The organism is Stenotrophomonas maltophilia group sp. Smal32 (assembly GCF_030237085.1).
GTDB lineage: Bacteria > Pseudomonadota > Gammaproteobacteria > Xanthomonadales > Xanthomonadaceae > Stenotrophomonas > Stenotrophomonas maltophilia_Q.
This window is the reverse complement of the sequence record NZ_JASJSI010000007.1, coordinates 1-57,017: the sequence shown is the minus strand read 5'-3', so window position 1 is coordinate 57,017 and position 57,017 is coordinate 1. Positions and strand designations below refer to the sequence as shown.

Sequence of the window (57,017 nt, the reverse complement as noted above, 5' to 3'; positions counted from 1 at the left end):
GCCAGCCCGTATGGCAAGGACACGTTGATCGTGATCGCTTCCGATCATCTGGCGATGCCCAACGATCTCAGCCATGTGCTGGCCAAGCAGCAGCGCGAAAACCTGCTGCTGTTCCTCGGCGACGGCGTGACGCCTCGCCAGCTGGCGGTGGAAGACGGTTCAACGCTGGACTCCGGCGCCACCCTGCTCAGCCTGCTCGACCCGAACCTGCAGACCATGGGCTTTGGCCGCTCGCTGCTGGATGACAAGCGCGCGCCGAGCGCCAGCGTCGCCGCGCGCCGCGACGGTGGCCGCGACTACCCGCAGTATCTGGCGTTCGCCCGTTCGCTGTGGCTGGGTGAACCGACCCGTGAACTGAAGATCGACGGCGACGACCAGGTGGTGGTCGGCCTGCAGCATGTGCAGCCACCGGTTCTGCTGGAGTACGACAAGGACTGGGGTTTGAAGTCGGTATATCTGGAAAACACCTCACGCCAGTTCGATGATGCCGACCCGGACAATACCCTGGCCTATGTCGATCGCTGTACCGCGTTCGAGGACGGCTCGGCCGATGGCGACTGGTGCGCCCTGCTGGTCAACCGCGACAACGGCATCAAGCTCTACCGTGACAACGACCTGCGTGGCGGCATTGCCGTGGATGCACCGCTGGACGCCTTCCAGGGCCCGCGCCCGAGCGTGCGCCAGGCGCACATGATCACGCAGAAGGGCCGCCGCACCCGCGCCGGCCAGTACATGCTGCAGCTGGTGGCGAGCACGCGCCCGGATCGCGGTTTCTGGATCGAGGCGGTGTCGTCGCAGCGCAAGGTGGTGCTGGCCCAGCAGTGGGTGCAGCCCGATGCCAATGGCAAGATCAACGTATCGTTCGGGCTGGACCACGAAGTGGACGATCTGGAGATCCGCGCGTGGTTGAACCATGCCGAGAAGTTGGCGGTGGATACGTTCGCACTGGTGCCCTCGCGCAGCCGACCACGGGGATAGGGTTCTTTGCAGGGCTGCGCCCTGCCACCCGCCGAAGCAACAGCCGAAGCAAGAGCAACAGCAACGGCAACAGCGTGCATTCCGTGGTTGGGCGGGGCGGTGCCGGAGTGCGGGGACGCCGCAAGTACGTCCCTGTAGGCTTGGCAGCCGCATCCATGCGGCTGACACCCCGCACTCCGACACCGCCCCACCTCTGACAGATTTCGTGTGCTGTTGGTGGGTGTCGACCTTGGTCGACACAATCTGTCAGATATCGAAAATCAAAATGGGGTCAGATCCGTTTTCCGGAGGAAAACGGATCTGACCCCAATAGTATTTCCGACAGATCGCGGAAAACTGTCGAAGGCGGGGTGGGTCCGGTTGCGGGAGTGTCCGCGGCATGGATGCCGCGGCCAAGCCCCCATGGATGGGTTTACGGCGTCTCCCGCAACCGGATCCACCCCGCCTCCCACAGGAAGCCAGCTTTTGCTTCGGCTGTTGCTGTTGCTCCGGCTTGCAGCAGGTGCAGGGCGCAGCCCTGCCGAACCACCCTCACTCCGCAACGTGCTCGACCTGCCGTGGCTCCGGCTTGGTATCGGGCAGCTGCCAGAAGATCATCGTCGAGGTCAGGGTGATCGCGCCCACGCACAGGAACGTGGCATGCAGCGCGGCGGTCGCGCTGTTGCTGTCCAGGTGATTGCCGAACGCGGCCAGCAGGCTGCCGGCCGCAGCAGCACCGAAGCCGGCCGCGAGCATCATCACCATCGACAGCAGGCTGTTGCCGGAACTGGCGAATTCGCGGTCCAGATCACGCAGGGTCACGGTGTTCATCACAGTGAACTGCAGTGAATTGACCGCACCGAAGAACGCCAGCTGCAGCAGGCGCCAGGCCAGGTGCTGGCCGGGTGTCATCAGGATGAAGCTGGCCATGGCCAGGCCTACCAGCACGGTGTTGACCATCAGCACGCGACGGTAGCCGTAGCGCTCCACCAGCTTCACTGCCAGTTTCTTGGAGACCATGCCAGCGGCGGCCACCGGCACCATCATCAGCCCTGCGTTCATCGGGCCCAGGCCCAGGCCGACCTGCAGCAGCAACGGGATCAGCATCGGCATGGCGCTGCTGCCGATGCGCGAGAACAGATTGCCGAGAATGCCGATGCGGTAGCTGGGTACGCGGAACAGCGCCAGCGAGAACAACGGCGCCGTCGAATTGGCCGCATGCAGCCAGTAACCCACCAGTGCCGCCAGGCCTGCAACGGTCATCAGCATCACCAGCGCATGTGGCGTGCCCAGCCCGGAGATGCCGTCCAGTGCCAGTGACAGCACCACCATCGCGAAGGCCAGCATGATGTAGCCGCGCAGGTCGAAACGGGTGCGATGGCTGGCGTAGTGGTCGGGCATGATCTTCATCGCGGCGATGAATCCGATCACGCCGATCGGCAGGTTGATCAGGAACACCCAGTGCCACGAGGCGATCTCGACCAGCCAGCCGCCCAGCGTGGGACCGATCAGCGGGCCGACCAGGGCCGGGATGGCGATGAAGCTCATCGCGCGCAGGAAATCCTCGCGCGGCACCGACCGCATCACCGCCAGCCGCCCGACCGGCAGCAGCATCGCACCGCCAATGCCCTGCAGCACGCGTGCGCCGACCAGCTGGTGCAGGTGCTGGGCCAGTGCGCAGGCCAGCGAGCCGAGGGTGAACAGGATGATCGCCACCAGGAAGGTGCGGCGGGTGCCGTAGCGGTCGGCGATCCAGCCGGAGGCGGGAATGAAAGTGGCCACTGCCAGCGCGTAGCTGAACACCACCGACTGCATCTGCAGCGGGCTTTCGCCCAGGCTGGCCGCCATCGCCGGCAACGCCGTGTTGACGATGGTCGAGTCCAGCATCTGCATGAAGATCGCCAAGGACACCAGCCACAGCAGGGGGCGCTGGCGGTTGTAGGTCGATGGCGATGTGGACATGGGGTGCGGCCGGTGCAGCGTGGGGGCTGCCATGATCGCGCACTGCGGGTCACGGCGCGATCAACATCGCGCCGCAACCGTATGCCGAATGCTCAGCGCTGGCTGTGCGCGTGCACCGCGTCGACCAGCACCTGCACGTGGGCAGGGTCCATGTCCGGCGACATGCCGTGGCCGAGGTTGAATACATGGCCCTCGCGCGAACCACCATTGCCCGCGGCATAGGTGTCGAGCACGCGCGCGGCAGCGGCGGCGATCGCATCCGGCGAGGCGTACAGCGTGGTCGGGTCGAGGTTGCCCTGCAGGGCGACGCGACCACCGGTGCGGCGCATGGCCTCGTCCAGGTCCAGTGTCCAGTCCAGGCCCAGCGCATCGGCGCCGGTCTGCGACAGTGCTTCCAGGTGCAGGCCGGTACCCTTGCCAAACAGGATCAGCGGCGTGCGCTCGCTGCCTTCGCCACGCTCCAGGCCTTCGGCGATGCGCTGCAGGTAGCGCAGCGAGAACTCGCGGTACATGGCCGGCGACAGCACGCCGCCCCAGGTATCGAACACCTGCAGTGCCTGCGCGCCGGCTGCGCGTTGCGCGCCCAGATAGGCGATCACCGCGTCGGTGGTGACCTCCAGCAGGCGGTGCAGGGCCTGCGGGTGGTTCAGCGCCATCGCCTTGATACGTGCGAAATCCTTGCTGCCGCCGCCTTCCACCATGTAGCAGGCCAGCGTCCAGGGGCTGCCGGAGAAACCGATCAGCGGTACCTGGCCGTCCAGCTCGCGACGGATCAGGCGCACTGCGTCCATCACATAGCCCAGGTCCTGTTCCATGTCCGGTACTGCCAGCCGGGCGATGGCCGCCTCGTCACGCACCGGATGGCGGAACTTCGGACCTTCGCCTTCGACGAAGTAGAGCTCCAGGCCCATCGCGTCGGGAATGGTGAGGATGTCCGAGAACAGGATGGCGGCGTCCAACGGGAAGCGGCGCAGCGGCTGCAGCGTGACTTCGCAGGCGATCTCCGGGTTCTTGGCCATGGCCAGGAAGCTGCCGGCCTTGGCCCGGGTTGCGCGGTACTCCGGCAGGTAGCGGCCGGCCTGGCGCATCAGCCAGACGGGGGTGCAGTCCACCGGTTCGCGGCGCAGGGCGCGCAGCAGGCGATCGTTGCGGAGAGGGCTGGTCACGATGGGCATTCCTTGGACGAAAGTTGGCAGCGGCGTCAGTCGCCGTGCGAAAGGATCTGGAAGCCGCGATGCAGTTCGGCATCGCGGGCTTTCTCGAAGGCATGGCGGGCTTCGTCGGCCTGCAGGAACAGCTCGCGCCGCAGCTGCGACCGGCTGCCGACGCGGCCGCTCTCGCGCAGCAGCTCCCAGCCGCCGAACAGGTCCGGCTGCAGGCTCAAGCGCAGGAAGCGCGGTGCCTGCGCACCGGCGTCGGGATGTTGCAGGTAGACGTGCATGGGCCGATTGTATCGCTCCGGGGCGGCACGGACCTGTAGCGCCGAGCCCACGCTCGGCTGCGCTTCATGCCGAGACACAATCCGGCAGCGACGGGCCATGCCCGGCGAACACGGAAGGGTCAGCCCGCGCCCAGCACCTTCAGCACCGCCGCCTCATCTACGTCCGGCACCACTTCGGCGCGGCCCATGCCCCGCCAGAGCACCAGGCGCAGGCGGCCGGCCACGTTCTTCTTGTCCAGCCGCATGCGGCCGAGCAGGGCCTGCGGGTCCAGTCCGGCCGGGATGGTCACCGGCAGGCCGAGGCGTTCCAGCAGCGCCTGCAGGCGCACGCGGTCGGCATCGTCGGCCAGGCCCAGGTCGGTGGACAGCTGAGCCGCCAGCACCATGCCCACCGCCACCGCCTCGCCATGGTTCAGTGCGTCGCGGCCGGGGGCCGAGTAGCCCTGTTCGGTCTCGATGGCATGGCCGAAGGTGTGGCCCAGGTTGAGCAGGGCACGCTCGCCCTTCTCGAACGGATCGCGTTCGACGATCGCGGCCTTGTGCCGGCAGCTGCGTGCGATGGCTTCGGAAAGCACGTTGTCTTCACCGGCGACCAGCGCATCGGCATGCTGCTGCAGCCATTCGAAGAACACCGCGTCGCCCAGCGCACCGTACTTCACCACTTCGGCCAGGCCGGCACGCAGTTCGCGCGGCGGCAGGGTGGCCAGCACGCGGGTATCGGCAATGACCGCACGCGGTGGATGGAAAGCGCCGACCAGGTTCTTGCCGGCGGGGATGTCGACGGCCGTCTTGCCGCCCACCGACGAATCGACCATCGCCAGCAGGGTGGTTGGCAGCTGCACGCAGTCCACGCCGCGCATCCAGCAGGCTGCGGCGAAACCGGCCAGATCGCCAACCACGCCGCCGCCAAGGGCGAACACGCAGGCGTCGCGGGTGGCGCCGAGCGCCGCAAGCGATTCGATCGCGCGGCCGAATTCGACCAGCGTCTTGGAGGCCTCACCGGCGGCGAGCACGTGCTCGCCGATGATCAGGTCGGGGCGTGCAGCCAGCAGGGTCTGCTTCACGGCATCCAGATAGTGCGGGGCCACTTCGCTGTCGCTGAGCAGCAGCACATGGCGGCCGCGCACATGCGAGGCCAGCGCGGCGCCGTCAGCCTGGGCACCGGCGCCGATGGTGATGGTGTAGGGGCGGTCGCCGCCAACGGCGACCTGCAGCAGGGCGGGGGAAGTCATGCAGTCAGGTCCTGGCGCTGCCATTGCGTGGCCAGCTTCACCACCAGGTGGGCGGTCGCGTCGGCAGCGGTGTACGGGTCGGTATCAAGGGTGAGGTCGGCCAGTTCGCGGTACAGCGGGTCGCGGTGCGCGGCCAGATCATGCAGCACCTGCTCGCGGTCCGGGCGCTGCAGCAACGGCCGGCCCTTGTCGCGGGCCAAGCGTTCCAGCTGCGCCGCCACGCCGACCCGCAGGTAGACCACGAAGCCGCGTCGTGCGATCAGCGCGCGGTTGTCCGGATCGAGTACGGCGCCACCGCCGGTAGAGACCAGTTGGCCGCGGCCCTCCAGTACGCGGGCAAGCGCCTCGCGTTCATGGCTGCGGAAGCCGGCTTCGCCGGAGTGCTCGAAAATGGTCGGGATGCTGGCGCCGGCGGCATCGACGATGGCCTGGTCGACATCGACGAAGTCCAGCGTGAAGCGCTCGGCCAGGCGGCGGCCGATGCAGGTTTTGCCGGCGCCCATCGGGCCGATCAGGATCAGGTTCGGAGCAGGATTCATGCCCTGTGATGCTAACACCTCCGTGTCCCGGCCTTTACGTTCTTCACGTCAGGCTGGACATTCCTGCGGGCCTCCCGCATCAGCCAGAGTACAGGTCATGACGGTCGCCAAGGTCATCGAAATCACCGCCTCCTCGCCGAAAAGCGTGGAGGACGCCGTACGCAGCGGGTTGAAGAAGGTCTCCGAGACGGTCAAGGGCATCCAGGGCGCCTGGGTGAACGAGACCAAGGTGGTGACCAATGGCAGCGGCGAGATCACCGAATGGCGGGTCAACCTGCGGGTGACTTTCCTGGTCGAATAAGCGCGTTCAGCGCAGCGCCTGCACCTGTCGCTGTCCGTCCAGCATCACCACGTGGTCGGCGAGGGCGGGCAAGGCCTGCAGCGCCTGCCGGCTGACCCGCTCGTAGTACTGCACGAAGCGCTCCAGCTGTGGCCGGCTCATGCCGTGCCGGCCCGGCTGCGCGGCCTGCAGGTTCTGCTCCTGCTGCCAGCGCCAGCGCGGCACCACTGAAAAATCCGGCGGCTGCAGGAACCACAGGCGGTCGCAGCGCTGCCACAGCGCGGGGTAGTCGCGGGCCAGCGCCTGGTTGCACCAGCGCCGCCAGCGGCCATCGGCGTCGGCCTCGCGCTCCAGCGCGTTCAACGGGCTGTCCAGCGCGTTGTCATCCTGCGCGGGCGTGCCCAGGAACCAGCCTTCGAACACCAGCAGGTCGAGGGGCTGCTCGATACGTGGCCATTGCGCTTCGGGCAGGCGTTCGTCGGCCAGCTTGTCGAAGCGCGGCATCGCAAAGGGCTGGCGTGCGGCTACGGCGTCCAATACTCCGTGGGCCAGTGGCAGGTCATGAGTGCCGGGCGGGCCGCGGGTGATCAGCAGTGGATGCACCTGTCGGGCCAGCCGCTGGCGCTGTGCGCGGGTCAGGTACACGTCGTCGATCGACAGCGTGGCCGCGTTCAGGCCGCGTGCCTGGGCGCGGGCCACGACCTGCGCGGCCAGCGTCGATTTGCCGCTCCCCTGCAGGCCGCTGATCGCCAATACTGGAACCGCTGCGCCACTGCCCAGTGCGTCGTCCAGCACCTGTTCGGCCAATGTTTCGGGGAATCCTTTCACCTGGGGCATATACGCAGCAGCGGCCATGCAGCCACAATAGCCCAATCCGTGTGAGAAGAACGCAATCATGAGCGACCTGTACGCCGAAGCCCTGTCCACGTTTGCCAGCCTGTTCGAAGAGGCTAGGCAGAGCCGCGAGGTCGAGCCGAACGCGATGACCGTGGCCACCGCAGATACGCACGGCCGTCCGTCGGCGCGCACCGTGCTGCTGAAGGCGTTCGATGAGCGAGGCTTCGTGTTCTACACCCACCTGGACAGCCACAAGGGCCGGGAGCTGCAGGCCAATCCGCAGGCTGCACTGCTGTTCCTGTGGCGCAGCCTGCGCGAGGCCGGCATCCAGGTGCGCATCGAGGGTCGTGTCGAGCAGGTGGCCGATGCCGTGGCCGACGCCTATTTCGCCAGCCGCCCACGCATGAGCCAGATCGGTGCCTGGGCCTCGCAGCAGTCGAAGACGCTGGCCACGCGCGAGGAGTTCGATGCGCGCGTGGCCGAGGTCGAAGCCCGCTTCGAAGGCAAGGACGTGCCGCGCCCGGACGGCTGGAGCGGCCTGCGCGTGGTGCCTGACCGCATCGAGTTCTGGTACGGCGCGCAGTTCCGCCTGCACGAACGCTGGTGCTATGAAGCCGGTGCCGAAGGCCGCTGGAGCAAGCGCCTGTTGTACCCGTAAGTCGGGGTGGTGCTGGGGTTGCTGTAGAGCCGAGCCCACGCTCGGCTGCTCCTGCGAGAACATCAGCCGAGCATGGGCTCGGCTCTACAGAAACCTGCGTTTGTCGCGAACGGACTGGTCCGCTTCATGCGCGAGCAGGTCGGCCACAGGCACACTCGCTGCGATGCCCTCGATCTGCGGAGTTGCCATGCCCTGCTGGCGTTGCCTGTTTGCCGTGCCGCCACCACGCCGCGGCGTGGAAGCGTTGTTGTTGCTGCTCGCCCGCATCGTCGCCGGTGTGATGTTCTGTGTCTCCGGCTGGAACAAGGTGTTCACCGATGCCGGGCGCGAGCGCATGGTGCATACGCTGGTCGATGCCGGCATCCCGTTCCCGGTGTTCAGTGCGCCGGTGCTCGGTGCGATTGAATGGATTGCGGGTGGCCTGCTGGTGCTGGGGTTGTTGAGCCGCCCTTCGGCCCTGCTGTTGGCGGCGATCTGCGCGGTGGCGGCGCTGACCGATGGTATCGCGCGCATTCCTGCTGGCCTGAGCGTGCCGGATTGGTTCAGCTGGTTCTTCTATCTGAGCGAAGTGCCATTGGGTGTGCTGTTGCTGTGGGTGGCGGCGGTGGGCAGTGGCCGGTTCGCGATAGAGGCGCGCTGGGCGCGCTGACGGCACGCATCCTGTAGAGCCTAGCCCTTGCTCGGCTGCCTCTACGGAGACAGCAGCCGAGCATGGGCTCGGCTCTACAGGCCCTCCGCGCGCAGCCAGCGCCACAGTGTGGTGCGCGATACGCCCAGCGCCTGCGCCATGCCTTCGCGGTCATTGCGATGTTCCTGCAGCAGTGCTTCCAGTTGTGCACGCGGCGGGCGCTTGCCGTTGCTTTCCAGTGGCAGTGCCGTTGCACCTTCGCTTGCCAGCTCGGGCGCCAGCTGTAGCAGTCGCGCAGCATCGATCGGGCCTTCACTGGGCTGCCAGTGGATGCGCAGGCGATCCACCAGATTGCGCAGTTCGCGCACGTTGCCGGGCCACTCGGCGGCGGTCAACATTGCCATCGCAGCTTCGTCCAGTGGCGCGTCGATGCCGCGCAGCTGGCGGAAGAAGTGCTGTGCCAGCAGCGGAATGTCCCCGCGCCGGGCACGCAGCGAGGGCAGGGCGATGCGCAGCGCCGCCAGCCGGTAATACAGGTCGCGACGGAAGCTGCCTGCTGCTGCGCGCTGCTCCAGCGATTGCAGCGTGGCGGCTACCACACGCAGGTCGACCGGGGTCGGTTCGGTGGCGCCCACGCGCAGCACTTCGCGTTCTTCCAGTACCCGCAGCAGGCGGGTCTGCAATGGCAGCGGCAGTTCGCCAATTTCATCCAGGAACAGGGTGCCACCGTCTGCGGCCTCGACCAGGCCCACGCGACCACCACGCCGTGCACCAGTGAAGGCGCCGTCGCTATACCCGAACAGTTCCGCTTCCAGCAGTGATTCGCTGATGGCGCCGCAGTTCAGCGCCACGAAGCGTCCGCGACGGCCACTGGCGGCGTGCAGCTGCCGCGCCACCAGTTCCTTGCCAGTGCCGGTTTCGCCGGTCACCAGTACGGTGCTGTCATGCGGTGCATAGAGCGCGATCTGTGCGCGCACCTTGGCCATCGCTTCGCTGTCGCCGAGCAGTTCATGCGTATCGGCACGCGCTGCAGGGCGCCGGCGCGGGGCGGCTCGGTTGCCGCTGGAGCGGGCCAGCGCCTGGGTCAGTTCCAGCGCATGTTCGAACGCCTGCCGCACCGAGTCGGCCGAGTACAGCAGCACACCGGGCAGGCCGGCCTGTTCGGCATGGTCGATGGCCATGCCGGTGCCGACGATCACTTCGATGCCATTGGCCCGCAGGTCGGCAATGCAGTCGCGGGCGTCTTCGCGGGTGACGAAGCGGCGATGCTCGATATCAAGGCCAAAGCTCTGCTGGAAGTTGCTGAACACCGGTACGTCGCTGGCGTGGGTGACCAGGCCGATGCGGCTGGCGATGCGCCGCGCACGCGCCAGCGCCTCCATCAGGTCGAAGCCGTTGGCCTGGATCGGCACCAGCGGCAGTTCCAGCCGGCTGCGCAGCCAGGCGGCGTTGGAGCCGCCGGCGATGACCACGTCGCAGTGCTCGCGGCGCAGGCGTTGGCCGATCACATCCACCGCTTCCTCGAAACCGAGGTTGATCTCCTCGATGCGCGCGCGGCGGTCGAACTCCGGAATGACGTCGCCGAGCAGACCGGTCAGCCGCGAAACGCTGACCGTCCAGATCACCGGGCGTCCGGGGTCGGCGTCGGCGTGGCGCAGGGGGGAGCGGGGCAGGTACATGGCGGCGGGAGGTCGGCGGGGTGTTTCATGATACAGCCGTTTCAATGTTTCATATGTTTCACTATTGCGTGGCGGTCATCCCCGTGAAATCAACGGCTTGCGGCTTGGCATGGTGCTTGCGCTCTCCTTCCCGTACTTCAACCTGGATTGCCGCATGACCGCTTCCACTCCTTTCTCCGCCGGTGCCCGCTTCCGTGAGGCGCTGGCTGCCGAATCGCCGCTGCAGGTGATCGGCGCCATCAACGCCAACCACGCCCTGCTGGCCAAGCGCGCCGGCTTCCGCGCCATCTACCTGTCTGGTGGCGGTGTTGCCGCCGGCTCGCTGGGCCTGCCGGACCTGGGCATCAACACCCTGGAAGACGTGCTGGTGGACGTGCGCCGCATCACCGATGTCTGCGACCTGCCGCTGATGGTGGACATCGACACCGGCTTCGGCCCGAGCGCGTTCAACATCGCGCGTACCGTGAAGTCGCTGATCAAGGCCGGCGCAGCCGCCTGCCATATCGAAGACCAGGTCGGCGCCAAGCGCTGCGGTCACCGCCCGGGCAAGGAGATCGTCTCGCAGGGTGAAATGGTCGACCGCGTGAAGGCTGCCGCCGATGCCAAGACCGATCCGGACTTCTTCCTGATCGCGCGTACCGACGCCATCCAGGTGGACGGCGTGGACAAGGCCATCGAGCGCGCCATCGCCTGCGTAGAGGCCGGTGCCGACGGCATCTTCGCTGAGGCGGCCTACGATCTGGACACCTACCGCCGCTTCGTCGACGCGGTGAAGGTGCCGGTGCTGGCCAACATCACCGAGTTCGGTGCCACCCCGCTGTTCAGCCGCGATGAACTGGCCTCGGCCGGCGTCGCCATCCAGCTGTTCCCGCTGTCTGCCTTCCGCGCCGCCAACAAGGCGGCCGAGAATGTCTACCAGGCGGTGCGCCGCGATGGCCACCAGCGCAACGTGGTGGAGACCATGCAGACCCGCGAAGAACTCTACGACCGCATCGGCTACCACGCCTTCGAGCAGCAGCTCGATGCACTGTTCGCCGCCAAGAAATAAGCAGTACCCTGCGCCATCAAGTTTTCGGAGGGAAACATGAACGATACGACCGCAACCCCGACCTTCAAGCCGAAGAAGTCCGTCGCCCTGTCCGGCACCGCTGCCGGCAACACCGCGCTGTGCAGCGTGGGCCGCAGTGGCAACGACCTGCACTACCGTGGCTACGACATCCTGGACCTGGCCAACACCAGCGAATTCGAGGAAATCGCCTACCTGCTGGTGCACGGCAAGCTGCCGACCCGCGCCGAGCTGGTCTCGTACAAGGCCAAGCTGAAGTCGCTGCGTGGCATTCCGGCCGCAGTGAAGGCCGCACTGGAAGAACTGCCGCCGTCGGCGCACCCGATGGACGTGATGCGCACCGGCGTATCCGTGCTCGGCTGCGTGGCACCGGAGAAGGATGACCACAACCATCCGGGCGCGCGCGACATCGCCGACAAGCTGATGGCCTGCCTCGGTTCCATGCTGCTGTACTGGTACCACTGGAGCCACAACGGCCGCGCCATCGACGTGGAAACCGACGACGACTCGATCGGTGGCCACTTCCTGCACTTGCTGCACGGCGAAAAGCCACAGGATTCGTGGGTGAAGGCGATGCACACCTCGCTGATCCTGTACGCCGAGCACGAGTTCAACGCCTCGACCTTCACCTGCCGCGTCATCGCCGGCACCGGCAGCGACATGTACAGCGCGATCTGCGGTGGCATCGGCGCGCTGCGTGGCCCGAAGCACGGCGGCGCCAACGAAGTGGCGTTCGAAGTGCAGAAGCGCTACGACAACCCTGATGAGGCCGAGGAAGACATCAAGGCCCGCGTCGAGCGCAAGGAAGTGGTGATCGGTTTCGGCCACCCGGTCTACACCGTCTCCGATCCGCGCAACAAGGTGATCAAGGACGTGGCCCGCGAGCTGTCCGAAGAACAGTCCAGCATGAAGATGTACGACATTGCCGAGCGCCTGGAGTCGGTGATGTGGGACATCAAAAAGATGTTCCCGAACCTGGACTGGTTCAGCGCCGTCAGCTACCACATGATGGGCGTGCCGACCGCGATGTTCACCCCGCTGTTCGTGATCGCCCGCACCGCCGGCTGGAGCGCGCACATCGTCGAGCAGCGCATCGACGGCAAGATCATCCGCCCGAGCGCCAACTACATCGGCCCGGAAGACCGCGACTTCGTCGCCATCGACAAGCGCGTCTGATCCACCCGCTGTACCCATCCGGCCGGCCCTGCGCCGGCCGGATGCATTCGCCGCCGCATTGCCGGCACCCGGCCCGCCCCAAGTACTCCGCCAGCCCATGAATACCGATTACCGCAAGAACCTCCCCGGCAGCACGCTGGACTATTTCGATGCGCGTGCCGCCGTCGATGCGATCCAGCCTGGCGCCTACGCCACGCTGCCGTACACCTCGCGCGTGCTGGCCGAGAACCTGGTACGCCGCTGCGATCCGGCCACGTTGACCGCTTCGCTGACGCAGCTGATCGAGCGCCGTCGCGACCTCGATTTCCCGTGGTTCCCGGCGCGCGTGGTCTGCCACGATATCCTTGGCCAGACCGCGCTGGTGGACCTGGCCGGCCTGCGTGATGCGATCGCCGACAAGGGCGGCGACCCGGCCAAGGTGAATCCGGTGGTGCCGGTGCAGCTGATCGTCGATCACTCGCTGGCGGTGGAGTGCGGTGGTTTCGATCCGCAGGCGTTCGAGAAGAACCGCGCCATTGAAGACCGCCGCAACGAAGACCGCTTCCACTTCATCGACTGGACCAAGCTGGCGTTCCAGAACGTGGATGTGATTCCGCCGGGCAACGGCATCATGCACCAGATCAACCTGGAGAAGATGTCGCCGGTGGTCTACGTGCAGGACGGCGTGGCGTTCCCGGATACCTGCGTCGGTACCGACAGCCATACCCCGCACGTGGACGCGCTGGGCGTGATCGCCATCGGTGTCGGTGGTCTGGAAGCCGAGAACGTGATGCTCGGCCGTGCCTCGTGGATGCGCCTGCCGGACACCGTCGGCGTCGAACTGAGCGGCCGCCCGCAGCCAGGCATCACCGCCACCGACGTGGTGCTGGCCCTGACCGAGTTCCTGCGCAAGGAGCGCGTGGTCGGCGCCTGGCTTGAATTCTTCGGCGAGGGTGCGGCGGCACTGACCATCGGTGACCGCGCCACCATCTCCAACATGTGCCCCGAATACGGCGCCACCGCCGCGATGTTCTACATCGATCAGCAGACCATCGATTACCTGCGCCTGACCGGCCGCGAGGAATCGCAGGTGGCGCTGGTGGAAAACTACGCACGCACCACCGGCCTGTGGGCCGACGATCTGGCGACCGTGCAGTACGAACGCGTGCTGCACTTCGACCTGTCCAGCGTGGTGCGCAACATGGCCGGCCCGTCCAACCCACACAAGCGCGTGGCCACCGCCGAGCTGGCCGAGCGCGGCATCGCCGACGAAGCCAAGCTGGAAGCGGGCAAGGCCGAACAGGCGCAGGGCCTGATGCCCGATGGCGCGGTGATCATCGCCGCCATCACCAGCTGCACCAACACCTCCAACCCGCGCAACGTGATTGCCGCAGCACTGCTGGCGCGCAACGCCAATGCGCGTGGCCTGCAGCGCAAGCCGTGGGTGAAGTCCTCGCTGGCGCCGGGCTCCAAGGCCGTGCAGCTGTACCTGGAAGAATCCGGCCTGCTGCCGGACCTGGAGCAGCTCGGCTTCGGCATCGTCGCCTTCGCCTGCACCACCTGCAACGGCATGAGCGGCGCGCTGGACCCGAAGATCCAGCAGGAAATCATCGATCGTGACCTGTACGCCACGGCCGTGCTGTCTGGCAACCGCAACTTCGATGGCCGCATTCATCCGTATGCCAAGCAGGCCTTCCTGGCCTCGCCGCCGCTGGTCATCGCCTACGCCATTGCCGGTACCGTCCGCTTCGATATCGAAAAGGACGTGCTGGGCGTGGACGCCGATGGCAACGAGGTGCGGCTGAAGGACATCTGGCCGAGCGACGCCGAGATCGACGCCGTGGTCAAGGCGGCGGTGAAACCGGAGCAGTTCCGCAAGGTCTACAACCTGATGTTCAACGTGCGCGTCGAGCACGGCGCCGCGGTCAGCCCGCTGTATGACTGGCGTCCGCAGAGCACCTACATCCGCCGTCCGCCGTACTGGGAAGGCGCACTGGCCGGTGAGCGCTCACTGGCGGGCATGCGCGCGCTGGCGGTGCTGCCGGACAACATCACCACCGACCACCTGTCGCCGTCCAACGCGATCATGGCCTCCAGCGCCGCCGGCGAATACCTGGCGAAGATGGGCCTGCCGGAAGAAGACTTCAATTCCTACGCCACCCACCGCGGCGACCACCTGACCGCGCAGCGCGCCACCTTCGCCAATCCGAAGCTGTTCAACGAGATGGTGCGCAACGACGACGGTAGCGTGAAGCAGGGCTCGCTGGCGCGCGTGGAGCCGGAAGGCAAGGTGATGCGCATGTGGGAAGCGATCGAGACCTACATGGAGCGCAAGCAGCCGCTGATCATCATCGCCGGCGCCGACTACGGCCAGGGCAGCTCGCGTGACTGGGCCGCCAAGGGCGTGCGCCTGGCGGGCGTGGAAGCGATCGTGGCCGAGGGCTTCGAACGCATCCACCGTACCAACCTGATCGGCATGGGCGTGCTGCCGCTGGAGTTCAAGCCGGGCACCACCCGCCTGACCCTGGGCATCGACGGCACGGAGAGCTTTGACGTGATCGGCGAGCGTACCCCGCGTGCCGAGCTGACCCTGGTCATCCACCGCCGCGACGGCCAGGACGTGATCGTGCCGGTCACCTGCCGCCTGGACAGCGACGAGGAAGTGGCCATCTACGAAGCCGGTGGCGTGCTGCAGCGCTTCGCCCAGGACTTCCTGGAAGGCGCCAAGGTGGCGTGATGGTGGGCTGAATGCCTGCCCCCTACGGTTGGGGGCGGGCTTGTCCGACACACAGGCGCGGCGCACACTTGCTTGGCAAATATTGCCAATGGAGAGTCTCATGGCCACGATGAACATCTCGCTGACCGACCCGCTCAAGCAGTTCGTGGACGAGGAAGTACGTGAAGGCGGCTATTCCAGCACCTCCGACTACGTGCGCGACCTGATCCGCCAGCGCCAGCGCAGCAAGGCCGAAGACCTGCTGCGGCAGTTGATTGCCGAGGGTCTGGCGTCGGGGCCTGCCGTGCCTTTGGCGCCAGACCATTTTGACAAGCTGCGTGAGCGCGCACGGAACCGCAAGTGAAGCCTTCGCATTGGTCACCTTCAGCGGTTCGAGATCTTGATCAGGCAGCAGCCTGGTATGCAGATCAGGGCGGAGAAGTGCTGGAAGTCGGCTTCATCGATGCGGTGGAATCCGTCGTCAAGCTGATCGAGGCCCATCCGGGTGCTGGTTCCGCACTGCATGCGGGTCTGTTGCCCTCGCTGCCAGCGCCGTTGCGTTTTCATCCGGTTCGTCGCTTCGACGGCTACCTGGTCTATTACGTGGAGCTACCTGAGCATGTTTCCATCGTGCGCATCTGGAATGCTTCGCGGGGCATGGAAGCGCTGTTCGAAGGCGAGGAGCTCAACCCCGATATTGGTTCGTCGCATCCAGGATACTGATCAATGACATTCCTCCCGCAACTCCGTATTCCCGCCACCTACATGCGCGGCGGCACCAGCAAGGGCGTGTTCTTCCGCCTGCAGGACCTGCCCGAAGCCGCGCAGGTGCCGGGCGCCGCACGCGATGCACTTCTGATGCGTGTGATCGGCTCGCCCGATCCGTATGGCAAGCAGACCGATGGCATGGGCGGTGCCACCTCCAGCACCAGCAAGTGCGTGATCATCTCCACTTCTTCGGTGCCGGACCACGATGTGGACTACCTGTACGGCCAGGTCTCGATCGATACCGCCTTCGTTGACTGGAGCGGCAACTGCGGCAACCTCAGCACCGCAGTTGGCCCGTTCGCGATTGCCAATGGCCTGATCGATCCCGCCCGCGTGCCGCGCGATGGCCTGTGCACCGTGCGCATCTGGCAGGCCAACATCGGCAAGACCATCATCGCCCACGTGCCGATGCGCGATGGCGAAGTGCAGGAGATCGGCGATTTCGAGCTGGACGGCGTGACCTTCCCGGCCGCCGAGATCCAGCTGGAATTCATCGACCCATCCGACGATGGCGATGCCGGCGCGATGTTCCCGACCGGCAACCTTGTGGATACCCTGGATGTGCCGGGCGTGGGCAGTTTCGAGGTGACGATGATCACCGCCGGGATCCCGACCATCTTCCTCAATGCTGCCGACCTGGGATACACCGGCACCGAGCTGCAGCCGGCGATCAACGAAGACAAGGCAGCGCTGGAGCGCTTCGAGAAGATCCGCGCCTACGGCGCCTTGCGCATGGGCCTGATCAGGAACCTGGAAGACGCGGCAACCCGCCAGCACACACCGAAGGTCGCCTTCGTGGCACCGGCACAGGACTACGTGTCGTCCAGCGGCAAGGCCATTCCGGCCTCGGCGATCGACCTGCATGCGCGTGCGCTGTCGATGGGCAAGCTGCATCACGCGATGATGGGGACCGCCGCCGTGGCGATCGGTACCGCAGCGGCGATTCCGGGCACCCTGGTCAATCGCGCGGCCGGTGGTGGTGAACGCGAAGCGGTGACCTTCGGCCATCCGTCCGGCACGCTGCGCGTGGGTGCGCAGGCCGCGCTCGTTGACGGCCAGTGGACGGTGACCAAGGCCATCATGAGTCGCAGCGCCCGTGTGCTGATGGACGGCAAGGTGCGGGTGCCGGCCGAATGATGCGCCGGTAAACGCCAACCAAGGTTGGCGACTACTGGGTCGCAGAGACCGATTGCTTTGGTAGATGCCAACCTTGGTTGGCATGGTGCGTGGGTAACCGCGCACCGCAACGAGGAGATCGACAATGTCTGACAGCCACACCCCATCCAACGGGCGTGCAGCGTGGGATGCGCTGCTGGTGGACATCGTCGATTACGTACGCGACGCCCGCATCGACTCACCGCTGGCGTTCCAGACCGCACACCATTGCCTGCTCGACACGCTCGGTTGCGGGCTGGAGGCGCTGTCCTTCCCGGCCTGCAGCAAGCTGCTTGGGCCGCTGGTGCCGGGCATCAGCGTGGTCAACGGCGCGCGCGTACCGGGCACGCACTACGTGCTGGATCCAGTGCAGGCCGCCTTCAACCTCGGTGCGATGGTGCGCTGGCTCGACTTCAATGACACCTGGCTGGCCGCCGAGTGGGGCCATCCATCCGATAATCTCGGCGGCGTCCTGGCCGTCTGCGACTGGCTGGGGCGCAACGCGCAGGCCCTGCGTCGCCCGCCGCCGACCATGCACCACGTGCTGCTGGCGATGATCAAGGCGCACGAGATCCAGGGCGTGCTGGCGCTGCAGAATTCCTTCAACCGGGTCGGGCTGGACCATGTGGTGCTGGTCAAGGTCGCGACCACCGCAGTGGTTGCGCAGCTGCTGGGGCTGGATCGCGAACGCATGCTCAATGCGCTGTCGCTGGCCTGGGTCGATGGCCAGGCGCTGCGCACCTACCGGCACGCGCCCAACACCGGCTCGCGCAAGAGCTGGGCGGCGGGTGATGCGACCAGCCGGGGCGTGCGCCTGGCGCTGATGGCGGCCAGTGGCGAGATGGGCTATCCCAGCGTATTGAGTGCACCGACCTGGGGTTTCGAGGCTGTATCCATGCACGGCCAGGCGTTGACGCTGGGGCGACCGCTGGGCAGCTATGTGATGGAGAACGTGCTGTTCAAGATCAGCTACCCGGCCGAATTCCATGGCCAGACAGCCGTGGAGGCGGCGATTGCGCTGCACCAGCAGCTGCGCGCGATGGGGCGGCGGGTCGAGGACATCGCGTATATCGCGATCCGCACCCAGGAAGCCTGCATCCGCATCATCGACAAGCAGGGCCCGCTGCATAATCCGGCCGACCGCGACCACTGCGTGCAGTACATGGTGGCCATCGCGTTGCTGCACGGGCGGTTGACGGCCGAGGACTACGAGGATGACGTCGCCGCCGACCCGCGCATCGACGCACTGCGCGCGAAGATGGCCTGTCATGAGGATCCGCAGCTCAGCGCCGATTACCTGGACCCGGACAAGCGCAGCATCGCCAACGGCCTGAGCGTACGCTTCAGCGACGGTACCGAGCTGCCCGAGGTACTGGTGGAATACCCGCTGGGCCACGCGCGCCGACGTGAGGAGGGCATTCCGCTGCTGATGGACAAGTTCCGCCGGCACCTGGCCCACCGCTTCCCGACCGCCCAGCAGCAGCGCATCCTGGCCGCATCGCTGGACCCGGTGGCGCTGGCAGCGATGCCGGTGACCGACTACGTGGACCTGTACCTGCCGGGGTAGGGCGCGCCTTGGTAGGTGCCAACCTTGGTTGGCACGGGCCCAACGCCAACCAAGGTTGGCGGCTACCGGGACCGCCGGGCATGGCCCTGCGCTACCGTTCCGATGCATTCCTGCCGAATCCGCGTCAACACCTTGACGCGGCCTGCCTATAATGGCCACCTCGATCAAGGAGTGACGACATGAGCGGTCCGGCACGGCGGAAGCGGTGGGGATGGGCGGCGGCGGTGCTGGCAGGAGGCCTGTTGCTGGGCCTGGCCGGCTGCCGCAACGACAGCGGGCAGCTGCCCAAGGCCAGCGGTGAAGCCATCACCACCAAGGCCGAGCAGGTGAAGGAGTTCACCCTGCTGCGCGCGTACCCGGACCAGAAGAATGACGGCCTGTCGCTGGCGCTGGAGTTCTCGCGCCCGCTGGTCGGCACCCAGGATTTCGACACGCTGGTGCGCTTCGAGGAGAAGGTCGGCACCGACGACAGCAGCTGGACGCTGTCTGATGACGGCCTGACCCTGCGCTACCCGTTCGTCGAGGCCGGCAAGGAGTTCAGCCTGGTGGTCTCGCCGGACCTGCTTGCCGCCGATGGCAGCCGCCTGGGCAAGGAACTGAAGCAGAAGGTGTTCAGCGGCGAACTGAAGCCGGTGGTCGGCTTCGCTTCGCAGGGCAGCGTGCTGCCGGCCAAGGACAGCCGCGGCCTGCCGGTGGTGTCGGTGAACGTGCCGGAGGTCGACGTCGAGTTCCTGCGCGTGCGCGAGAAGGACCTGCCGACCTTCTTCAGCCAGTACCAGCGCGGCGGCCGCCGCGGCAGCTGGGAACTGAGCAGCGATTACGAGCGCAGCCCGATCAACAAGCTGGCCGAGCCAGTCTACGTCAACCGCTTCATCCTCGGCGGCAAGCAGAACGAGCGGGTGCTGACCTACCTGCCGACCCAGGACATCAAGGAACTGCAGGAGCCGGGCCTGTACTTCGCCCTGCTCAAGCGCACCGGCGACTACGAGGGCGAGTTCGATACCGCGTTCTTCTCGGTCAGCGACATCGGCCTGCACACCCGGGCGTACAAGGACAAGCTGTTCGTGCACACCGCCGGCCTGAAGGACGGTGCGCCGCTGAAGGGCATCGACCTGCGCGTGCTCGATGCCAAGGGCGAGGTGGTGCTGAAGGGCAGCACCGACGGCAACGGCAATGCGCTGCTGAACTACACCCTGGACGCCACCCACGTGCTGGTCGCCAGCAGCGGCAAGGACACCAGCTTCCTGCCGTTCAACCAGCCGGCGCTGGACCTGAGCGAATTCGCCGTGGCCGGCCGCGACAACGCCTGGTTCGATGTCTATGCCTGGTCCGGCCGCGACCTGTACCGCCCGGGCGAGACCGTGCGCCTGTCCGCGCTGCTGCGCGACAACGATGGCAAGCCGGTCAAGGCGCAACCGGTGTTCCTGCGCCTGAAGCAGCCCGACGGCAAGACCTTCCGCGAGACCCGCCTGCAACCGGGCGAGCAGGGCTACATCAACTTCGAGCAGGTCATCCCCGCTGAGGCGCCGACCGGGCGCTGGCAGGTGGAATTCCGTACCGACCCGGCCAGCAAGGAAGCGATCCAGGGCATGACACTGCGCATCGAAGAGTTCCTGCCCGAGCGCATGAAGCTGGACCTGGACAGCGCGCAGAAGACGCTGAAGCCGGGCGAGGAGCTGCGCCTGCAGGCCAATGGCGCCTATCTGTACGGTGCGCCCGCCGATGGCAACCGCTTCACGGCGCGCATGGCGGTGGCCGCCGAGCAGCAGCCGGTGGAAGGCCTACCGGGCTACTTCTTCGGCGACCCGACCCTGCAGTTGCCGCGCGAAGCCAAGGATGTGATCGACACCACGCTGCCGGCCAATGGCCAGCTGCGCGAGGACGTGGCCCTGCCGGAAGAGGCGGCCAAGGCCAAGGCGCCGATCGCGGTGGTGCTGTCCGGCAGCCTGTACGAGACCGGCGGCCGTACCGTCACCCGCACCCTGAAGCGGGTGATGTGGCCGGCCAATGCGCTGGTGGGCGTGCGCCCGCTGTTCAATCCCGAAGACGGTGCCGATGCCAACGGCAATGCGCGCTTCGAGCTGATGCGCGTGGATGCAGCGGGCAAGCCGCAGCCGGCCAAGGGTCTGAAGATCACCCTGGTGCGCGAACTGCGCGATTACCACTGGACCTTCAACGACAACCGTTGGGACTACGATTTCACCCGCCGTTTCGAGAACAAGGAAACGCGCACCGTCGATGCCGGCGGCAGCGCGGTGGCCTTTGATTTCCCGGTGGAGTGGGGCGAGTACCGGGTGGACGTGTTCGATCCGTCTACCGGTCTGACCAGCCGCTATCCGTTCCGTGCGGGCTGGAGCTGGGGGGATGACAACCGGGGGCTGGATGCACGCCCTGACAAGATCAAGCTGGGCCTGGACAAGACCGGCTACAAGGCAGGCGACACGCTTGAGGTGACGGTGACCCCGCCGCATGCCGGCAAGGGCATCCTGATGGTCGAGACCGACCGCATGCTGTACGTGCAGGACATCGACGCCAAGCCGGGTTCGACCTTCAAGATCCCGGTCACCGCCGACTGGGAACGCCACGACGTCTACATCACCGCGCTGGTGTTCCGTGGTGGCAGTGCGCCGAGCAAGATCACCCCGGCCCGTGCCGTGGGCGTGGTGCATGTGCCGATGGACCGCAAGGGCCGCACCGTGGCGGTCGGCCTGGCGGCGCCCAAGCAGATGCGCCCTGAGCAGGACCTGCCGGTGACGGTCAGCGCACCACAGTTGGCCGGCAAGATGGCGCACGTCACCGTCTCGGCGGTGGACGTGGGCATCCTCAACATCACCCGTTTCCCGGTGCCCGATGCCGGCGCGCACTTCTTCGCCCAGCGTCGCCTCGGCATCGATGCCTACGACATCTACAGCCGGGTGATCGAAAGCTTCGACGGCGGCGCCGGCAAGCTGAAGTTCGGCGGCGACATGGCGCTGCAGGCACTTCCGCAGGCCAAGCGCCCGACCGCACGCGTGCAGACCGTGGACCTGTTCTCCGGCCCGGTGCAACTGGATGCCAAGGGCAATGCCCGCATCCGCCTGAAGGTGCCGGACTTCAACGGCACGCTGCGGGTATCGGCGCTGGTCTACAGCGATGACCAGTACGGCAAGCGCGATGTGGAAACCGTGGTGCGTGCCCCGATCCTGGCCGAAGCCAGCATGCCGCGCGTGCTCGCCCCGGGCGACCGCAGCACCGTCACCCTGGACGTGCAGAACTTCACCGGCAAGCCGGGTGCGTTCAACGTGCGGGTGGAGACCGAGGGCCCGCTGGCACTGGCTGAAGGCACGCGCAGCGTGCAGTTGAACGCCGATGCCAAGAGCACGCTCAGCTTCCCGCTGTCGGCGCGCGAGGGCCACAGCGTGGCCAAGGTGCGCGTGCGGGTCGATGGCAATGGTTTCAGGGCCGATCGCCGCTATGACCTGCCGGTACGTGCGGCGTGGCCACAGGTGCTGCGTTCGCAGGTGCGCACGCTGGATCCGCTGGCCGCGGTCAGCCTCGACAACAGCCTGACCGAGGGCCTGATGTCCGAGTCGGTGAACGCACGGCTGCTGGTCAGCCCGCTGCCGCCGATTCCGTTCGCCAGCGCCCTGCAGGGCGCGTTGAACTACCCCTACGGCTGTGCCGAGCAGACCACCAGCAAGGGCTACGCCGCGCTGATCCTGGACCAGGCGACGTCGTCGATGCTCGGCGCCGATGGCTTGGATGCAAAGACACGCCGCGAACGCATGGAAGGCGCGTTCGGTCGGTTGGCGTCGATGCAGGTAGCCAATGGCAACTTCTCGATGTGGGGTGACGACGGTTACGTGAACCCGTGGCTGACCCCGTACATCACCGAGTTCCTGCTCGATGCCAAGGACGCCGGCTTCGCCGTGCCCGACAACGTGCTGCAGAAGGCGCTCAACCGCCTGAGCGAGGATCTGCTGTCCGGCGGCAACCAGTTCTACGGCCAGGATGACCGCGAGAAGCTGAAGTTCGCCAACCAGGCGTATTCGGGTTACGTGCTGGCGCGGGTCAACCGCGCACCGCTGGGCACCCTGCGCACGCTGTATGACAACGAGCGCAGCAAGGCGGTTGGTGGCCTGTCGCTGGTCCATCTGGGTGTGGCGCTGTCGCTGCAGGGCGATGCCAAGCGTGGCCAGGCGGCACTGGCGGCGGCGTTCGCCAAGTCCAGCAGCGAGCGCCCGTCGTACTTCGGCGACTACGGCAGCGCGATCCGCGATGACGCATTGATGATCGCGCTGACGCACGAGAACAAGCTGGCCAAGCCCGCCTGGGACGCACGTGCCGTCGATCTCGGCCGTGGCCTGGATGCGCGCCGCAATGCCGGCTGGATGTGGCTGAGCACGCAGGAACAGGTGGCGATCGCCCGCCTCGGCAAGGCGCTGGCTGCCAACCAGAAGGCGCTGGTGGCCGGTGAGCTGGTGATCGGCGGCAACAGCGAAGCCATCGGCGAGCGCAAACTATTCGGCCGCAACTTCAGCGCCACCGAACTGGCCAGCGGCGTGCGCTTCACCCCGCAGGGCCAGCCGCCGATGTTTGCCAGCATCGACGTGGCCGGCATCCCGCGCAGCGCACCGGCGCCGGACAACAGCGTGCTGGGTGTTGAACGCAGCTACTTCGGCACCGATGGCAAGCCGTGGACGCCGCGCCCGCTGAAGGAAGGCGAAGCGCTGATCGTGCGCGTCACCGTCACTGCCGACACCACCATGCCGGATGCGCTGCTGACCGACCTGCTGCCGGCGGGCCTGGAGATCGAGAACTTCAACCTCGGTGATGCCAAGCAGTGGGCTGACGTGGTGGTCGATGGCATCACCATCAGCGACCGCAGTGAAGCAGCCGATACCAAGCACGAAGAGTTCCGCGACGATCGCTACGTGGCCGCGCTGAAGCTCTCGCGTGGCAGCAAGGCCAACGTGTTCTACCTGGTGCGTGCGGTGACCCCGGGTACCTACTCGGTGCCGCCGCCGCTGGTGGAGGACATGTACCGGCCGCAGCTGCGTGGCGTTGGCCGCAGCAACCCGACCACGATCACGGTGGTGCAGCCGTGATCCCACGGATGGGCCGCGCAGGCGCGGCCCGTCCTGCGGGCAATGTGCAATGAAAGACGCAATGAAAAACCGGCTGGCGGCCCTGCGCCGCCGGCTGCAGCCGCTGTGGCCGTGGCTGCGCTGGGGTACCGCGGCGCTGCTGGCGCTGCTGCTGGTGCTGGATTTCGCCTTCCCGCCACCCTTGCCGAAGCAGCGCGACACCAGCACCCTGGTGGTGGCTGCAGACGGCACACCACTGCGTGCGTTCCCCGATGCCGAGGGCGTGTGGCGCTATCCGGCTTCCATCGACAGCGTCTCGCCGCTGTACCTGCAGGCATTGCTGACCTACGAAGACCGCTGGTTCTGGCGCCATCCGGGCATCAATCCGCTGGCGATCCTGCGGGCAAGCGGCCAGCTGCTGCGCGGCGGCCGCATCGTCTCCGGTGGCTCGACCCTGACCATGCAGGTCGCACGCATCCTCGATCCGCATACGCGCACGCCCTGGGGAAAGCTCAAGCAGATGCTGCGCGCGGTGCAGCTGGAAGTGCATCTGAGCAAGCAGCAGATCCTGGCCCTGTACCTGGAGCGCGCGCCCTACGGCGGCACCATCGAGGGCGTGGAAGCGGCCAGCTGGGCCTATCTGGGCAAGCCGGCGGCGCAGCTGTCGCATGCCGAAGCCGCGTTGCTGGCGGTGCTGCCGCAGGCACCGAGCCGGCTGCGCCCGGATCGTCACCCGGAAGCGGCGCAGAAGGCGCGTGACAAGGTGCTGACCCGCATGGCCGAACTGGGCGCGTGGACACCGGAAGAGGTGCAAGACGCGCGCATCGAGAACGTGGTGGCGCGCTCGCTGCGGCCGCCGCTGCATGCCGCGCTGCTGGCGCAGCGCCTGCATTCGGCGCATCCGGGCCAGGCACGCATCCAGAGCAGCATCGACATCGGCCTGCAGCGCACGCTGGAAGAGCGCGTGGCCAGCTATTTCTCGACGCTGCCCGAGCGTACCTCGGCCGCGCTGCTGGTGGTCGACAACCAGACCCTGCAGGCGCGTGCCTATGTCGGTACGTTGTCCTTTGGCGACCGCCAGCGGCTTGGCCACGTGGACATGGTGCAGGCCTGGCGTTCGCCCGGCTCCACGCTCAAGCCATTTCTCTACGCGATGGCACTGGATGATGGCCTGATCCATTCGGAGAGCCTGCTGGTCGATGCGCCGCAGAGTTTCGGCAGCTATCGCCCGGGCAATTTCGATATGGCCTTCAATGGGCCTGTTGGCGCCTCCAGCGCATTGCGGCTGTCACTCAACGTGCCGTCGGTGGACCTGTTGCAGCGGGTCGGGGCCGCGCGCTTTGCCGCACGCCTGTCGCATGCCGGCATCCAGCTGCGCTTTCCGCCGGGCAGCACGCCCAACCTGTCGTTGATCCTGGGCGGCACCGGCGCGCGGCTGGAAGATCTGGTCGGCGCGTTCGCCGCGCTCAACCGCAATGGCATCGCCGGGCGCGTGCGTTACACCGATGACGAGCCGATGATCGAGCGACGTCTCGCTTCGCCCGGCGCAAGCTGGATCGTGCGCGAGATGCTGGAATCGAATCCGCGCCCGGGGTACAGCGTCGGTACGTTCGATGTCGGTGGCCGCCCGCGCGTGGCGTGGAAGACCGGCACCAGTTACGGGTACCGCGATGCGTGGGCCATCGGCAGTACCCGCCATTACACCGTGGGCGTGTGGGTGGGCCGGCCGGACGGCACGCCTCTGCCGGGCCAGTACGGCGCGGTCACCGCGCTGCCACTGATGTTCGAGGTGGTGGACAGCCTGCCACGCCAACGCGGTGACTCGGCGTCCGCGCCGATGCCGGCCAGCGTCAGCCAGGAAGACGTCTGCTGGCCGACCGGTGAGCGTGCCGAAGACCTGTCTGCTGCGCTCTGCCAGCGCAGGATGTCGGCCTACCTGCTCGATGGCGCAGCACCGCCGACCTTCCCCGAGCGCGAGGCACGACGCTGGCAGCCGGGGCGGCAGCGTTTCCTGGCAGACGCCCGCAGCGGTCTGCGCGTGTCAGCCGATTGCCGCTTGCCGCACGAAGAAGTCGCGCGCGAGATCGCGCGCTGGCCAGCGTTGCTGTCACCGTGGCTGCCCAAGGCCACGCGCGAGGCCTCCCAGCTGCCGGCGCTGTCGCCGGACTGCCGTGATGATGGGCGTGAGGCCAGCGTCGCGTTGCACATCGATGGCCTCAATGATGGCGCCGTACTGGCGCGTGCACCCAACGCCGAACATGGCGTACGCCTGCAGCTGCGCGCGCTGGGCAGCGAGCAGACGGTGGACTGGCTGCTGGACGGTCGCTGGATCGCGCAGACTCATGGTGCGCAGTTGATGCAGCGCGAGTTCGCCGAACCGGGCGCGCATGCCCTGACCGCACTGGCGGCCGACGGCGCGTGGACGCAGGTGCGGTTCACCGTACTCCGGTAGGTGCCAACCTTGGTTGGCACGTCCCGTATGTCTGCCACGCTGTTGTAGAGCCGAGCCCATGCTCGGCTGCTCCTGCGACGTGCATGCAGAGGTAAGCCGAGCATGGGCTCGGCCCTACAACACCGTAGATGGCCGCGAGCCCTTGGCGTAACCGCTATTCCCCGATCCACCCATCCAGCAGGTCGGCGAATTCATCGGCGTGTTCCTCTTCCTGCGCCAGGATTTCCTCAAGGATGCGCTTGGTGGTGGTGTCGCGGTCGCCGATGAAGTTGATCATCTCGCGATAGCTGTCGATGGCGATGCGCTCGGCCACCAGGTTCTCGCGCACCATGTCGCGCAGGTCGCTGCCTTCCTTGTACTCGGCATGCGAACGCGCGGTGAGCGTATCGGGGTTGAAATCAGGTTCGCCGCCGAGCTGGACGATGCGCTCGGCCAGCTTGCCGGCGTGCGCCTGTTCCTGCTGTGCATGCTCGAGAAACTCGGCTTTCACCGCATCGGCCAGCATGCCCTTGGCCATGAAATAGTGCCGGTAGTAGCGCAGCACGCAGACGTACTCGGTGGCCAGCGCGTCGTTGAGCAGCTTGATCACCACCTTGCGGTCGGCGCTGTAGCTGTCGGTGATCGCGCCATCCTCGATGTTGCGCCGGGCGCGATCACGCAGGGTCTTGCGGTCGCTGATGCCGGGAACCTTCGCGGCGGGCTTGGGGGCTTTGGCTGGCTTGCTGGACATGGCTGGCCGTTTCCTTTTGCGGTGGAGAATCAGGTGGGCAGGTGCTCCAGCACGTACTCGGCTGAAGAGACTTCGAACTGGCCGGGTTGTTCAACCCAGGCGGCGCGCACCACGCCATCGACCACGTACAGCGCGAAGCGACGCGAGCGGATGCCCATGCCCGAGGCGCTGGCGTCGAGCTCCAGGCCGAGCGCGCGGGTCAGTTCTGCATTGCCGTCGGACAGCATCAGCAGGCCGTCGGGCACGTGCTGGTCGGTGGCCCAGGCTTTCATCACGAACGGATCGTTGACCGCCACGCAGTAGACGTCGATGCCGCGCTGGCGGAAGGCCTCGAACTTTTCGACGTAGCCGGGCAGGTGACGGGCCGAACAGGTGGGGGTGAACGCACCGGGCACGGCGAACAGCACCACCTTGCGCGCGTCGAACAGCGAATGCGTATCGAGCGTTTCGATGCCCTCGCGGATGCGCTTGAGGGTCACTTCCGGAATGCGGTCGCCAACGTGGATGGTCATGGTGGACTCCTTGCAGGGGCAGGCTAGAGGCCGGCGTGGGACAGGGGCGTCAAGACATTGGAAAACCGGCGTGCAGGCCCCATCTTCAGGCCTGGCGGGGCAGGCTTCCAGTCAAAGCCTGGGGCATGGGGATGGCAGCCGCATTGCGCAGGATCAGTCGGCCTCACCAGGGCCGCACGAGGGGCGGCGTAGCATCGCCGGCGCGTAGAATGAACCCGGGGCGGCGCCACCGGCGCGGCCGAAGCGAATCGAGGTAGATGGATGGAATTCAAGGATTACTACGCCACCCTGGGGGTGGAACCGAGCGCGGGCGAGGCGGAGATCAAGACCGCCTACCGCCGGCTGGCACGCAAGTACCACCCGGACGTCAGCAAGGAGGCCGGGGCCGAAGACAAGTTCAAGGCGGTCAACGAGGCCTACGAGGCGCTGCGTGATCCGGAGAAGCGCGCGGCCTACGACCAGCTGCGCGCGCAGGGCTATCGCCCGGGCGAGGAGTTCAACGTGCCGCCGAACTACGGCGGCGCCGGGGGCTTCAATTTCGAGGAAGTGTTCGGCGGCGGCGGCCCCAACGGCGGCTTCAGCGACTTCTTCGAAAGCCTGTTCGCGCGCCAGCGTGGCGGTGGCGGCGCTGGTCCCGGGCCGGGCTTCAGCAGCCAGGGCCATGCGCCCAATCGCGATACCCGCGCCAAGCTGTCGGTACCGCTGGAGGCGGCCTACAACGGTGACAGCCTGCGCATCACCGTCAACGGCAAGCAGCTGGACGTGCGCGTGCCCAAGGGCATCCGTCCGGGCCAGGTGATACGGCTGGCCGGGCAGGGCAATCATGGCGGCAACCTGCTGCTGGAAGTGGAGTACGCCGCGCACCCGCAGTTCGAGGTCGATGGCCGCAACATCCTCTATACGCTGCCGGTCACACCGTGGCAGGCCGCATTGGGGACCAGCATCAGCGTGCCGACCCTGGGCGGTGCGGTGGAGCTGAAGATTCCGGCCGATTCCGATGCCGGGCGCAAGCTGCGCCTGCGTGGCCGTGGCCTGCCGGGCAATCCGGATGGCGACCAGATCGTCGAGATCGAGATCGTGGCCCCGGCCGCGACCGATGAGGCGCAGAAGAAGGCATACCGGAACCTGGCCAAGGCGTTCGGCGAAACGATCTGAGGTGGATTCTGGTGGGGGCGGACCTGGGGCCACACGCTTTTCGGCCGTTCAAGGCGTGCCAACCAAGGTTGGCACCCACCGGAATGTTTCAGCCCTGCCCGGCGAACACCCGTTCCAGCACTTCGGACAGTTCGTCTTCCGAGAACGGCTTGGTGATGTAGGCCTTGGCGCCCTGGCGCATGCCCCACATGCGGTCGGTGTCCTGGTCCTTGGTGGTCACCAGGATCACCGGGATGTGGCGGGTTGCCTCGTCGCGGGCGAGGGTGCGGGTGGCCTGGAAGCCGTTGAGGTTGGGCATCACCACGTCCATCAGGACGAGGTCGGGCAGCTCGGCCTTGGCGGTTTCGACCCCGGCGGCGCCATCGGTGGCGGTCAGGATCTGGTGCCCGAGCTTCTCGACGATGCGCTGTATCCCCAACAGCTGCGACGGTGAGTCGTCGACGATCAGAATGCGTGCCATGTTGTTCCCCATGTAATGCCCGCAGTGTAGTGCGGGCACATTACCGGCGGGAGGGGACCGCCTGCCGTCCGTCGCCTGCCTGCGACGTTCAGTCGATCCGCACCACGGTGCGGCCCAGCGAGCCGCCGGCCAGCATCCGCTCGAACACGGCGGGCAGGCCATCCAGGCCGACTTCGGCAGTACAGATGCGGTCCAGGTGCTGCGGTTTCCAGTCACTGCCCAGTCGCGACCACACCTCTTCGCGCAGCCCGCGCGGCGCATTGGCCGAGGACACGCCCAGCAGCGAGACACCGCGCAGGATGAACGGCATCACGGTCATGTCCAGCGTCGGGCTGGCGGCCAGACCGGCACTGACCACGCTGCCGTAGGGCACGGTCTGCGCCAGCAGGCTGGCCAGCATGTCGCCTCCGGCATTGTCGAGGCCACCGCCGAAGCGCGCCGACTGCAGCGGGCCGGTATCGGCCAGCGCGTCGCGTGGCAGTACCTCGGTGGCGCCGATGCTGCGCAGGAAATCGGCCTGGTCCGGCTTGCCGCTGACCGCGTGCACGCTGTAGCCGGCACGGCTGAAGATCGACAGCGCCAGCGCACCGACACCGCCGCTGGCACCGGTGACCGCCAGCGGGCCGAGTTCCGGGGTCTGCCGGTTGTCCTGCATGCGCAGCAGGGCCAGCGCCGCAGTGAACCCAGCGGTGCCCAGCACCATCGCCTCGCGAGGGGTCAGCCCGGCCGGCTGGGCGATCACCGCACGCGACTCCAGCCGCACGTACTGGCTGTAGCCGCCGTCGCGGGTTTCGCTGAGGCCGCAGCCGGTGGCCAGCACCGCGTCGCCTTCACGCCAGTCAGGATCGGCGCTGGCGACTACGGTGCCGGCCACGTCGATGCCCCCGACCAGCGGGAAGCGGCGCAGGATCTTCCCCTTGCCGGTGCCGGCCAGGGCGTCCTTGTAGTTGACCGAGGACCAGTGGGCGCGGATCAGCACCTGGCCGGGGTTGAGGTCGTCGACACCCAGCTGGGCCAGGCCGCTGCGGTAGCCGGCGTCGTCGTTTTCGATACGGAAGGCGGTGAACGGGGTGGTGGGGGCCATCGGCGTTGCCTGACTTCGAGGAAAACGCCACCTTACCCCGTAGCCCCCCTTTCGATCCTGCCGATCCGCCCCATCTTGTATGATCGGTGATGGTTTCACGGCTGGCGGTGCGGGAAGGGCCCGTGCCGCAGCCCAAATCTTGATGGAGCGTGCATGGCCTGGAATACACCCGGCGGCAACAAGGGCGGACAAGGCCCCGAGGACAATCGACGCGGGCCGTTCGGGTCACGCGGCGGTGGCAATGGTGGTGGCTGGGGCGGATTGCCCGGACCACTGAAGGACCTGTTCGACGGCGGCATCGTGCGTTGGGTGGTGGCGGCCGTGGTGCTGCTGGTGCTGTTCTCCAGCTTCCAGCTGATCGGCGAACAGCAGCGTGGCGTGGTGCTGCGCTTCGGCCAGTTCTCGCGCATCCTGCAGCCCGGCCCGAACTTCAAGCTGCCGTGGCCGATCGAATCGGTCACCAAGGTCAATGCCACCGAGATCAAGACCTTCTCGATCCAGGTGCCGGTGCTGACCCGCGACGAGAACATCGTCAACGTCTCGCTGAACGTCCAGTACCGCATCGACGACCCGCAGCAGTACCTGTTCGGCACCGTGGATGCCAACCAGGTGCTGGAGCAGTCGGCGCAGAGCGCGGTGCGCGAGGAAGTCGGCCGCGCCGACCTCAACGCCGTGCTGAACAACCGTGGCCCGCTGGCCGTGGCCGCCGAAGAGCGCCTGCAGGCGCTGCTGAAGGCGTTCAAGACCGGCCTGACCGTGACCGGCCTGACCCTGCAGGACGCCCGTCCGCCGGAAGAGGTCAAGCCGGCCTTCGACGAGGTCAATGGCGCCCAGCAGGTCAAGGAACGCCTGATCAACGAAGCCCAGGCCTACGCCGCCAAGGTCGTGCCGGAAGCCCGAGGCCAGGCCTCGCGTGCCCGTACCACCGCCGAAGGCTACAAGCAGGCCGTGGTGTCCAAGGCCGAGGGTGACGCGCAGCGCTTCAGCCTGTTGCAGGCCCAGTACAAGGACGCCCCGGAAGTGACCCGCAAGCGCCTGTGGCTGGAGACCGTGCAGCAGGTGCTGAGCGAGAACCGCAAGGTGATCGGTGGCGATGGCCGCCAGCTGATCTACGTGCCGATGACCGGCGATACCCGTCCCACCACCTCGGCCCCGCCGGGGGTGACCAACCCGGAGGTGGTGATGCCGTCGCTGCCGGGCGCAGCGGTGGAACAGTCCCGTGATCCGGGCCGGCCGGTGGGCCGCCCGACCGGGCGACCGAGCGGCCGTGAGGAGGGCAGCCGATGAAGAGTCCTATCTGGATCGCCGTGATCGTGGCGGTGGTGCTGGGCCTGCTCGGCTCGGTGTACGTGGTCCGTGAGGACCAGACCGCCATGGTGCTGAACCTGGGCAAGGTGGTGCGTTCGGACATCAAGCCGGGCCTGCACTTCAAGGTGCCGGTGGTGGAAACGGTGAAAGTCTTCGACCGCCGCTTCCAGGTGCTCGACACCGCCCCGGCGCGTTACTTCACTGCTGAGCAGAAGGACGTCAGCGTCGACTTCTTCGCCATCGGCTACATCTCCAACGTGGGTGACTACTTCCGTGCCACCGGCGGCGATCCGCGTATCGCCAATGCCCGTCTGGCACCGATCATCACCGACTCGCTGCGCAACCAGATCAACTCGCGCACCCTGCAGCAGCTGGTTTCCGGCGACCGCAGCGAGCTGATCGCCGAGCAGCTGAAGGGGATCAACGAAGCCGTGGCCGGCCTGGGCATGCAGATGATCGACCTGCGCATCAAGCAGGTGGACCTGCCGACCGACAGCCAGGTGATCAACGACGTGTACGAGCGCATGCGCGCCCAGCGCAAGCAGGAAGCCGCCAAGCTGCGCGCTGAGGGCGAGGAGCAGTCGCTGACCATCCGCGCCCAGGCCGACCGTGACAGCACCGTACTGATCGCCGAGGCCGAGCGTGATGCCCAGCGCCTGCGCGGTGAAGGCGATGCCGACGCCGCCCGCATCTACGGCAAGGCCGGCTCGGCCGACCCGTCGTTCTACGCGTTCTACCGCAGCCTGGAGGCCTACCGTGGCTCCATGACCGACGGCAACGGCGTGATCGTGCTGGACAAGAACGACCCGTTCCTGCAGTACCTGAAGAACGACCGCTGAGGTCGCAGGGCGTTACCCCACGGGGCCCGGCTGAATGCCGGGCCCCGTGTTTTTTCCGGAGTCCCCCCCATGAAAGATCTGTTCGCCGCCGTCTGCCTGGTGGCGGTGCTGGAAGGCCTGTTCCTGTTCGTCGCACCGTTCGCCTGGAAGCGCATGGCCGAGCGCCTGCTGGACATGCCGAGCCCGGCCCTGCGCAGCTTCGGCGGGCTGGTGCTGCTGGCCGGCCTGAGCCTGCTGTGGTGGGCACGGCACTGAACCCCGCCCTGTAGCGTCCGAGCCCATGCTCGGGCGGCGCCGCGCAGCGGCGGAAAGGCAGCCGAGCATGGGCTCGGCTCTACATGAGACGCCGGCCTGACCGGCCGGTGAAGCCGTCCGTCGGAAAGGTGGCACCCGACCCCGGAAACCCGGATAATGCACAAAAGCCGGACGGGCCTCCCCGTTCGGCTTTTTCCGTGTCTGGGCCTTCCATCGCCGGCCGCTCCCCGTTTGGAGCCGCCTTGCAGGTGCTGGCCAGCCCCGCCACGGTTTACCCGTCCGCGGCCCCGATGGCCGCAACAAATCGAGGAGCCCGTCATGGGTCAGTCTGTCGTAGTGTTGGGTGCCCAGTGGGGCGATGAAGGCAAGGGCAAGATCGTCGATCTGCTCACTGAGGAAATCGGCGCCGTCGTGCGCTTCCAGGGCGGCCACAACGCCGGCCACACCCTGGTCATCAACGGCAAGAAGACCGTCCTGCACCTGATCCCGTCGGGCATCCTGCGTGACGATGCGCTGTGCCTGATCGGCAACGGCGTGGTGATCTCGCCCGCCGCACTGCAGAAGGAAATCGCCGAGCTGGAAGCCTCCGGTGTGGAAGTGCGTTCGCGCCTGAAGATCTCCCCGGCCGCGCCGCTGATCATGCCGTACCACATCGCCCTGGACCAGGCGCGCGAGCGCGCTGCCGGCGGCAAGGCGATCGGCACCACCGGCCGTGGCATCGGCCCGGCCTACGAAGATAAGGTGGCGCGTCGCGGCATCCGCATCGCTGACCTGCACTACCCGAAGCAGCTGGAAGAACTCCTGCGCACCGCGCTGGATTACCACAACTTCGTGCTGACCAAGTACCTGAACACCGATGCGGTCGACTTCCAGAAGACCTTCGACGAAGCGCTGGCCTTCGGCGAATACGTGCAGCCGATGAAGTCCGACGTGGCCGGCATCCTGCACGACCTGCGCAAGCAGGGTAAGCGCGTGCTGTTCGAAGGTGCGCAGGGCGCGCTGCTGGACATCGACCACGGCACCTACCCGTACGTCACCAGCTCCAACACCACCGTCGGTGGTGCGCTGGCCGGTTCCGGCGTCGGCGCCGATTCGATCGACTATGTGCTGGGTATCGCCAAGGCCTACGCCACCCGCGTCGGCGGCGGCCCGTTCCCGACCGAGCTGGACGACGAAGTCGGCCAGGGCATCCGTGACCGCGGCGCCGAGTACGGTGCTTCGACCGGCCGTCCGCGTCGTTGCGGCTGGATGGACATCGTCGCGCTGAAGCGCGCAGTGGCCATCAACGGCATCAGCGGCCTGTGCATCACCAAGCTGGATGTGCTGGACGGCATGGAAAAGCTGAAGGTCTGCATCGCCTACGAATACAACGGCAAGCGTACCGAGTACGCGCCGCTGGACGCGCAGGGCTGGGAAGAGTGCACCCCGGTGTACCTGGAGTTCCCGGGCTGGAGCGAGAACACCCACGGCATCACCCACTGGGACGAGCTGCCGCCGGCCGCACGTGCCTACCTGCGGTCGCTGGAAGAGCTGGCGGGTTGCCCGATCAGCATCGTCTCCACCGGCCCGGACCGCGACCACACCATGGTCCTGCAGGATCCGTTCGCCTGAGTGAGTGACCGGTAGCGCTGGGCCATGCCTGGCGTCGCAGAAAGAAGAAGCCCCGCGAACGCGGGGCTTTTTCGTTACTGTGTCGCCAGTGCCGGCGAGGAAGCGAAGCGATGACCAGGATGTCAGCGTGAAAGGCGAGACCGTGGTGCGGGTCACCCTGTGGGTGTTGTGGAGCCTGTGGGGCATCGCCTGCGCGGTTCTGGCGCTCGGCGCGATCGCCAACCATCTGGCCTCGCGTACCCAGACCCTGCCGCTGCTGCTCAGCCCCGGCGCGACGGCCGAGGTCACCGTCTACCGCTTCATCGATGACCAACTGCGGCTGCGACTGCGCTATGCCGCAGACGGTACTCAGGCTGACCCTGAAGTTCTGCTGCGCATCGATACTCCCACCGATCATGGAGATTTCCGCGCGGGAGAGCGTTCGGGCGTGGCCGGGCAGGGCATCAACCGCAGGCTGGCATCGGTTGAATCCAGCGGCCTCACGGCGTCCTACTTCGGCTATGGCCGCGGCGATGCATTGCCACGCGGACGCTCATGGCTGCGGGTAACCGTGCTGGAGGTGGACCCGGCGCTGGCGGGCAGGGCGGCCGTGATCGAACTGCAGCCCCCACTGGACCTGTTGAAGCTGACCGACCTGGACTACGTCTGGCTGTGGCCGTTCTTCTTCTGGAAGGTGGCGGCACTGTTCCTGCTGATTCCTGGGGGCGCGTTGGCGGTGTTCACGTTCACCTTGCGGCGCTGGCAGCGCCGGGCGTCGAAGCAGCCGATTTCAGCAGCGGATACGGATTGATCGATTCCCCCTTCCACCACTGCTTCTCCGGCCCCAGTACGTGTACTTCGAAATGCAGGTGCGGGGCCTCCGCGCTGGCATTGCCGGTGCTGCCCACATAACCGATCACCTCGCCGCGCTTGATCACCTGCTTTTCGGCCAGGCCATCGGCATAGCGCTGCAGGTGCGCGTAGTAGTAGCACCAGCGTCCGCTGGGCTCGAACTGGTAGATGGTCAGCCCACCGCGCTTGCTGTCGAACAGCTTCTCCACCGTGCCGTCGGCCACGGCCAGCACCGGCGTACCGGCATCGGTCATGATGTCGATTGCATCGTGCACGCGGCCCTCGCTGCGTGCATCGGTGAAGGTGTCGCGCAGTTGCGAGGGCAGTACCCCCTGCACCGGCAGCAGCAGATCCACGGGTGCATCGCTGGCGCTGGCTGACGTTGGCAAGGATGCGGATGCTGGAGCATTCACGTGCGGCACTGCCGACGCCTTCGCCGGTGCAGCAGCCACCGCTGGTTGCGATGCGGGCGCCACAACGGCCACCGGTTCACCCACATCGCGGCGCAGCCACCAGCCCACTCCCACACCCAGCAGCACGCCCAGCACGATCAGCTGCGAAAGACGCATCGGCTCACTCCTGCATCACCACGGGAACGGAGGTATCCACCGCATCGGCCACACGCAGCGCATCCCAGTTGGTCATGCGCACGCAGCCATGCGATTCGGTCTTGCCGACATGGCCAGGCACCGGCGTTCCGTGCAGGCCATAGTGGGGTTTGGACAGATCGATCCAGACCCGGCCGACGGGATTGTTCGGACCGGGCGGCAGCGTGGCCTTCTTGTCGCCCTTGCGCGCATCCCAGAACAGCTTGGGGTTGTAATGGAATGGCGGGTCGCGATACACGCCGAGAATCTTCCATTCGCCGATCGGCAGCGGATCGTGCTGGCTGCCGGAAGAGACCGGCACCTGCGCGATCACCTTGCCCTGCGCATCCAGCAACTGCAGGGTGGAATCGGACTTGTCGACCACGATCCTGGCCGCCTTCGGCAACGCCCCCGGTGCGATGTTGGGCACCTGGATGCGGTTGCCGGCCTTGGCCAGATCGACGCCGGGGTTGAGTGCCTTCAGCAATGCCGGCGAGGCATGGAAGCGCTCGCCCAGTGATTCCTCGACGCTGCTGTAGCCCAGTGCTTTCAGCTTGGCCTGGGCGGCCGGTCCTTTCGGGACCGGCTGGAACGGGCCTCCCACGTCATCGGCGGTCAATGTGTAACTGGCAAGCGGTGTGGTCGCATCGGCCTGCAGTGCTTTCCAGGTGGCATCGTCCAGCTCACCGGTCACCGTCAGCCCGTGTGCGGCCTGGAAACCGGACACCGCGCGGCGCTGATTGCTGCCGACCTCACCGTCGATCTCGCCCGGGGAGAAATTGGCGCGATCCAGAAGCACCTGGGCGTGCAGCGGCGAGCGCGCCGCGGTATCGGGTCCGGCCTTCTCGGCAATGGGCTCCGGCAGCTGGGCCGGCGGCGGCACCTGCGCGAAGGCGGGAGACACCAGCAAGGACAGGGCGAGCAGGGCAGGGCGGTGTACGGGCATGGAGGTCTCCGGCAGATGGCAGCTCCACCCTGCCCGCAGAGGCTGCGCAGCCCCCGTGAAAGCATCCTGATGCCGGCATGAGCAGGGTAGCCCTGGCGTGGCCCGGGCCCTTGTCGCAGAAGCGTAGTGCGTGGCATCACCAAGGTGAACGGCTGCCGACGCCCGTGCATGTTGCCGGTCAAGAATGCCGGCGGCGCGGCCGATAGGGGCGCATCCCCCCGTTTTGGATGTACCGATGAACTACTTGAGGAATGTCAGGGTTGCCTGGCGTCTTGGGCTGGGCTTTGGCCTGCTGTTGTTGCTGGTTGCCGCCGTGGTGGCCACCGGCGCCACCGCCAGTGTCGTGCAGAAGCGCGCGATGCAGAAGGTGGTCGACATCAGCGTGGCCAAGGTGCGTCTGTTGTCGCAGATGCTCGATACCAACAACCAGATGATGGTGGTGCGCCGCGAGATGCTGATCCGCCAGGGCGAAGATCGCGGACACGACGAGCAGCGCATCGCCGATCTGGTCAAGCGCTACGAGGCCAGCTGGACCGCCTACCAGGCGCTGCCCAGCGACGCCCAGGGCAAGGCCATCGCGGAAACCATCGCGGCCAAGCGTGCCGTCGCGCGCCCGCTCAACAAGCAGACCAGCGAACTGATGGAGCAGGGTGACTACCCGGGCGCCGTGGCGCTGACCCTGGGCCCGGTGCAGGAAGCCGCCAATGGCTGGAACAAGGCGCTGTCCGATGGCGTGGACTTCGAAGAGAAGGAAAGCCGCGATGCAGCCGCCGAGGCGATCAGGCTGGGCGAGCGCAGCCTGCTGCAGCTGCTGGTGCTGGGCGGCGTCGCGCTGCTGGTGGGCATCGGTGCCTCGGTGATGATCGGCCGCAGCCTGACCGGCCCGCTGGCCCGCGCGGTGAACCTGGCCGAGCGCCTGTCCAAGGGCCAACTGGACCAGGAGTTCCGCCTTGGTGGCCGTGACGAACTGACCCAGCTGGGCGAGGCGATGGCCAGCGTGCGGCAGAGCGTGCAGGCGGCGATCGGCGCGCAGCTGCAGATGGCCGAACAGCATGAGGCCGGTGCGATCCGCTATCGCATGGATGCCAGTGCGTTCCCCGGTGATTTCGGCCGCATGGTGCAGGCCACCAACAGCCTGGTCGAATCGCACGTGCAGGTTGAGCTGCTGATGGCCGAGGTGATGCAGCGCTACGCCATCGGTGACCTCAGCCGTGATCTGCCGGACTACCCGGGCGAGAAGGGCACACTGACCCGCACCCTGGCGGCGGTGAAGCAGAGCCTGATGGCGATCAACGCGCAGATCGATGAACTGGCCCGCGCCGCACGCGCCGGTGATTTCAGCATGCGTGGCGATGCCGCAGCGTTCCAGTACCAGTTCAAGGCGATGGTCGAGCACCTCAACGGCATGATGGCCAGTTCGCAGGCCAGCATCGCCGACGTCTCCGACGTGCTGCGTGCAATCTCGCACGGCGACCTGACCGCGCGCATGGAGGGCGAGTACGACGGAGTGTTCGCGCGCATGCGCGACGACGCCAACACAACCACCGCGCAGCTGACCGGCATCGTGCGGGGCATCCAGGTGGCCGCCGACAGCATCAACAACGCAGCGCAGGAACTGGCCGCCGGCAACAACGACCTGTCGCGCCGCACCGAGCAGCAGGCCGCCAACCTGGAAGAGGCCGCAGCATCGATGGAGGAGCTGACCTCCACCGTGCGCCAGAATGCCGAGCTGGCCCGTCAGGCCGACAGCGAAGCGCATGCCGCCGGTGCCGCAGTGCGCGAGACCGAGCAGGCCATGGCACAGATGGCATCGGTGATGGGCGAGATCGATCAGTCATCGGCACGCATCTCGGAGATCTCCACGGTGATCGACGGCATCGCGTTCCAGACCAACATCCTGGCGCTGAATGCTGCGGTGGAAGCCGCCCGTGCGGGCGAGCAGGGCCGTGGGTTTGCCGTGGTTGCCAGCGAAGTGCGCACGCTCGCGCAGCGTGCCGGCGTGGCCGCCAAAGAGATCAAGGAACTGATCGAAGACGCCGCTGCCAAGGTGAAGAGTGGCCTGGCGGTCACCGTTGAATCCGAAGCCGCCATTGCGCGCGTGGCCCAGGCCAGCTCGCGCACCACCCAGCTGATGAGCGACATCGCAGCGGCCAGCAAGGAACAGGCGGCCGGTATCGAGCAGGTCAACCAGGTGGTGGTGCAGATGGACCAGGTGACCCAGCAGAACGCTGCACTGGTGGAAGAAGCGACCGCGGCCAGCCGCGCGCTGGAGGAGCAGGCGCATGCACTGACCACGTCGGTGTCGGTGTTCAAGGTGGAAGGTGAAGTGCAGGACAGGTCTATGCGATCAAAGTCCGCCGCGTGATGAATGGCTCGCGCGCTGGAGTGGCTCCAGCGCGCGCATTTGGATTGTTCATGCCAATGCTAGGTGCCGAAGAACAGCCGAATCGCATTGATGATGGTGGATGAGTGCGAGCCGATGGCCGTGGTTTTCTCCAGGCGTTCCAGCTTGTTCACGGCTTGATGCTCTGGTGCCGAGTTCACGTGGATACTGCCGACGTACATCACCGACCCCAAGGCGGCATTGTCCATTGACGCAGGTGCTGTACCCGTCGCTTCAGCCTTGGATTCGGGGAAAAATGGTTCGCCGCTGTGACGCAGGAACTGCCGGTCGGGCAGAAGCTCGTTGACCAGCGCATCTGGGGTCAGTTCGAGTAGCCGACGCATTCTGGCAAGTTCGGAATCGATCCGAATGGCAATTGATGCGAATAGAGTGTGCGGGATCTTCTTTTGTCTTACTTCGACTCGCCACGTGTAGATATCCACGGGATTGTCGAATGGGTAGAGTTGCTCCAGCCCCAGCGCACACAATCGTTTCAATGGCGTTGGGCCCAATGCAATCGAGCATGCATGAACCTCCACTGCAAGCTCGTAGAGCCGGGGTGCCCCGAATTCGTCGTCATGGCCCTGCTTTCTGCCAGACGGGTAATGCTTCATCAGCAGATGGAAGTATTCGTTGTGTGCATTCTGGAAAGCATCAAGCAGCGTTTCTGGATTCATGTGGACCAAGAGTACGGGTTGGCAGGTCCGATCCCGTGCAGGTTCAGGATTTCTGAGGGCTCCAGGATCGGCGTCTCCAATGATTTGACCTTCCGGCGGGTGGTGCAAGCCAATCGGCGAGTTCGGGCACAAGGGCCGGAACGGTCATCGTGGGTGTCAACTACGGGCGGGTGACTTCTTGGTGGTCGCCTTCTTCGCCGCCTTGCGCCCACTGCCACTGCGCTTGCCCCCACCATCCTGCTTGTTCACGGTGGCCCAGGCGATGCGTTCGGCGGTGCTTTTACTGGCACCACGCTCGCGCTCGCTGTCCTCGATGTGCTCGGCTTGGCGCTTCTGCTTTTCGGTATAGGCGGACTTGTCACCGCGGGGCATGACCGGTCTCCGGCAGGAACTGGCCTCACGGTGGACCTGGCAGCGTTAAGCGCAAGTCCCGCAAGGGTGATCGCACCGGCAAGGGGCCTCGGCTATGCTTGCCGCATGCGAGTCGAGCCCGCCGACATCGAAGCCCTGTTCGACGCCATCCCGGATGTGCTGTTCTTCATCAAGGATCTCCAGGGGCGTTACACCCACGTCAACCAGACCATGCTGCGGCGGCTGGGCCTGCGCGCGCGCAAGGACGTGATCGGGCGCACCGCGGCCGAAATCTACCCGACCGGCCTCAGCGCGGACTACGTCGACCAGGACGCCCGCGTGCTGTCCGGCGAGGTGATCGAGAACCTGATGGAGCTGCACCTGTTCGCCAACCGCGAACCGGGCTGGTGCCTGACCTGCAAGCGCCCGCTGGTGGTCGATGGGGCCATCGAGGGGTTGATCGGCATTTCCCGCGACCTTGGCCAGAAGGACAGCCTGGGTACCCAGTACGAACAGCTGCGGCTGGCACTGGCCCACCTCAACGCGCACTACGCCGAGAACGTGCGCATGCAGACCCTGCTGGACATCACCGGCTTTTCGCTGTCCAAGCTGGAGCGCAGCTTCCGCAAGGTGTTCCAGATGACCCCGCAGCAGGTGCTGACCCGGCTGCGGATCCAGATGGCCATGCACCTGCTGCACGGTGACGAGAGCATCGCCAGCATCGGCCAGGCCTGCGGTTTCAGCGACCAGAGCGCCTTCACCCGCAAGTTCAAGGCTGAAACCGGTTTCTCGCCGCGCGCCTACCGTGCCCGTATCGGCGGCAACGTCGGCGAGCCCGCACTGGCCTGAGCGGCCTGCTGCGCTGTGCCTATCCCCGCGGGCATGGGACAGGGTAAGGTGTCGCCCCTGTAGCCCGCCGCCAGCCCCGTCGATGCCCAACTCGATTCCGACCGCTTCGCCGTCCCGCCTCGGACATTCGCTCAAGCCCCGCCAGCTGATCATGATGGGCCTGGGCAGCGCCATCGGCGCCGGCCTGTTCCTCGGCTCGGGCGTGGGCGTGCAGGCGGCCGGTCCGGCGGTGCTGGTGTCGTATCTGGTCGCTGGCGCGCTGGTGATCATCGTGATGAACGCACTGGGCGAAATGGCGGCGGCCAAACCAACCAGTGGCGCGTTCTCGGTCTATGCCGCCGATGCCATGGGCGCCACCGCCGGTGCCACCGTGGGCTGGCTGTGGTGGGTGCAGCTGGTGATCGTGATCGCTGCCGAGGCGGTGGGGGCGGCCGGTCTGCTGGCCACCGTCTGGCCAGCGGTACCTGTACCGATGGCGGCGCTGGCCTTCATGCTGTTCTTCACCGCGATCAACCTGCTCGGGGTGAAGAACTTCGGCGAGTTCGAATTCTGGTTCGCCATCCTCAAGGTCGCGGCGATCCTGGCCTTCATCGCCATCGGCGTGGCGCTGCTGATGGGCTGGCTGCCGCAGGTGACCTCGCCGGGCCTGAGCAACTTCACCGAACACGGTGGCTTCGCACCGAAGGGCCTGGCCGGCATCGGTGCCGCGCTGCTGGTGGTGGTGTTCGCCTTTGGCGGCACCGAGATCGTGGCCGTCGCTGCTGCCGAGACCGAAGACCCGGAACGCAGCATTGCCCGTGCGATCCGCACGGTGGCCTGGCGCATCCTGGTGTTCTACATCGGCTCGCTGAGCGTGATCATCGCTGTGGTGCCGTGGACCAGCGAGGCGCTGAAATCGCCGTTCGCTGCGGTGCTGGATATCGCCCGTATCCCGGGCGCGGGCACCGTCATCACCCTGATCGCGGTGATCGCGCTGCTGTCGGCGCTCAATGCCAACCTCTACGGCGCCTCGCGCATGATGTATTCGCTGGCGCAGCGTCGTGAAGCCCCTGCCGTGCTGGGCTGGACCGACCCGCGCCAGGTGCCGGTCATCGCCGTGCTGGCCAGCGTGCTGTTCGGTTTCGCCGCCACCGTGATGGAACTGCTGTTCCCGGACCGGGTGCTGCCGGTGCTGCTGAACATCGTCGGTTCCACCTGCCTGCTGGTGTGGACGCTGTCGCTGGTCTCGCAGCTGGTTCTGCGCCGCCGCGCGGATCGCCTGGGCACCCGCCTGCCGTTCCGCATGGCTGGTTTCCCGTGGCTGACGGTGTGCGCGCTGGCGATCCTGGCGCTGATCTTCGGCCTGCTGCTGAGCGAGTCGCACACCCGCCTGCAGTTCCTGTCGATGGTGGCGCTGACCGCCACCATCGCCGCCGGCAGCGCCATCGCCCGGCGCATGCGCGAGGCGTGATCCCGTAGAGCCGACCCTACGGTCGGCTGCCGTTCGGGCAGATGTCAGCCGAGCATGGGCTCGGCTCTACAGAGGGCATACATTCGGCGTGTAATCCTGCTTGCGTGGGCCGTCACCGGCCCGTCGACCGGGAGTACCGCATGCTGCGCAGCCGTCCCTTCCTGATGTTCACCGGCCAGGCCGAGGCCGCGCTGGCCCTGTACGCCGAAGCCTTTGCCGATTTCCGCCTGCTGGCCCTGCAACGCCATCCTGATGGCGCCGGCGCCGGCGTCGGCGTGCCCGGGCAGGTCCGCCAGGCCATCTTCCTGCTCGGTGGCACCCACTACCTGTGCTTCGATAGCCTGGACGTGCACGATTTCACCTTCTCGCCATCGATCTCGCTGTTCGTGGAGTGCTCCGGTGCCGAGCAGTTCGAGCGCGCCGCGCGCGTGCTGGGCGAGGGTGGGCACTGGCTGATGCCGGTGGGCGATTACGATTTCAGCAACCGCTACGGCTGGGTGCAGGACCGCTTCGGGGTGTCGTGGCAGTTGAGCCTGGGGCAGATGCCGGACCCGTGATCGGATCATGGTGGGTGTGGACCTTGGTCCACACTCTTTAAAAAAAAACGGCCCGCTTGCGCGGGCCGTTTGTCGATCATGCCTCGACTTCATCGTCCTTGTAGGCATCGACCGGGATGCAGGCGCACATCACGTTCTTGTCGCCGTACACGTTGTCCACGCGCGCCACCGGCGGCCAGTACTTGCTCTGCTTCAGGCTGGCCAGCGGGAATGCAGCCAGTTCACGCGGGTAGGCGTGGGTCCACTCGCTGGCGGTCACTGCGGTCGCAGTGTGCGGCGCGTTCTTCAGCGGGTTGTCCTCGCGGTCCAGGCGGCCGTCTTCGATCGCGGTGATTTCCTCGCGGATCTGGATCATCGCGCTGATGAAGCGATCCAGTTCGTGCAGCGATTCGCTCTCGGTCGGCTCGACCATCAGCGTGCCAGCCACCGGGAAGCTCAGGGTCGGGGCATGGAAGCCGAAGTCGATCAGGCGCTTGGCCACATCCTCGGCGCCGATGCCGCTGGTCTTCTCCAGCGGGCGCACGTCCAGGATGCACTCATGCGCCACCAGGCCGTTGCGGCCGGTGTACAGGGTCTTGAAGTGCGGGGCCAGGCGCTTGGCGATGTAGTTGGCGTTGAGCTGCGCGACCTGGGTGGCCTTGCGCAGGCCTTCGCGGCCCATCATCGCGATGTACATCCAGCTGATCGGCAGGATCGAGGCGCTGCCGAAGCTGGCGGCGCTGACCATGCCGACCGGGCCGTTGTCACCCAGCTTGCCCGGCAGGAACGGTGCCAGGTGCTCCTTGACCGCGCACGGGCCGACGCCCGGGCCGCCGCCGCCGTGCGGGATGCAGAAGGTCTTGTGCAGGTTCAGGTGCGAAACGTCCGAACCCCACTTGCCCGGCTTGGCCACGCCCACCAGGGCGTTCATGTTGGCGCCGTCGGTGTACACCTGGCCACCGTGCTGGTGGATGATCTCGCAGATCTCGACAACTTCTTCCTCGAACACGCCGTGCGTGGACGGGTAGGTCATCATGATCGCGGCCAGGCGGTCGCTGTACTTCTCGGCGTTGAGGCGGATGTCCTCGACGTCGACGTTGCCGTTGGCATCGGTCTTGGTGACCACGACCTTCATGCCACACATCTGTGCCGAAGCCGGGTTGGTGCCGTGCGCAGAATCCGGGATCAGGCAGATGTCGCGGTGGCCCTCACCGCGCGAGCGGTGGTAGGCGCGGATCGCCAGCAGGCCTGCGTACTCGCCCTGCGCGCCGGAATTCGGCTGCAGGCTGACCGCGTCGTAGCCGGTGCATTCGACCAGCATCGCTTCCAGCGTATCGATCAGTTCCTTGTAGCCCAGCGCCTGGTCGGCCGGCACCAGCGGATGGATCTGCGAGAACTCCGGCCAGGTCACCGGGATCATTTCGGCGGTGGCGTTGAGCTTCATGGTGCACGAGCCCAGCGGGATCATCGTGCGGTCCATCGCCAGGTCCTTGTCGGCCAGCGAGCGCAGGTAGCGCAGCAGTTCGTGCTCGCTGTGGTGGGTGTTGAACACCGGGTGGGTCAGGAACGCGGACTGGCGCAGCAGGCCGGCCGGCAGCGCATCGGCAGTGCTGGCATCCAGCGCATCGACATCCAGCGTGGCACCGAACACGGCAGCCACGGCAACAATGTCGGCGCGGGTGGTGGTTTCGTCCAGGCTGATGCCGACCGAGTCGCTGTCGATCGCGCGCAGGTTGTAGCCGGCGGCGCGCGCCTTGGCGTGGATCTCATCAGCGTGCACGCCGGTGATGTGCAGGGTGTCGAAGAAGTCGCCACCGACCTGCACGCCGGCATTGCGCAGCGCTGCGGCCAGGATGGAGGCCAGACGGTGGGTGCGGCGGGCGATGCGGGTCAGGCCCTCCGGTCCGTGGTAAACGGCGTACATCGAGGCCATCACCGCCAGCAGCACCTGCGCGGTACAGATGTTGGAAGTCGCCTTCTCGCGGCGGATGTGCTGCTCGCGGGTCTGCAGGGTCAGGCGGTAGGCCGGGTTGCCCTGGGCATCGACCGAAACACCGATCAGGCGGCCTGGCATCGAGCGCTTGTAGGCGTCACGGCAGGCCATGAAGGCGGCGTGCGGGCCACCGAAGCCGAACGGCACGCCGAAACGCTGGCTGTTGCCGACCACGATGTCCGCGCCCCATTCGCCCGGGGCAGCCAGCAGGGTCAGGGCCAGCAGGTCGGTGGCCACGGCCACCAGGCCGCCGCGTGCGTGCACGGCATCGACCAGCGCCTTGTAGTCGCCCACTTGGCCGAAGGTGTCCGGGTACTGCAGCAGCAGGCCGAAGGCTTCCGCGTCCAGTGCTTCAGCCGGGGTGCCGACGCGCAGCACGATGCCCATGGGCTCGGCGCGGGTACGCAGCAGTTCCAGCGTCTGCGGGTGCACGGCGTCGTGCACGAAGAAGGTGTCCGACTTGGACTTGGCCGAGCGCTTGGCCAGGGTCATCGCTTCAGCAGCGGCGGTGGCTTCGTCCAGCAGCGAGGCGTTGGCGATTTCCATGCCGGTCAGGTCGGCGCACAGGGTCTGGAAGTTGATCAGCGCTTCCATGCGGCCCTGCGAGATTTCCGCCTGGTACGGGGTGTAGGCGGTGTACCACGCCGGGTTTTCCAGGATGTTGCGCAGGATCACGTTCGGCGTGTGGGTGCCGTAGTAGCCTTGGCCGATGAAGCTGCGCAGCACGGTGTTCTTGTCGGCGATCGCACGGATCTTCGCCAGTGCCTGCACTTCGGTCATCGACTCCGGCAGCGCCAGCGGCGCCGGCGACTTGATCTTGGCCGGCACGATGGCATCGGTCATCGCATCCAGCGACGCGTGGCCGACGACGTCGAGCATCTGCGCGATCTCGGCGTCATTGGGGCCGATGTGGCGCTCGACGAACGCGTTGTGGTGCTCGAGCTCACGCAGGGAAGGGGTGTTCTGGGACATGGCGAAGGATCCGTCAGGAAAGGGCACACGCACGGGCACAAGCCGCCGGTCGGCGGTCTGCGGGGCGCCCCTCTGTCCTTTTGCCTGAGAGTTTAAAAGCGCGGAAAACCGCAGCTTCGTGCCCCTTCGGCGCCGGATCGAACCGGTCTCTCCAGAGTTGTGTTACGGGTGGTATCGGGCCTGAGCGATTACGGGCGTTGCGCCTTCGGCAGCGGTGTTCCGCTTCTCCCACCGTGTTGCCCGCTGATTATAGCCCGTTGCGGGCGCGGCGGCCGCCTCCGCCCCCTGACCGCCGCGCCTGAATGGCCGATGGCCCGGCCGTGCGTTTTGTGCAGTGCTGCATGGCATCAAGCGCAATCCCCACCTATGATGGGCGGATACCCGAATTCATCTGGCGCCGTCCCCGTTGCTGCGGGACCGGCGCCCGCCGTGCTTGCCCCGCATGGCCCTGCCGGACGTTTCCTCCATGACCGCCGCTGTTGCCCCCTCCACCCGCCGCATGGCCCTGCTGCTTGCCGGCCTGGCCATGTTCGGCCCGTTCTCGATCGACACCATCTTCCCGGCGTTCCCGCAGCTGGCCCAGCGCCTGGCGGTGGACGAGGTGGCGGTGCAGCAGACCATCAGCGTGTACCTGCTGTTCTACGGCCTGATGAGCCTGGCGCACGGCCCGCTGTCCGATGCCTGGGGCCGCAAGCGGGTGATCCTGGGCGGCCTGGTGGTGTTCGTCGGCGCCTCGGTCGGCTGTGCGCTGTCCACCGACCTGAGCACGCTGCTGGCGTTCCGCGCGCTGCAGGGCCTGTCGGCAGGTGTCGGCATGATCGTCGGCCGCGCGGTGATCCGCGACCTGTACCACGGCCACGATGCCCAGCGGCTGATGAGCCAGGTGTCGATGCTGTTCGGCATCGCCCCGGCCATCGCACCGATCATCGGTGGCTGGATCCTGCTCAGTGGCGCAGGTTGGCCGCTGATCTTCTGGTTCCTGGTGGTGTTCGCACTGGTCCTGCTGGCGGCCACCGCGCGCTTCCTGCCGGAAACCCATCCGGTCGAGGCGCGGGTGCCGCTGTCGCCGCGCGTGCTGCTGCGTGACTACGTGCGCATCGGCTTCAACCCGCGCTTCCTGCGCCTGGCGCTGGCCGGCAGCATCGGTTTCGGCGGCATCTTCCTGTACATCTCCTCGGCGCCGGTGTTCGTGATGCAGCACCTGCACCTGGGCGAGGGCGGTTTCGCGTGGTTGTTCATCCCCACCATCGGCGGCATGACCACCGGCTCGTTCCTGTCCGGGCGCATGGCCGGGCACACCACGCCCACACGCCAGGTCGCCATCGGTTTCAGCCTGTGCGCGCTGTCGGCGCTGTTGAATGTCGGCTACGTGGCGCTGTCGCCGCAGTTCGTGCTGCCGTGGGCGGTGCTGCCGATCTTCCTGGGCGGCATGGGCATGTCGCTGATCTTCCCGATCCTGGCCCTGGCGGTGCTGGACATGTACCCGCACCAGCGTGGCCTGGCGTCGTCGCTGCAGGCCTTCGTGCAGCTGATGATCAGCACGGTGGTGGCGGGCGTGGTGTCGCCGCTGCTCAGTGCCAGCCCGCTGCACCTGGCGCTGGGGCAGGCCGCGTTCTTCGCTGCCGGCTTCGTGTTCTGGTACTGGGAACACCAGCGTGAACGCGCGGCGCAGGCAGCCTGCACGGACCATTGAGCAGCGCGCAGGGGTAGGGCGGGCCGCGATGCCCGAAAGGCTTGCGGCGAGGAATGACCGGACTAGGCTGGGGACTCCAGCCAGCCGGTGCGTGGATGCACGACAGCCAGCCGATCCGATGTCGTTGCATGAGGTTCCCATGGCTGCGCAGCAGACCTACCGCCTGTTCGAGGTGGCGCTGAAAGAGCGCCGCGTTCTTTCCCCTTCCCTGGACCGCATGGTGTTCACCGGTGCCGACGTGGCGCGGATGAAGACCGAAGGCCCGGACCAGCGCATCAAGGTGTTCTTCCCCTTGCCCGGCCAGGACGTGCCGCAGGTGCCCAGCGGCGAGGACTGGTATCCGCGCTACCGGGCGCTGCCGGACGATCAGCGCCCGCCCATGCGCACCTACACCATCCGTCAGCTGCGTGCCGAGCAGGGCGAGGTCGACGTTGATTTCGTACTGCATGGCGAGACGGGGCCGGCCTCGCGCTGGGCCATCCACGCGCGGCCGGGCGACCGCGTAGTGCTGCTGGCCCCCGATGCCGACTGTGCCGACAGCAGCGAAGGCTGGGAATGGAAACCGCCGGCGGGTGTCGGCCAGGTGCTGCTGGTGGCGGATGAAACCGCGCTGCCGGCAGTGGCTGGCATCCTCGAGGAACTGGCCGCGCTGGCCGATCCGCCACGCACGCTGGCGCTGCTGGAAGTGGCGCAGGCCGGCGACGCGGTGCCGCTGAAGGCGCCGTCCACGGCCGAGCTGGTCTGGTCGCCGCGTGGTCAGGCGGCCCACGGCCAACCGCTGCTGCAGGCGGTCCAGGCGCGGCTGGCAGCGGTCTCGGCGGTGTCTGTCGGTGACGAACTGGAGGAGATCGATGTCGACGCGCAGATCCTCTGGGAACAGGCGGATGCCAGCGTGGCCGGGCCGCTGTATGCCTGGGTGGCAGGCGAGGCGGGAGCGGTGATGGCGATCCGTCGCCATCTGGTCCGCGATTGCGGGCTGGACCGCCGCGCGATCACCTTCATGGGCTACTGGCGGCACGGCAAAGTGCTGGACTGAGGGGCGTGAAGCGGCGTGGTGGGCGGGGTGCGCTATCCTTGCGCCCCCCTTTCGCAGCGGTACCGCACCATGTCCACCAGCTCCAAGACCCGCCGCGACCAGCGCCGTCGCCAGGAAAAGCAGGCCGCCAACAAGGCCGCTGCCCAAGCCTCGCCGGTGGAGCCGCATGCGGAACTGCGCGATGCACAGCGCACCCTGCTGGCCGGTGTCGTGCGCCGCGACGGCGAATGGGTGCTGGGCATGGATGGCCGCATTGCCGGCCATAGCGAGAGCGCTGCGCAGGTGCTGGCGCTGATCATGCAGGCCGGTGAGCTGCACGAACGCAATGGCACGCCAGTACGTCTGATGTACTCCGACGCACTGCGCGATGCCGCACAGGCCGAAGCCAAGGAGAAGGGCCAGACCTTCGAGGAGTTCAAGGCCGAGCTGGCCGCGGCGATGGCGGCGAAGAAGAACAGCTGATCGCACGCATGCTGTAGAGCCGAGCCATGCTCGGCTTGCCATGCAGCACGGTTGAAAAACAGGCGAAGATGGGTCGGCTCTACAACATGGAAAGGGGCGGATCCTTGCGGACCCGCCCTTTTCCTCATTTCGCCGCCGGGGCCGCGTTGGCCTGCCAGCCGCACATCTGGCCTTCGTTCTGCTGCTTCAGCCACTCGTTGACCGGGGTGAAGTACTCGATCATCGGGCCGGCATCGAGCTTGTCGGTACCGGTCAGCTCCTTCAGCGTGGCCTGCCACGGCTGGCTGGCACCCTTGCTCAGCATTGCCCAGTACTTCTGGCCGGCTTCCTTGTTGCCGTAGAAGGTGCACTCATGCAGCGGGCCCTTGTAGCCCGACGCGTCGCACAGGCCCTTGTAGAACTGGAACTGCAGGATGCGCGCCAGGAAGTAGCGGGTGTAGGGGGTGTTGCCGGGCACGTGGTACTTCGCGCCCGGGTCGAAGAACTCCTCGCCACGGGTGCTGGCCGGGGCCACGCCCTGGTACTTGGCCTTCAGGTCCCACCACGCCTTGTTGTAGTTGTCGGCAGTGATGGAACCGTCGAACACGCCCCAGCGCCAACGGTCGATCATCAGGCCGAACGGCAGGAACGACACACCGGACAGCGCCATGCGCATCTGGTTGTTGATGACCGCCTCGCGGCTCTCGGTCGGCGCGTCGACCAGGCCGATCGAGCTGAGGTACTTGGGCGTCATCGCCAGCACGATGGTGTCGCCGATCGCTTCATGGAAGCCATCATTGGCACCGCCCTGGAACAGCGGCGGCAGCGGGTTGTAGGCCAGGTCGTAATAGATGTGGCCCAGCTCGTGGTAGATGGTGGTGAAGTTCTCTTCGTTCGGCTTGATGCACATCTTGGTGCGCACATCGCCTTCCATGTTCATGTCCCAGGCGCTGGCGTGGCAGACCACGTCGCGGTCATCGGGCTTGATGAACTGGGTTTTTTCCCAGTATGACTGCGGCAGCGACGGCATGCCCAGCGACACGTAGAAGTCCTGCGCGCGCTCGGTCATCTGCTTGGCGGTACGCAGTTCGGCCTCGCGCTGCGCCTTGTACTGCGCGGTGACGTTGGCGTCCTTGCCGGCCTTGGCCAGCGCCGCGCTCAGGTTGGTCTGGTACTGCTTTTCCAGCGCCGCGGTGATGTCCAGGCTACCGGCGCCCGGGTACGGTTCCAGCTGGTCCCACAGGTTCGACCAGTCCTGCTGCCACATGTTGCCCAGCAGGTGCGCGGCGATCAGGCCGTTGCCCACTTCGGCCTTGTCCTTGCCGTAGGTCTTGTCCAGCTTGCCGCGTGCGTAGCAGTGCAGCTGCTCGTACATCGGCTTGACCTGCTCCCACAGGCGGTCGGTTTCCGGGCCGATCTGCTCCGGCGGCATGTCGTAGCCGCTGCGCCACATCTGGCCGGCATCGGTGAAGCCCATACCCTTGGCGCCTTCGTTCACCAGGCCGACGAATTTCTGGTAGTCGCCGCGCATGCTCTTGGTGGTGCTGTGCCAGCCCTGCCACGCATCGAGCTGCTTGTCGTAGTCGCGGCTGCGTGCCAGCACCTGCTCCAGCTCGCCAAGCTGGCGGCAGGAGTTCGGATCATTGGCATCGGTGCAGTACTTGCCGGCACCGTAACTGCCTTCCATGCGGGTGGCGATCTGGGTCAGCTCGGCCAGCTTGGCCGGGTCGCGCGGCGCCGGCATCGAGGACATCAGCTTCAGCAGGTGGATGGCGCGCTTGCTGTCTTCGCTCATCGGCTTGCCATCGAACTTGGCGGCCTGCTCGATCCAGCTGTTGAGCTGGGTCAGCGAGCGCTCGTTGGCCTTGGCCGCGATGCGTTCGGAATCGCTGTTGATGTAGGTGGAGGACAGCCACTGCGCCGAGGTCATCTCCGGGTAGGCGGCCTTGAATTCGGCATTGATGCGGGCCACGAACTGGTCGGCGGTTTCGCCGGCCGGAGCGCTGCTGCTGGCGGTATCAGTGCCTGGGGTGGGTTCCTTCTTGCAGGCGGCCAGGGCCAGCGTGGCGGCGGCGATTGCCGAGGCCAGCAGGAGATGACGGTGTTTCACGGGCGGTCCTTGGGTGGTGAACGACGGCCGAAGGCTAGTGGGCAGGCGCTGCCACCGCAAGTGGCGGAAGTCGGCCGGGCGGCGCCCGGCACCCGCAGAGGCCTTCAAGCAACGGCAAAGGCCGAAGCAACAGCAACACTGCCCCACCTCCGACAGATTCCGTGTGCTGTGGGTAGGTGTCGACCTTGGTCGACACATCTGTCAGGTATCGACAAACAAGAATGGTGTCGGATCGGTTTTCCTTCGATAAACGTATCCGACCCCACGGTCGTCCCAACAGGCCGCGGAAAACTGTCGAAGGCGGGTTGGGTCCGCTGACGGGGGCATGAACCGCATGGATGCGTCAACCGAGCCTGCAGGGACGTGCTTGCGGCGTACCCTGCGCAGCCGACCCACCCGGACAGCTCCATGAATTTCGCCTTCCGACCGCCGCGAGGAGCTCAGCCTTTGGCCGGCTTCCAGCACCAGTGCCACGGTTCGTAGACGATGCCGTGCGGGTTGTCGAGAGGATAGCTCAGCTGGAAGCCATGACCGCCCGCGTGCGACCGCAGCCACGCGAATGCGGCGGTCACTTCGAACGATTCCTCGGCCGGCGCATCGCCCGGTGTTCCGATGTCCAGCGCGTAGCCGCTGTGATGTTCACTGAAGCCCGGCGCCGCATTGACCTTCAGGATCTCCGCCACGCTCAGGCCGCGCGCGCGCTTCCGTTCGAAAATGCCCAGTTGGTAGGCGTGGCTGCGGAAGCCGGAGATGGCATCCAGTGCGATGCCATCCTGCGCTGCGTGCAGGCGCATGCGTCGCCAGCCCTGTGCGGCGTCGCGGCGCAGCCAAAGGGGGCGAGCGAAACGATCACGGCCGGCGAAGTGCAGCAGGCAGGGTTCGGGTTCGAGCGGCAGGCCACTGTCGTCGGCGTAACGCTGCGGGTCCAGGCCGAGCTGCTGCAGGCGCTGCTGCAGCCCGGCCAGTGGCAGCCATTGATCTTCCAGTGACGTGGCGAACGGCCGCGCATTGCGTGCATCCAGCAGCGCCAGAGCGTCCTCGACACCGGGCTCGCGCGGGAGGCGCGGTACCAGCGAATGCACGCCACGCGCCAGCACTGCCGCCAGGTAACGGCCATCACGCTTGCGCCGCAGCACCCATTGCGCCTGTGCCAGCAGGCGTGCATCGGCATTGCTGCGTGCGCGCAGCAGATCGGCGGGCCACAGCTCGATGGCTTCGGTATTGATCAGCAGGGGCGGGCGTCGTTGCATCGCCCCAGCTTACTGCTGCGGTGCCGGTGCGGCCACCTTGCGCAGTGCCTCCAGCAGCGCCTGTGGCCGGTCCAGGCTGAGCAGCAGGGTGCTGCCATCGCGTACCGGCAGCACCAGGACGCGGCTGCGGTCGGTGACCAGCGCAAAACCCTTGCCACCGCCCTGCAGGCGGAAATGACCGGAATGGAAGCCCGGCATCGAATAGCCGTTGGTCTTGAAACGGATGCCGTAGCGGCGATCGTGGCCGAGGTCGACCACCTCGGCCTGGTCCAGGCGCAGCTGCGCCACCGGCTCCCGTCGCCGGTACATCGTTGAACGCACGTCCAGCATGTCGCCATCGAACTCAACCCGGCGCCTGAAGAAGGCCAGGCCCAGCCCGATGCCGAGCGCGGCGATCACCGCCAGGCTCCATGCCGCGCTGCCGCCCATGCGGAACCACGGCGGCGACAGGGTCACTTCCACCCACGGCGCGTTGGCGCGGGCGGTGTGAAGCTGCGCGTAGACGCTGATGGCGAAGGCCAGCAGCAGCGGCAGGACCACCCACAGCACGCGGAACGGCGAGCTCTCCGCCACGTCGAAGCGCTTCGGGTCGCTGCCGCTCATCGCTGCGCCTTGATCCAGGTGGCCACGTCATCGATCAGCGTCGCATCGACATGGCCCGGTTGCGCGTATTCCTGCAGCGAGCTGGGGCCGCTGCCGGCAATGCCGATGTGGTTGAGCGCCGGATAGGCCTGCCACTGCACGTCGCCGCGGCCGGCCAGCGCCTTTTGCCACAGCACCCAGTCGGCATCGGGTACCTGGAAATCGCGGCCGCCGTGCAGCATCAGCAGTGGCTTGTGCAGGGCCTGTGCATCGGCCCGTGCGTTGACCGCCTCCACGCTCTTCCAGAACGATTGAGGAACGCCCAGTGGCAGTTCGCTCGCTGGCGCCGGTATATCACTGCGTGCTGCGGCGATCTGGGCGTCAAGGCGGTCGAGGAAGGCCTGCTCGGGCGCACTGATGCTGCCGTCCAGTGCCATCAGGTAGCGGTTCTGTTCCGGCAGCAGTTCCAGCAGGGTTCGTGCAGGTGCGGCCCACAGGATCGCGCCGCGCGCCTGCGGCCAGCGGCTGGCGATGCGCGGGGCGAGCATGCCACCCTGGCTGTGGCCCATCACGAACACGCGCTTGCGGTCGACGCGCGGGTCGGCGGCCAGGCTGGCCAGTGCAGCCTCCGCATCCAGCGTGGTCTCGTCATCGACGGTGAAGCGGTCATTGGCGAAATCCTGCGGGCGGGCGAAGGTGCGCTTGTCATAGCGCAGCACGGCGATGCCCTGGGCGGCCAGGCCGCGGGCAACATCCAGGAACGGGCGACTGCCACCGATCGTCTCATCGCGGTCCTGCGGACCCGAGCCATGCACCAGCACCACCGCCGGGAACGGGCCTTCTCCCTTCGGCAGTGCCAGGGTGCCAGACAGGGCGCCGCGCGCCTGCGGCACGCTGAAGTCCACTTCGCTGTAGCGGGCATCGGCCGGTGGCGGTGGTGCCTTGTCGGCCGCGGCGGGCCGCAGCATCAGGCCGGCCACCTTGTCCTGTGCATCCACCGCTACCTGCGCATTGACGCGGCCGCTGGCGAACTTCAGTGGCACTACCACCAGGTGCATGCCCTGCTGCGTACTGACTTCGGGGGCACCTCGCTCCTGCAGGTCACCCAGTGACTTCCACAGCGCGCCCAGCTTGTCGGCGGGAACGGCCTCGGCCATCTGCGTGGTCAGCATCGCCTCTGCGTCGGCGATCTGGCCGGCCTGCAGGTGGTCAAGCAGCCGATTGGCCACCTGTTGTGGTTCAGCGGCGAAGGCCGGGGCACTGAGCAGAGCCAGTGACAACATGATCAGTCTGCGATGACGGGACATGGCTACTGCTCCTTCTTGAAGACCAGCATGGCCGGGCGCATCGGGGCCGGGATGATGACGTTGACCAGTTCCCAGCCCAGCTGGCCCTGGCGGGTCAGTTCACTCTGGATGTCTTCGGCCTTCAGGGTGCCCATCATCGTGGTCTTCACTTCGATCGTCTGGTAACTCCAGCGCGTGCTCATTCCTTGTCCTCCGGCGATGGCGTGGGTTTTGGCAGGCGTCCTGCCTTGCGCAGTGCGTCGCGCAGCACGTATTCGATCTGCGCGTTGAGGCTGCGCAGTTCGTCGTCAGCCCAGCGCTGTGCCGCGGCCAGGACCTCGGCGTTGATGCGCAGCGGATAGGCCTTCTTCTCACTCATGAAAACTCCTGGCGGGTCGGTGGGGCGCCCGTTGCGAGGGTGGTTCAGTACAGCGAACCGGCGTTGACGATCGGTTGGGTGCCGCGGTCCGAGCACAGCACGGTCAGCAGGTTGCTGACCATGTGCGCCTTGCGTTCCTCGTCCAGTTCAACCACGCCGTTCTTCTGCAGTTCGGCCAGGGCCATTTCGACCATGCCGACGGCACCAGCCACGATGCGCGTGCGTGCAGCGATCACCGCGTTGGCCTGCTGGCGCTGCAGCATGGCCTGGGCGATCTCGGCGGCGTAGGCAAGGTGGCTGATGCGCGCGTCGATCACCTGCACGCCGGCATCGGCCAAGCGTTCGGCCAGCTCGTTCTTCAGGTGCTGGGAGATCTCGCTGGCATGGCTGCGCAGTGCCAGCTGGCCGTCCTCGTGCTGGTCGTAGGGATAGCTGGTCGCCATCGCACGCAGCGCGGATTCGGACTGGATGTGTACGAAGCTCTCGTAGTCGTCCACGTTGTAGACCGCTTCGGAGGCGTCGACCACCTGCCAGACGATCACGGCGGCGATCTCGATCGGGCTGCCGTCCAGCTCGTTGACCTTCAGCTTGCCGCTCTCGAAGTTGCGCACGCGCTGGCTGACCCGGCGCTTGGCGTAGAAGGGGTTGTTCCAGCGCAGGCCGTTGTCCTTGACGGTACCGACGTACTTGCCGAACAGGCTCAGCACTGCCGCCTGGTTGGGCTGGATGGTGTACAGGCCGGCCAGGATGAAGACTGCGGCAGCGACCACCAGCACGCCGGCCAGCATCAGCAGCAGGTTGGGCGAGCCGGTGCTGGCCTTGGCCGCCACCCCCAGCACGAACAGCGCGCCGCCGGCCAGCGCGGCCAGCAGGGATCCGGCCAGGGTGCCGAGACCGTTGAGGGAGGCAAGCGACTTCTCTTTCATGGCGGTACGTCCTTGAGGGTTCGGAATTAAGATATCAAAGTGATATCACTTGTCGACTACCGTCCGTCGGATGCCATGGTCCGGGTGCCCGGCCAGCTAGAATGCCCACCCGCCTTCACATCGCTGCCGGAACCGCCATGGCCAAGCTTGGAACTCCGTTGTCCCCCTCCGCCACCCGCGTGCTGCTGCTGGGCTCGGGCGAACTCGGCAAGGAGGTGGCCATCGAGCTGCAGCGGCTGGGCGTGGAAGTGATCGCGGCCGACCGCTACGCCGATGCGCCGGCCATGCAGGTTGCGCACCGCGCGCACGTGATCGACATGCTGGACGCGATGGCGCTGCGCGCGCTGATCGCCCAGGAACAGCCGCACCTGGTAGTGCCGGAGATCGAGGCCATCCACACCGAGACCCTGGTGCAGCTGGAGCAGGAGCAGGGCCTGCAGGTGATCCCGACCGCGCGCGCCGCGCGCCTGACCATGGACCGCGAAGGCATCCGCCGCCTGGCCGCCGAGACCCTGGGCCTGCCGACCTCGCCGTACCGCTTCGTCGATACCGAGGCCGAGTACCGCGCCGCAGTGGCCGCCATTGGCCTGCCGTGCGTGGTCAAGCCGGTGATGTCGTCCTCGGGCAAGGGCCAGAGTACCCTGCGCAGCGAGGCGGACATCGCCCCGGCCTGGGACTACGCGCAGACCGGTGGCCGTGCCGGTGCTGGCCGCTGCATCGTCGAAGGTTTCATCGATTTCGATTACGAGATCACCCTGCTGACCGTGCGCCACGCTGGCGGGACGTCGTTCTGCGCACCGATCGGCCACCTGCAGAAGGACGGTGACTACCGCGAAAGCTGGCAGCCGCAGCCGATGTCCAGCGCGGCACTGGCGCGCGCGGAAGAGATCTCGCGCGCGATCACCGACGACCTCGGTGGCTGGGGCCTGTTCGGTGTCGAGCTGTTCGTGAAGGGCGACGAAGTGTGGTTCAGCGAAGTGTCGCCGCGCCCGCACGATACCGGTCTGGTGACCCTGGTATCGCAGGAGCTGAGTGAGTTCGCGCTGCATGCGCGCGCCATCCTCGGCCTGCCGATCCCGGTGATCCGCCAGAGCGGCCCGTCGGCCTCGTGCGCGCTGCTGGCGCACGGTGAGGGCGTGCCGTACTTCAACAACGTCGCAGCTGCGCTGCAGGTGCCGGATACCGCGGTGCGCCTGTTCGGCAAGCCGAGCGTGCATGGTCATCGCCGCGTGGGCGTGACCCTGGCGCGCGCCGAGACCATCGACGAAGCGCGAGCAATCGCGCGTGATGCCGCCGACGCCATCGGCGTCGAACTGCGTCCATAAAGCGGTAGCGCCGGGCCACGCCCGGCGGCTTTCCCTGCGCTGAGCGATTCTTCTGTAGAGCCGAGCCCACGCTCGGCCGCTTTTCAATCCGCCCCGGGGGCGGGTGGCGAGGCAGGGGTCCGCTCAAAAGCGGAATCTGCCTTACGGCTTCACATCCACCCACACCACGTGGTGGTACCTTCCGTCGGGCTTATTTTCCACCGCGGTTTAATTTGCCGGCCCAAAAATTCCGCTTCCCACATTCTCGAAACCGGTCGACGGCACCACCTTATACAGCGGCCAGGTGCCGGACTACCGGCCCA

49 protein-coding genes, 1 pseudogene and 1 riboswitch (1 of these 51 running past the window's edge) are annotated in these 57,017 nt (G+C 66.9%); of the genes and pseudogenes, 27 read left to right on the top strand and 23 right to left on the bottom strand.

From position 1 onward, the window contains the following. Nucleotides 1-978, top strand: partial view of a phosphoglycerol transferase I gene (locus QRO91_RS03270; protein ID WP_197632774.1) — the end only. It extends 1,128 nt beyond the left edge of the window; 978 of the gene's 2,106 nt are visible here — the last part of the coding sequence; its start codon lies beyond the left edge, outside the window; the stop codon is at nt 976-978. Nucleotides 979-1,509: 531 nt separating this feature from the next. Here QRO91_RS03270 and mdtD read toward each other — a convergent pair. From mdtD to QRO91_RS03245, 5 genes are all read right to left on the bottom strand, one after another. Then, nucleotides 1,510-2,919 (bottom strand): multidrug transporter subunit MdtD, encoded by a 1,410-nt coding sequence (gene mdtD / locus QRO91_RS03265; RefSeq protein ID WP_010482759.1) that lies wholly within the window; start codon nt 2,917-2,919, stop codon nt 1,510-1,512. Nucleotides 2,920-3,011: 92 nt separating this feature from the next. Further along, nucleotides 3,012-4,094, bottom strand: a complete 1,083-nt coding sequence (hemE, locus tag QRO91_RS03260; RefSeq protein ID WP_012481016.1) for a uroporphyrinogen decarboxylase — start codon at nt 4,092-4,094, stop codon at nt 3,012-3,014. Nucleotides 4,095-4,120: 26 nt separating this feature from the next. Then, nucleotides 4,121-4,360, bottom strand: a complete 240-nt coding sequence (locus tag QRO91_RS03255) for a WGR domain-containing protein (RefSeq protein ID WP_032127800.1) — start codon at nt 4,358-4,360, stop codon at nt 4,121-4,123. A 119-nt stretch (nt 4,361-4,479) separates the two neighbouring features. Then, a complete protein-coding gene (gene aroB, locus QRO91_RS03250; RefSeq protein ID WP_285310252.1) occupies nt 4,480-5,592 on the bottom strand; it encodes a 3-dehydroquinate synthase in 1,113 nt (370 codons plus the stop codon). After that, nucleotides 5,589-6,131 carry a shikimate kinase gene (locus QRO91_RS03245; protein ID WP_111204783.1) on the bottom strand — a complete coding sequence of 181 codons (543 nt, stop codon included), beginning with the start codon at nt 6,129-6,131 and terminating at the stop codon, nt 5,589-5,591. Before QRO91_RS03245 ends, aroB begins: the two co-directional genes overlap by 4 nt. A gap of 97 nt (nt 6,132-6,228) precedes the next feature. Between QRO91_RS03245 and QRO91_RS03240 the strand changes: the two genes are divergently transcribed. Further along, the gene (locus QRO91_RS03240; RefSeq protein ID WP_005410663.1) at nt 6,229-6,432 is read left to right on the top strand and encodes a dodecin family protein; all 204 of its coding nucleotides are present in this window, start codon (nt 6,229-6,231) and stop codon (nt 6,430-6,432) included. A gap of 6 nt (nt 6,433-6,438) precedes the next feature. On the opposite strand, the gene QRO91_RS03235 is transcribed toward QRO91_RS03240, so the two are convergent. Continuing rightward, nucleotides 6,439-7,266 carry a kinase gene (locus tag QRO91_RS03235; RefSeq protein ID WP_049430064.1) on the bottom strand — a complete coding sequence of 276 codons (828 nt, stop codon included), beginning with the start codon at nt 7,264-7,266 and terminating at the stop codon, nt 6,439-6,441. Between the two features lie 40 nt (nt 7,267-7,306). Here QRO91_RS03235 and pdxH point away from each other — a divergent pair, with 40 nt between their 5' ends. Together pdxH and QRO91_RS03225 are read left to right on the top strand one after the other, a co-directional pair. Beyond that, the gene (pdxH, locus tag QRO91_RS03230; protein ID WP_049430065.1) at nt 7,307-7,906 is read left to right on the top strand and encodes a pyridoxamine 5'-phosphate oxidase; all 600 of its coding nucleotides are present in this window, start codon (nt 7,307-7,309) and stop codon (nt 7,904-7,906) included. A gap of 187 nt (nt 7,907-8,093) precedes the next feature. Further along, on the top strand, nt 8,094-8,555 hold the full coding sequence (locus QRO91_RS03225; protein WP_049430066.1) for a DoxX family protein: 462 nt from the start codon (nt 8,094-8,096) through the stop codon (nt 8,553-8,555). A gap of 74 nt (nt 8,556-8,629) precedes the next feature. Here QRO91_RS03225 and prpR read toward each other — a convergent pair whose 3' ends face one another. Then, on the bottom strand, nt 8,630-10,213 hold the full coding sequence (gene prpR / locus QRO91_RS03220) for a propionate catabolism operon regulatory protein PrpR (RefSeq protein ID WP_285310251.1): 1,584 nt from the start codon (nt 10,211-10,213) through the stop codon (nt 8,630-8,632). Between the two features lie 154 nt (nt 10,214-10,367). Between prpR and prpB the strand changes: the two genes are divergently transcribed. The 9 genes from prpB (at nt 10,368) to pbpC (ending at nt 26,158) form a co-directional block, all read left to right on the top strand. Then, complete coding sequence (prpB, locus tag QRO91_RS03215; RefSeq protein WP_010482769.1) at nt 10,368-11,261, top strand: methylisocitrate lyase; 894 nt, start codon at nt 10,368-10,370, stop codon at nt 11,259-11,261. A gap of 36 nt (nt 11,262-11,297) precedes the next feature. Then, entirely contained in the window at nt 11,298-12,455 is a 1,158-nt protein-coding gene (prpC, locus tag QRO91_RS03210; RefSeq protein ID WP_008265338.1) for a 2-methylcitrate synthase, read from the top strand. Between the two features lie 97 nt (nt 12,456-12,552). After that, the gene (gene acnD / locus QRO91_RS03205; RefSeq protein WP_285310250.1) at nt 12,553-15,171 is read left to right on the top strand and encodes a Fe/S-dependent 2-methylisocitrate dehydratase AcnD; all 2,619 of its coding nucleotides are present in this window, start codon (nt 12,553-12,555) and stop codon (nt 15,169-15,171) included. 100 nt (nt 15,172-15,271) lie between these two features. Beyond that, nucleotides 15,272-15,514, top strand: coding sequence for a type II toxin-antitoxin system ParD family antitoxin (locus QRO91_RS03200; protein WP_049430069.1), 243 nt, complete (start codon nt 15,272-15,274; stop codon nt 15,512-15,514). Next, nucleotides 15,511-15,873 (top strand): type II toxin-antitoxin system RelE/ParE family toxin, encoded by a 363-nt coding sequence (locus tag QRO91_RS03195; protein ID WP_049430070.1) that lies wholly within the window; start codon nt 15,511-15,513, stop codon nt 15,871-15,873. Before QRO91_RS03200 ends, QRO91_RS03195 begins: the two co-directional genes overlap by 4 nt. Nucleotides 15,874-15,876: 3 nt before the next feature. After that, nucleotides 15,877-17,055: a 2-methylaconitate cis-trans isomerase PrpF gene (gene prpF / locus QRO91_RS03190; RefSeq protein ID WP_049430071.1), complete on the top strand. Its 1,179-nt coding sequence runs from the start codon at nt 15,877-15,879 to the stop codon at nt 17,053-17,055. Nucleotides 17,056-17,179: 124 nt separating this feature from the next. Then, a complete protein-coding gene (locus QRO91_RS03185) occupies nt 17,180-18,640 on the top strand; it encodes a bifunctional 2-methylcitrate dehydratase/aconitate hydratase (protein ID WP_049430072.1) in 1,461 nt (486 codons plus the stop codon). Nucleotides 18,641-18,819: 179 nt separating this feature from the next. Continuing rightward, the gene (locus QRO91_RS03180; RefSeq protein WP_049430073.1) at nt 18,820-23,727 is read left to right on the top strand and encodes an alpha-2-macroglobulin; all 4,908 of its coding nucleotides are present in this window, start codon (nt 18,820-18,822) and stop codon (nt 23,725-23,727) included. A gap of 49 nt (nt 23,728-23,776) precedes the next feature. Then, a complete protein-coding gene (gene pbpC, locus QRO91_RS03175) occupies nt 23,777-26,158 on the top strand; it encodes a penicillin-binding protein 1C (RefSeq protein WP_049430074.1) in 2,382 nt (793 codons plus the stop codon). A 154-nt stretch (nt 26,159-26,312) separates the two neighbouring features. On the opposite strand, the gene QRO91_RS03170 is transcribed toward pbpC, so the two are convergent. After that, nucleotides 26,313-26,888, bottom strand: coding sequence for a bacterioferritin (locus QRO91_RS03170; protein ID WP_049430075.1), 576 nt, complete (start codon nt 26,886-26,888; stop codon nt 26,313-26,315). A 29-nt stretch (nt 26,889-26,917) separates the two neighbouring features. Next, nucleotides 26,918-27,400, bottom strand: coding sequence for a peroxiredoxin (locus tag QRO91_RS03165; RefSeq protein WP_049430076.1), 483 nt, complete (start codon nt 27,398-27,400; stop codon nt 26,918-26,920). Between the two features lie 261 nt (nt 27,401-27,661). Here QRO91_RS03165 and QRO91_RS03160 point away from each other — a divergent pair, with 261 nt between their 5' ends. Beyond that, nucleotides 27,662-28,555 (top strand): DnaJ C-terminal domain-containing protein, encoded by an 894-nt coding sequence (locus tag QRO91_RS03160; RefSeq protein ID WP_043399085.1) that lies wholly within the window; start codon nt 27,662-27,664, stop codon nt 28,553-28,555. An 88-nt stretch (nt 28,556-28,643) separates the two neighbouring features. On the opposite strand, the gene pilH is transcribed toward QRO91_RS03160, so the two are convergent. Next, a complete protein-coding gene (pilH, locus tag QRO91_RS03155; RefSeq protein WP_005410644.1) occupies nt 28,644-29,015 on the bottom strand; it encodes a twitching motility response regulator PilH in 372 nt (123 codons plus the stop codon). 88 nt (nt 29,016-29,103) lie between these two features. Beyond that, complete coding sequence (locus QRO91_RS03150; RefSeq protein ID WP_197620207.1) at nt 29,104-30,099, bottom strand: YhdH/YhfP family quinone oxidoreductase; 996 nt, start codon at nt 30,097-30,099, stop codon at nt 29,104-29,106. Between the two features lie 153 nt (nt 30,100-30,252). Here QRO91_RS03150 and hflK point away from each other — a divergent pair, with 153 nt between their 5' ends. The 5 genes from hflK (at nt 30,253) to QRO91_RS03125 (ending at nt 34,902) form a co-directional block, all read left to right on the top strand. Continuing rightward, nucleotides 30,253-31,386, top strand: coding sequence for an FtsH protease activity modulator HflK (hflK, locus tag QRO91_RS03145; protein ID WP_100443654.1), 1,134 nt, complete (start codon nt 30,253-30,255; stop codon nt 31,384-31,386). Next, the gene (gene hflC, locus QRO91_RS03140; protein WP_010482785.1) at nt 31,383-32,246 is read left to right on the top strand and encodes a protease modulator HflC; all 864 of its coding nucleotides are present in this window, start codon (nt 31,383-31,385) and stop codon (nt 32,244-32,246) included. Before hflK ends, hflC begins: the two co-directional genes overlap by 4 nt. Before the next feature lie 69 nt (nt 32,247-32,315). Continuing rightward, nucleotides 32,316-32,501 (top strand): DUF2065 family protein, encoded by a 186-nt coding sequence (locus QRO91_RS03135; protein WP_049427618.1) that lies wholly within the window; start codon nt 32,316-32,318, stop codon nt 32,499-32,501. Nucleotides 32,502-32,819: 318 nt separating this feature from the next. Further along, nucleotides 32,820-34,112, top strand: coding sequence for an adenylosuccinate synthase (locus QRO91_RS03130; protein WP_049427619.1), 1,293 nt, complete (start codon nt 32,820-32,822; stop codon nt 34,110-34,112). Nucleotides 34,113-34,239: 127 nt separating this feature from the next. Next, complete coding sequence (locus QRO91_RS03125) at nt 34,240-34,902, top strand: hypothetical protein (protein WP_049427620.1); 663 nt, start codon at nt 34,240-34,242, stop codon at nt 34,900-34,902. Here the strand turns inward: QRO91_RS03125 and QRO91_RS03120 are convergent. Both QRO91_RS03120 and QRO91_RS03115 read right to left on the bottom strand, forming a co-directional pair. Continuing rightward, nucleotides 34,838-35,512, bottom strand: coding sequence for a M23 family metallopeptidase (locus QRO91_RS03120; protein WP_197620206.1), 675 nt, complete (start codon nt 35,510-35,512; stop codon nt 34,838-34,840). The genes QRO91_RS03125 and QRO91_RS03120 overlap by 65 nt on opposite strands. Nucleotides 35,513-35,516: 4 nt before the next feature. Then, the gene (locus QRO91_RS03115) at nt 35,517-36,476 is read right to left on the bottom strand and encodes a L,D-transpeptidase family protein (RefSeq protein WP_197620205.1); all 960 of its coding nucleotides are present in this window, start codon (nt 36,474-36,476) and stop codon (nt 35,517-35,519) included. Between the two features lie 235 nt (nt 36,477-36,711). Between QRO91_RS03115 and QRO91_RS03110 the strand changes: the two genes are divergently transcribed. Further along, nucleotides 36,712-38,841, top strand: a complete 2,130-nt coding sequence (locus tag QRO91_RS03110) for a methyl-accepting chemotaxis protein (RefSeq protein ID WP_197632906.1) — start codon at nt 36,712-36,714, stop codon at nt 38,839-38,841. Between the two features lie 59 nt (nt 38,842-38,900). On the opposite strand, the gene QRO91_RS03105 is transcribed toward QRO91_RS03110, so the two are convergent. Both QRO91_RS03105 and QRO91_RS03100 read right to left on the bottom strand, forming a co-directional pair. Then, nucleotides 38,901-39,536 carry a hypothetical protein gene (locus QRO91_RS03105; RefSeq protein WP_197620203.1) on the bottom strand — a complete coding sequence of 212 codons (636 nt, stop codon included), beginning with the start codon at nt 39,534-39,536 and terminating at the stop codon, nt 38,901-38,903. Nucleotides 39,537-39,698: 162 nt separating this feature from the next. Next, a pseudogene (locus QRO91_RS03100) lies at nt 39,699-39,908 on the bottom strand (hypothetical protein); the annotation flags it as partial. A gap of 105 nt (nt 39,909-40,013) precedes the next feature. On the opposite strand from QRO91_RS03100, the gene QRO91_RS03095 reads away from it, so the two are divergent. From QRO91_RS03095 to QRO91_RS03085, 3 genes are all read left to right on the top strand, one after another. Then, a complete protein-coding gene (locus tag QRO91_RS03095; RefSeq protein WP_049429965.1) occupies nt 40,014-40,736 on the top strand; it encodes an AraC family transcriptional regulator in 723 nt (240 codons plus the stop codon). Between the two features lie 82 nt (nt 40,737-40,818). Then, a complete protein-coding gene (locus QRO91_RS03090; protein WP_197620201.1) occupies nt 40,819-42,186 on the top strand; it encodes an amino acid permease in 1,368 nt (455 codons plus the stop codon). Between the two features lie 140 nt (nt 42,187-42,326). Next, entirely contained in the window at nt 42,327-42,743 is a 417-nt protein-coding gene (locus QRO91_RS03085) for a VOC family protein (RefSeq protein WP_197620200.1), read from the top strand. A 76-nt stretch (nt 42,744-42,819) separates the two neighbouring features. On the opposite strand, the gene gcvP is transcribed toward QRO91_RS03085, so the two are convergent. After that, nucleotides 42,820-45,687 (bottom strand): aminomethyl-transferring glycine dehydrogenase, encoded by a 2,868-nt coding sequence (gcvP, locus tag QRO91_RS03080; protein ID WP_197620199.1) that lies wholly within the window; start codon nt 45,685-45,687, stop codon nt 42,820-42,822. Nucleotides 45,688-45,749: 62 nt separating this feature from the next. After that, nucleotides 45,750-45,852: riboswitch (glycine riboswitch) on the bottom strand. 301 nt (nt 45,853-46,153) lie between these two features. On the opposite strand from gcvP, the gene QRO91_RS03075 reads away from it, so the two are divergent. The 3 genes from QRO91_RS03075 (at nt 46,154) to QRO91_RS03065 (ending at nt 48,878) form a co-directional block, all read left to right on the top strand. After that, complete coding sequence (locus tag QRO91_RS03075) at nt 46,154-47,380, top strand: multidrug effflux MFS transporter (protein WP_049429961.1); 1,227 nt, start codon at nt 46,154-46,156, stop codon at nt 47,378-47,380. Between the two features lie 139 nt (nt 47,381-47,519). Then, on the top strand, nt 47,520-48,416 hold the full coding sequence (locus QRO91_RS03070; RefSeq protein WP_285310249.1) for a siderophore-interacting protein: 897 nt from the start codon (nt 47,520-47,522) through the stop codon (nt 48,414-48,416). Nucleotides 48,417-48,485: 69 nt separating this feature from the next. Then, on the top strand, nt 48,486-48,878 hold the full coding sequence (locus QRO91_RS03065; RefSeq protein ID WP_008265644.1) for a hypothetical protein: 393 nt from the start codon (nt 48,486-48,488) through the stop codon (nt 48,876-48,878). A 124-nt stretch (nt 48,879-49,002) separates the two neighbouring features. Here QRO91_RS03065 and QRO91_RS03060 read toward each other — a convergent pair whose 3' ends face one another. From QRO91_RS03060 to QRO91_RS03030, 7 genes are all read right to left on the bottom strand, one after another. Further along, the gene (locus tag QRO91_RS03060) at nt 49,003-50,967 is read right to left on the bottom strand and encodes a M2 family metallopeptidase (protein ID WP_049429959.1); all 1,965 of its coding nucleotides are present in this window, start codon (nt 50,965-50,967) and stop codon (nt 49,003-49,005) included. 440 nt (nt 50,968-51,407) lie between these two features. Next, the gene (locus QRO91_RS03055) at nt 51,408-52,217 is read right to left on the bottom strand and encodes a D-alanyl-D-alanine carboxypeptidase family protein (RefSeq protein WP_049427825.1); all 810 of its coding nucleotides are present in this window, start codon (nt 52,215-52,217) and stop codon (nt 51,408-51,410) included. A gap of 9 nt (nt 52,218-52,226) precedes the next feature. Next, a complete protein-coding gene (locus QRO91_RS03050; RefSeq protein ID WP_049427823.1) occupies nt 52,227-52,820 on the bottom strand; it encodes a PH domain-containing protein in 594 nt (197 codons plus the stop codon). Further along, entirely contained in the window at nt 52,817-54,106 is a 1,290-nt protein-coding gene (locus tag QRO91_RS03045; RefSeq protein WP_238378634.1) for an alpha/beta fold hydrolase, read from the bottom strand. Before QRO91_RS03045 ends, QRO91_RS03050 begins: the two co-directional genes overlap by 4 nt. A 2-nt stretch (nt 54,107-54,108) precedes the next feature. Continuing rightward, a complete protein-coding gene (locus QRO91_RS03040; RefSeq protein ID WP_049427821.1) occupies nt 54,109-54,288 on the bottom strand; it encodes a DUF4177 domain-containing protein in 180 nt (59 codons plus the stop codon). Continuing rightward, the gene (locus tag QRO91_RS03035) at nt 54,285-54,464 is read right to left on the bottom strand and encodes a hypothetical protein (RefSeq protein WP_005408543.1); all 180 of its coding nucleotides are present in this window, start codon (nt 54,462-54,464) and stop codon (nt 54,285-54,287) included. The genes QRO91_RS03040 and QRO91_RS03035 overlap by 4 nt, the downstream gene beginning before the upstream one ends. A gap of 44 nt (nt 54,465-54,508) precedes the next feature. After that, on the bottom strand, nt 54,509-55,390 hold the full coding sequence (locus tag QRO91_RS03030) for an SPFH domain-containing protein (RefSeq protein ID WP_019659308.1): 882 nt from the start codon (nt 55,388-55,390) through the stop codon (nt 54,509-54,511). Between the two features lie 137 nt (nt 55,391-55,527). Here QRO91_RS03030 and purT point away from each other — a divergent pair, with 137 nt between their 5' ends. After that, nucleotides 55,528-56,715: a formate-dependent phosphoribosylglycinamide formyltransferase gene (gene purT, locus QRO91_RS03025; RefSeq protein WP_049427818.1), complete on the top strand. Its 1,188-nt coding sequence runs from the start codon at nt 55,528-55,530 to the stop codon at nt 56,713-56,715. Nucleotides 56,716-57,017 lie beyond the last annotated feature (302 nt).

Coding starts and splice junctions, on each gene's coding strand:
- mdtD (WP_010482759.1), bottom strand. CDS start 2,919: ATGTCCACATCGCCATCGACCTACAACCGCCAGCGCCCCCTGCTGTGG.
- hemE (WP_012481016.1), bottom strand. CDS start 4,094: ATGCCCATCGTGACCAGCCCTCTCCGCAACGATCGCCTGCTGCGCGCC.
- QRO91_RS03255 (WP_032127800.1), bottom strand. CDS start 4,360: ATGCACGTCTACCTGCAACATCCCGACGCCGGTGCGCAGGCACCGCGC.
- aroB (WP_285310252.1), bottom strand. CDS start 5,592: ATGACTTCCCCCGCCCTGCTGCAGGTCGCCGTTGGCGGCGACCGCCCC.
- QRO91_RS03245 (WP_111204783.1), bottom strand. CDS start 6,131: ATGAATCCTGCTCCGAACCTGATCCTGATCGGCCCGATGGGCGCCGGC.
- QRO91_RS03240 (WP_005410663.1), top strand. CDS start 6,229: ATGACGGTCGCCAAGGTCATCGAAATCACCGCCTCCTCGCCGAAAAGC.
- QRO91_RS03235 (WP_049430064.1), bottom strand. CDS start 7,266: ATGGCCGCTGCTGCGTATATGCCCCAGGTGAAAGGATTCCCCGAAACA.
- pdxH (WP_049430065.1), top strand. CDS start 7,307: ATGAGCGACCTGTACGCCGAAGCCCTGTCCACGTTTGCCAGCCTGTTC.
- QRO91_RS03225 (WP_049430066.1), top strand. CDS start 8,094: ATGCCCTGCTGGCGTTGCCTGTTTGCCGTGCCGCCACCACGCCGCGGC.
- prpR (WP_285310251.1), bottom strand. CDS start 10,213: ATGTACCTGCCCCGCTCCCCCCTGCGCCACGCCGACGCCGACCCCGGA.
- prpB (WP_010482769.1), top strand. CDS start 10,368: ATGACCGCTTCCACTCCTTTCTCCGCCGGTGCCCGCTTCCGTGAGGCG.
- prpC (WP_008265338.1), top strand. CDS start 11,298: ATGAACGATACGACCGCAACCCCGACCTTCAAGCCGAAGAAGTCCGTC.
- acnD (WP_285310250.1), top strand. CDS start 12,553: ATGAATACCGATTACCGCAAGAACCTCCCCGGCAGCACGCTGGACTAT.
- QRO91_RS03200 (WP_049430069.1), top strand. CDS start 15,272: ATGGCCACGATGAACATCTCGCTGACCGACCCGCTCAAGCAGTTCGTG.
- prpF (WP_049430071.1), top strand. CDS start 15,877: ATGACATTCCTCCCGCAACTCCGTATTCCCGCCACCTACATGCGCGGC.
- QRO91_RS03185 (WP_049430072.1), top strand. CDS start 17,180: ATGTCTGACAGCCACACCCCATCCAACGGGCGTGCAGCGTGGGATGCG.
- QRO91_RS03180 (WP_049430073.1), top strand. CDS start 18,820: ATGAGCGGTCCGGCACGGCGGAAGCGGTGGGGATGGGCGGCGGCGGTG.
- pbpC (WP_049430074.1), top strand. CDS start 23,777: ATGAAAGACGCAATGAAAAACCGGCTGGCGGCCCTGCGCCGCCGGCTG.
- QRO91_RS03170 (WP_049430075.1), bottom strand. CDS start 26,888: ATGTCCAGCAAGCCAGCCAAAGCCCCCAAGCCCGCCGCGAAGGTTCCC.
- QRO91_RS03165 (WP_049430076.1), bottom strand. CDS start 27,400: ATGACCATCCACGTTGGCGACCGCATTCCGGAAGTGACCCTCAAGCGC.
- QRO91_RS03160 (WP_043399085.1), top strand. CDS start 27,662: ATGGAATTCAAGGATTACTACGCCACCCTGGGGGTGGAACCGAGCGCG.
- pilH (WP_005410644.1), bottom strand. CDS start 29,015: ATGGCACGCATTCTGATCGTCGACGACTCACCGTCGCAGCTGTTGGGG.
- QRO91_RS03150 (WP_197620207.1), bottom strand. CDS start 30,099: ATGGCCCCCACCACCCCGTTCACCGCCTTCCGTATCGAAAACGACGAC.
- hflK (WP_100443654.1), top strand. CDS start 30,253: ATGGCCTGGAATACACCCGGCGGCAACAAGGGCGGACAAGGCCCCGAG.
- hflC (WP_010482785.1), top strand. CDS start 31,383: ATGAAGAGTCCTATCTGGATCGCCGTGATCGTGGCGGTGGTGCTGGGC.
- QRO91_RS03135 (WP_049427618.1), top strand. CDS start 32,316: ATGAAAGATCTGTTCGCCGCCGTCTGCCTGGTGGCGGTGCTGGAAGGC.
- QRO91_RS03130 (WP_049427619.1), top strand. CDS start 32,820: ATGGGTCAGTCTGTCGTAGTGTTGGGTGCCCAGTGGGGCGATGAAGGC.
- QRO91_RS03120 (WP_197620206.1), bottom strand. CDS start 35,512: ATGCGTCTTTCGCAGCTGATCGTGCTGGGCGTGCTGCTGGGTGTGGGA.
- QRO91_RS03115 (WP_197620205.1), bottom strand. CDS start 36,476: ATGCCCGTACACCGCCCTGCCCTGCTCGCCCTGTCCTTGCTGGTGTCT.
- QRO91_RS03110 (WP_197632906.1), top strand. CDS start 36,712: ATGAACTACTTGAGGAATGTCAGGGTTGCCTGGCGTCTTGGGCTGGGC.
- QRO91_RS03105 (WP_197620203.1), bottom strand. CDS start 39,536: ATGAATCCAGAAACGCTGCTTGATGCTTTCCAGAATGCACACAACGAA.
- QRO91_RS03095 (WP_049429965.1), top strand. CDS start 40,014: ATGCGAGTCGAGCCCGCCGACATCGAAGCCCTGTTCGACGCCATCCCG.
- QRO91_RS03090 (WP_197620201.1), top strand. CDS start 40,819: ATGCCCAACTCGATTCCGACCGCTTCGCCGTCCCGCCTCGGACATTCG.
- QRO91_RS03085 (WP_197620200.1), top strand. CDS start 42,327: ATGCTGCGCAGCCGTCCCTTCCTGATGTTCACCGGCCAGGCCGAGGCC.
- gcvP (WP_197620199.1), bottom strand. CDS start 45,687: ATGTCCCAGAACACCCCTTCCCTGCGTGAGCTCGAGCACCACAACGCG.
- QRO91_RS03075 (WP_049429961.1), top strand. CDS start 46,154: ATGACCGCCGCTGTTGCCCCCTCCACCCGCCGCATGGCCCTGCTGCTT.
- QRO91_RS03070 (WP_285310249.1), top strand. CDS start 47,520: ATGGCTGCGCAGCAGACCTACCGCCTGTTCGAGGTGGCGCTGAAAGAG.
- QRO91_RS03065 (WP_008265644.1), top strand. CDS start 48,486: ATGTCCACCAGCTCCAAGACCCGCCGCGACCAGCGCCGTCGCCAGGAA.
- QRO91_RS03055 (WP_049427825.1), bottom strand. CDS start 52,217: ATGCAACGACGCCCGCCCCTGCTGATCAATACCGAAGCCATCGAGCTG.
- QRO91_RS03050 (WP_049427823.1), bottom strand. CDS start 52,820: ATGAGCGGCAGCGACCCGAAGCGCTTCGACGTGGCGGAGAGCTCGCCG.
- QRO91_RS03045 (WP_238378634.1), bottom strand. CDS start 54,106: ATGTCCCGTCATCGCAGACTGATCATGTTGTCACTGGCTCTGCTCAGT.
- QRO91_RS03040 (WP_049427821.1), bottom strand. CDS start 54,288: ATGAGCACGCGCTGGAGTTACCAGACGATCGAAGTGAAGACCACGATG.
- QRO91_RS03035 (WP_005408543.1), bottom strand. CDS start 54,464: ATGAGTGAGAAGAAGGCCTATCCGCTGCGCATCAACGCCGAGGTCCTG.
- QRO91_RS03030 (WP_019659308.1), bottom strand. CDS start 55,390: ATGAAAGAGAAGTCGCTTGCCTCCCTCAACGGTCTCGGCACCCTGGCC.
- purT (WP_049427818.1), top strand. CDS start 55,528: ATGGCCAAGCTTGGAACTCCGTTGTCCCCCTCCGCCACCCGCGTGCTG.